The sequence below is a fragment of the Streptomyces sp. NPDC050121 genome (assembly GCF_044460385.1).
In the GTDB taxonomy this organism is placed as follows: domain Bacteria; phylum Actinomycetota; class Actinomycetes; order Streptomycetales; family Streptomycetaceae; genus Streptomyces; species Streptomyces soliscabiei.
In genome coordinates, this window is the sequence record NZ_JBITJV010000059.1 from 1 (window position 1) to 45,635 (window position 45,635).

40 protein-coding genes, 3 tRNA genes and 1 pseudogene are annotated in these 45,635 nt (G+C 71.9%); 22 read left to right on the top strand and 22 right to left on the bottom strand.

Features of this window, described 5'->3' with window-relative positions; genetic code table 11:
- The 4 genes and pseudogenes from ACIBTS_RS45250 to ACIBTS_RS45265 all read right to left on the bottom strand — a co-directional run.
- Window positions 1-1,256, bottom strand: a 1,256-nt coding sequence (locus ACIBTS_RS45250) for an ABC transporter substrate-binding protein (RefSeq protein WP_399327209.1), incomplete at its 3' end; no start/stop codon positions are given.
- A 201-nt stretch (window positions 1,257-1,457) separates the two neighbouring features.
- Window positions 1,458-2,274: pseudogene (locus ACIBTS_RS45255) on the bottom strand (chitinase); the annotation flags it as partial.
- Window positions 2,270-3,640 (bottom strand): ATP-binding protein, encoded by a 1,371-nt coding sequence (locus ACIBTS_RS45260; RefSeq protein WP_399327211.1) that lies wholly within the window; start codon window positions 3,638-3,640, stop codon window positions 2,270-2,272. The gene ACIBTS_RS45260 and the pseudogene ACIBTS_RS45255, both read right to left, overlap by 5 nt.
- On the bottom strand, window positions 3,637-4,344 hold the full coding sequence (locus tag ACIBTS_RS45265) for a response regulator transcription factor (protein ID WP_079662049.1): 708 nt from the start codon (window positions 4,342-4,344) through the stop codon (window positions 3,637-3,639). Before ACIBTS_RS45265 ends, ACIBTS_RS45260 begins: the two co-directional genes overlap by 4 nt.
- A 143-nt stretch (window positions 4,345-4,487) precedes the next feature.
- On the opposite strand from ACIBTS_RS45265, the gene ACIBTS_RS45270 reads away from it, so the two are divergent.
- A complete protein-coding gene (locus ACIBTS_RS45270; protein WP_399327213.1) occupies window positions 4,488-5,012 on the top strand; it encodes a hypothetical protein in 525 nt (174 codons plus the stop codon).
- Between the two features lie 27 nt (window positions 5,013-5,039).
- On the opposite strand, the gene ACIBTS_RS45275 is transcribed toward ACIBTS_RS45270, so the two are convergent.
- A complete protein-coding gene (locus tag ACIBTS_RS45275; protein WP_399327215.1) occupies window positions 5,040-5,909 on the bottom strand; it encodes a spermidine synthase in 870 nt (289 codons plus the stop codon).
- A gap of 447 nt (window positions 5,910-6,356) precedes the next feature.
- Window positions 6,357-6,746 (bottom strand): hypothetical protein, encoded by a 390-nt coding sequence (locus ACIBTS_RS45280; RefSeq protein WP_319674820.1) that lies wholly within the window; start codon window positions 6,744-6,746, stop codon window positions 6,357-6,359.
- Window positions 6,747-7,117: 371 nt separating this feature from the next.
- Here ACIBTS_RS45280 and ACIBTS_RS45285 point away from each other — a divergent pair, with 371 nt between their 5' ends.
- A complete protein-coding gene (locus ACIBTS_RS45285) occupies window positions 7,118-8,578 on the top strand; it encodes a hypothetical protein (protein ID WP_399327217.1) in 1,461 nt (486 codons plus the stop codon).
- Window positions 8,579-8,605: 27 nt separating this feature from the next.
- Here ACIBTS_RS45285 and ACIBTS_RS45290 read toward each other — a convergent pair whose 3' ends face one another.
- On the bottom strand, window positions 8,606-9,199 hold the full coding sequence (locus tag ACIBTS_RS45290) for a histidine phosphatase family protein (protein ID WP_079662045.1): 594 nt from the start codon (window positions 9,197-9,199) through the stop codon (window positions 8,606-8,608).
- Window positions 9,200-9,425: 226 nt separating this feature from the next.
- Between ACIBTS_RS45290 and ACIBTS_RS45295 the strand changes: the two genes are divergently transcribed.
- The 7 genes from ACIBTS_RS45295 to ACIBTS_RS45325 all read left to right on the top strand — a co-directional run bounded on the left by ACIBTS_RS45295 (window position 9,426) and on the right by ACIBTS_RS45325 (window position 15,665).
- Window positions 9,426-10,379, top strand: a complete 954-nt coding sequence (locus ACIBTS_RS45295; RefSeq protein ID WP_319674822.1) for a phosphatase PAP2 family protein — start codon at window positions 9,426-9,428, stop codon at window positions 10,377-10,379.
- Window positions 10,330-11,451: a hypothetical protein gene (locus ACIBTS_RS45300; RefSeq protein WP_399327264.1), complete on the top strand. Its 1,122-nt coding sequence runs from the start codon at window positions 10,330-10,332 to the stop codon at window positions 11,449-11,451. Before ACIBTS_RS45295 ends, ACIBTS_RS45300 begins: the two co-directional genes overlap by 50 nt.
- Window positions 11,442-13,073 (top strand): hypothetical protein, encoded by a 1,632-nt coding sequence (locus tag ACIBTS_RS45305; RefSeq protein WP_399327219.1) that lies wholly within the window; start codon window positions 11,442-11,444, stop codon window positions 13,071-13,073. The genes ACIBTS_RS45300 and ACIBTS_RS45305 overlap by 10 nt, the downstream gene beginning before the upstream one ends.
- Window positions 13,070-14,410, top strand: coding sequence for an AAA domain-containing protein (locus ACIBTS_RS45310; RefSeq protein WP_399327221.1), 1,341 nt, complete (start codon window positions 13,070-13,072; stop codon window positions 14,408-14,410). Before ACIBTS_RS45305 ends, ACIBTS_RS45310 begins: the two co-directional genes overlap by 4 nt.
- A 117-nt stretch (window positions 14,411-14,527) precedes the next feature.
- Window positions 14,528-14,896, top strand: a complete 369-nt coding sequence (locus tag ACIBTS_RS45315) for a hypothetical protein (protein ID WP_319674825.1) — start codon at window positions 14,528-14,530, stop codon at window positions 14,894-14,896.
- Window positions 14,897-15,013: 117 nt separating this feature from the next.
- The gene (locus tag ACIBTS_RS45320) at window positions 15,014-15,601 is read left to right on the top strand and encodes a bifunctional DNA primase/polymerase (protein WP_319342118.1); all 588 of its coding nucleotides are present in this window, start codon (window positions 15,014-15,016) and stop codon (window positions 15,599-15,601) included.
- A tRNA-Lys gene (locus ACIBTS_RS45325) sits at window positions 15,592-15,665 on the top strand. The genes ACIBTS_RS45320 and ACIBTS_RS45325 overlap by 10 nt, the downstream gene beginning before the upstream one ends.
- A gap of 135 nt (window positions 15,666-15,800) precedes the next feature.
- On the opposite strand, the gene ACIBTS_RS45330 is transcribed toward ACIBTS_RS45325, so the two are convergent.
- Entirely contained in the window at window positions 15,801-17,099 is a 1,299-nt protein-coding gene (locus ACIBTS_RS45330; RefSeq protein WP_399327223.1) for a M6 family metalloprotease domain-containing protein, read from the bottom strand.
- Window positions 17,100-17,415: 316 nt separating this feature from the next.
- Between ACIBTS_RS45330 and ACIBTS_RS45335 the strand changes: the two genes are divergently transcribed.
- The gene (locus ACIBTS_RS45335) at window positions 17,416-19,320 is read left to right on the top strand and encodes a putative bifunctional diguanylate cyclase/phosphodiesterase (RefSeq protein WP_399327224.1); all 1,905 of its coding nucleotides are present in this window, start codon (window positions 17,416-17,418) and stop codon (window positions 19,318-19,320) included.
- Here the strand turns inward: ACIBTS_RS45335 and ACIBTS_RS45340 are convergent.
- The 3 genes from ACIBTS_RS45340 to ACIBTS_RS45350 all read right to left on the bottom strand — a co-directional run bounded on the left by ACIBTS_RS45340 (window position 19,299) and on the right by ACIBTS_RS45350 (window position 21,757).
- On the bottom strand, window positions 19,299-20,423 hold the full coding sequence (locus ACIBTS_RS45340; RefSeq protein WP_399327226.1) for an LLM class flavin-dependent oxidoreductase: 1,125 nt from the start codon (window positions 20,421-20,423) through the stop codon (window positions 19,299-19,301). The genes ACIBTS_RS45335 and ACIBTS_RS45340 overlap by 22 nt on opposite strands.
- Window positions 20,424-20,711: 288 nt before the next feature.
- Window positions 20,712-21,482 carry an aspartate/glutamate racemase family protein gene (locus tag ACIBTS_RS45345; RefSeq protein ID WP_399327228.1) on the bottom strand — a complete coding sequence of 257 codons (771 nt, stop codon included), beginning with the start codon at window positions 21,480-21,482 and terminating at the stop codon, window positions 20,712-20,714.
- Entirely contained in the window at window positions 21,479-21,757 is a 279-nt protein-coding gene (locus tag ACIBTS_RS45350; RefSeq protein ID WP_399327230.1) for a hypothetical protein, read from the bottom strand. Before ACIBTS_RS45350 ends, ACIBTS_RS45345 begins: the two co-directional genes overlap by 4 nt.
- Window positions 21,758-21,872: 115 nt before the next feature.
- On the opposite strand from ACIBTS_RS45350, the gene ACIBTS_RS45355 reads away from it, so the two are divergent.
- The 7 genes from ACIBTS_RS45355 (at window position 21,873) to ACIBTS_RS45385 (ending at window position 27,251) form a co-directional block, all read left to right on the top strand.
- A complete protein-coding gene (locus tag ACIBTS_RS45355) occupies window positions 21,873-22,865 on the top strand; it encodes a D-2-hydroxyacid dehydrogenase (RefSeq protein ID WP_399327232.1) in 993 nt (330 codons plus the stop codon).
- Window positions 22,866-22,986: 121 nt separating this feature from the next.
- On the top strand, window positions 22,987-23,910 hold the full coding sequence (ehuB, locus tag ACIBTS_RS45360) for an ectoine/hydroxyectoine ABC transporter substrate-binding protein EhuB (RefSeq protein ID WP_399327234.1): 924 nt from the start codon (window positions 22,987-22,989) through the stop codon (window positions 23,908-23,910).
- Window positions 23,907-24,629, top strand: a complete 723-nt coding sequence (gene ehuC / locus ACIBTS_RS45365; protein ID WP_399327236.1) for an ectoine/hydroxyectoine ABC transporter permease subunit EhuC — start codon at window positions 23,907-23,909, stop codon at window positions 24,627-24,629. The genes ehuB and ehuC overlap by 4 nt, the downstream gene beginning before the upstream one ends.
- Entirely contained in the window at window positions 24,629-25,279 is a 651-nt protein-coding gene (gene ehuD / locus ACIBTS_RS45370; protein WP_334579617.1) for an ectoine/hydroxyectoine ABC transporter permease subunit EhuD, read from the top strand. Before ehuC ends, ehuD begins: the two co-directional genes overlap by 1 nt.
- A 10-nt stretch (window positions 25,280-25,289) precedes the next feature.
- Window positions 25,290-26,066 (top strand): ectoine/hydroxyectoine ABC transporter ATP-binding protein EhuA, encoded by a 777-nt coding sequence (gene ehuA / locus ACIBTS_RS45375; RefSeq protein WP_399327266.1) that lies wholly within the window; start codon window positions 25,290-25,292, stop codon window positions 26,064-26,066.
- A 272-nt stretch (window positions 26,067-26,338) separates the two neighbouring features.
- A complete protein-coding gene (locus ACIBTS_RS45380; RefSeq protein WP_319676172.1) occupies window positions 26,339-27,097 on the top strand; it encodes an IclR family transcriptional regulator C-terminal domain-containing protein in 759 nt (252 codons plus the stop codon).
- 80 nt (window positions 27,098-27,177) lie between these two features.
- A tRNA-Lys gene (locus ACIBTS_RS45385) sits at window positions 27,178-27,251 on the top strand.
- On the opposite strand, the gene ACIBTS_RS45390 is transcribed toward ACIBTS_RS45385, so the two are convergent.
- The 5 genes from ACIBTS_RS45390 to ACIBTS_RS45410 all read right to left on the bottom strand — a co-directional run bounded on the left by ACIBTS_RS45390 (window position 27,217) and on the right by ACIBTS_RS45410 (window position 33,017).
- Window positions 27,217-29,001 carry an AMP-binding protein gene (locus ACIBTS_RS45390; protein ID WP_399327239.1) on the bottom strand — a complete coding sequence of 595 codons (1,785 nt, stop codon included), beginning with the start codon at window positions 28,999-29,001 and terminating at the stop codon, window positions 27,217-27,219. The genes ACIBTS_RS45385 and ACIBTS_RS45390 overlap by 35 nt on opposite strands.
- 40 nt (window positions 29,002-29,041) lie before the next feature.
- Window positions 29,042-29,503, bottom strand: a complete 462-nt coding sequence (locus tag ACIBTS_RS45395; RefSeq protein ID WP_399327241.1) for a DUF3592 domain-containing protein — start codon at window positions 29,501-29,503, stop codon at window positions 29,042-29,044.
- Window positions 29,504-29,592: 89 nt separating this feature from the next.
- Window positions 29,593-30,198, bottom strand: a complete 606-nt coding sequence (locus ACIBTS_RS45400; RefSeq protein ID WP_399327242.1) for a lytic polysaccharide monooxygenase — start codon at window positions 30,196-30,198, stop codon at window positions 29,593-29,595.
- Window positions 30,199-30,328: 130 nt separating this feature from the next.
- Window positions 30,329-31,438 (bottom strand): SPFH domain-containing protein, encoded by a 1,110-nt coding sequence (locus ACIBTS_RS45405; protein WP_399327244.1) that lies wholly within the window; start codon window positions 31,436-31,438, stop codon window positions 30,329-30,331.
- A gap of 67 nt (window positions 31,439-31,505) precedes the next feature.
- Window positions 31,506-33,017, bottom strand: coding sequence for a peptidoglycan-binding protein (locus ACIBTS_RS45410; protein ID WP_399327246.1), 1,512 nt, complete (start codon window positions 33,015-33,017; stop codon window positions 31,506-31,508).
- 194 nt (window positions 33,018-33,211) lie between these two features.
- On the opposite strand from ACIBTS_RS45410, the gene ACIBTS_RS45415 reads away from it, so the two are divergent.
- The 3 genes from ACIBTS_RS45415 to ACIBTS_RS45425 all read left to right on the top strand — a co-directional run bounded on the left by ACIBTS_RS45415 (window position 33,212) and on the right by ACIBTS_RS45425 (window position 37,440).
- Window positions 33,212-33,285: transfer RNA gene (locus tag ACIBTS_RS45415), tRNA-Lys, on the top strand.
- Between the two features lie 250 nt (window positions 33,286-33,535).
- A complete protein-coding gene (locus ACIBTS_RS45420) occupies window positions 33,536-35,494 on the top strand; it encodes a glycosyltransferase family 2 protein (RefSeq protein ID WP_399327248.1) in 1,959 nt (652 codons plus the stop codon).
- Window positions 35,491-37,440: a galactose oxidase-like domain-containing protein gene (locus ACIBTS_RS45425; protein WP_399327251.1), complete on the top strand. Its 1,950-nt coding sequence runs from the start codon at window positions 35,491-35,493 to the stop codon at window positions 37,438-37,440. The genes ACIBTS_RS45420 and ACIBTS_RS45425 overlap by 4 nt, the downstream gene beginning before the upstream one ends.
- A gap of 177 nt (window positions 37,441-37,617) precedes the next feature.
- On the opposite strand, the gene ACIBTS_RS45430 is transcribed toward ACIBTS_RS45425, so the two are convergent.
- The 6 genes from ACIBTS_RS45430 to ACIBTS_RS45455 all read right to left on the bottom strand — a co-directional run bounded on the left by ACIBTS_RS45430 (window position 37,618) and on the right by ACIBTS_RS45455 (window position 43,764).
- On the bottom strand, window positions 37,618-38,655 hold the full coding sequence (locus ACIBTS_RS45430; RefSeq protein ID WP_399327252.1) for a glycoside hydrolase family 6 protein: 1,038 nt from the start codon (window positions 38,653-38,655) through the stop codon (window positions 37,618-37,620).
- A gap of 310 nt (window positions 38,656-38,965) precedes the next feature.
- On the bottom strand, window positions 38,966-39,625 hold the full coding sequence (locus ACIBTS_RS45435; protein ID WP_399327254.1) for a class F sortase: 660 nt from the start codon (window positions 39,623-39,625) through the stop codon (window positions 38,966-38,968).
- 3 nt (window positions 39,626-39,628) lie between these two features.
- Window positions 39,629-40,372, bottom strand: coding sequence for a hypothetical protein (locus tag ACIBTS_RS45440; RefSeq protein ID WP_399327256.1), 744 nt, complete (start codon window positions 40,370-40,372; stop codon window positions 39,629-39,631).
- 104 nt (window positions 40,373-40,476) lie between these two features.
- On the bottom strand, window positions 40,477-41,256 hold the full coding sequence (locus tag ACIBTS_RS45445) for an HAD-IIA family hydrolase (RefSeq protein ID WP_079662019.1): 780 nt from the start codon (window positions 41,254-41,256) through the stop codon (window positions 40,477-40,479).
- Between the two features lie 145 nt (window positions 41,257-41,401).
- On the bottom strand, window positions 41,402-42,322 hold the full coding sequence (locus ACIBTS_RS45450; protein WP_399327268.1) for a hypothetical protein: 921 nt from the start codon (window positions 42,320-42,322) through the stop codon (window positions 41,402-41,404).
- Between the two features lie 233 nt (window positions 42,323-42,555).
- Window positions 42,556-43,764: an ROK family protein gene (locus ACIBTS_RS45455; RefSeq protein ID WP_399327258.1), complete on the bottom strand. Its 1,209-nt coding sequence runs from the start codon at window positions 43,762-43,764 to the stop codon at window positions 42,556-42,558.
- A gap of 56 nt (window positions 43,765-43,820) precedes the next feature.
- Between ACIBTS_RS45455 and ACIBTS_RS45460 the strand changes: the two genes are divergently transcribed.
- On the top strand, window positions 43,821-44,900 hold the full coding sequence (locus ACIBTS_RS45460) for a Gfo/Idh/MocA family oxidoreductase (protein WP_399327260.1): 1,080 nt from the start codon (window positions 43,821-43,823) through the stop codon (window positions 44,898-44,900).
- Entirely contained in the window at window positions 44,900-45,406 is a 507-nt protein-coding gene (locus ACIBTS_RS45465; protein ID WP_399327262.1) for a heme-degrading domain-containing protein, read from the top strand. Before ACIBTS_RS45460 ends, ACIBTS_RS45465 begins: the two co-directional genes overlap by 1 nt.
- Window positions 45,407-45,635: the final 229 nt, after the last annotated feature.

Here is a 45,635-nt window from a genome sequence, read left to right on the forward strand (position 1 = left end):
TCGCGGACGAACTTCTGCAGCGCGGGCTGCATCACCGTGGAGGTGAAGTCCGGCCGGCTGTCGCGGTCCATGAACTGCGTCAGGTGCTTGGCGCCACTGATCATCGCGTACGCCTTCTTCTGCAGCGCGGAGTACGAGGAGGTGTCGGCCTTGGAGGAGGCGGCCACCACGCTCGGGTCGGCCTTGAGGTAGATCGCCTCGGCCGCCGGGGTGCCCAGGAACTCCAGCAGCTTGACGGCGGCCGCCTTGTTCTTCGGGGCCTTGGAGAGCATGAAGCCGTCGGTGGGCGCCTCGACCGTCTCCTGGCCGTACGTCGGGTCGATCTCCGGGAAGGCGAAGAAGTCGAGGTCGTCGGCGTCGGCCTTGTCGGTGAACTGCTGCGCCACGAAGGTGCCCAGCAGGTACATGCCGGCCTTCTTGGAGACGAGGGTCTGGGCGGCGTCCTGCCAGGTGCGGCCGACGGCGCCGTCCTGGTGGTAGGGGAGGATCTCGGCCCAGTGGTCGAAGGTCTTGCGGACCTTGGCGTCGGTCCAGGAGGCCTTGCCCGCCATCAGCTCCACGTGGAAGTCGTAGCCGTTGGTGCGGAAGTTGATCTGGTCGAAGGTGCCGAGCGCGGGCCAGGCGTCCTTGTCGCCGAACGCGATCGGGACGAGCCCGTCCTTCTTCATCTGCTTGCAGAGCGCGACCAGCTGGTCCCAGGTGGTGGGCACGGTGTACCCGTGCTGCTGGAACACGCTCTTCCGGTAGAAGAGCGCCCAGGGGTACGTGTACAGCGGCACGAAGTAGTACTTGCCGTCCTCGCCCTTGCTGAGCGCCTTCATCGCGTCGGGGAAGTTGCCGCCGATGGTCTGCCACACGTCGTCGATGGGGGTGGCGAGCTTCTTGGCCGCGAAGAACTGCATGCGGTAGCCAGCGAACCAGTTGAACACGTCGTCCGGGGTGCCCTGGAGGTAGGAGTTGATCTGCTCCTGGAACGTGTTGTGGTCCTTGGTGTTCACATCGACCGTGATCCCGGACTGCTTCTTGAACGCCGCGTAGATCTCGGCGAAGGCGTTCTTCGGGACGGCGTCGGAGGCGTTGGAGCCGAGGGTGACCGTCTTCGAGTCGGTCGCCGTGCCGCTGCCGCCGCAGGCCGACAGCAGGGGTATGCCGGCGCCCAGGGCGGCCGCGGCGCCCATGCCGCGCAGTACCGAGCGGCGACTCGCCGAGGGCAGCGAGGGGAGGGCGAGGCGGCCGGAGGGGGTGAGGTGGTGCATGAACGGCTCCTGACGCGAGGTTCGGCCATGAGGTTGGCTGAAAACTGATCTCAATCGACCAGAAATCAACTTGACCGAACACTGGGTGGCGCAATAACAGCCGTATGTCCCGTCATGCGTCAAGAGCCGCTGACCTCATTTGTCGAAACGTAATCGACACGCCTTGATCACCCATTGATCACATACGCTGGCGCTCCTTGATCACCGCCTCGGTTGCTCCCTTGATCGTTTTCTTGATCGTTTGAGGGCGGCAAAGGCTTCCGAGAACGCGGAGTCGGCCTGGAGGACGGAGCTACAGGTGGCGTCGGCGTAGTTCCTGGCCCCACCCGGGCACTGCTTGTCGCGGGTCGCCGACCACATCGACAGCCGGCCGAGACCCTTCGACTTCGCGAAAGCGACGAGCTGGGTGGCGTCCTCGACCTTGAAGACCTCGGACCTGACGTCGTTCACACCGATCGCCGGGGTGACCGCGACCGCCTTCCAGGCGGCGCTGCCACTGCGCCCCAACACACTCTTGACCTGGGCATGAGTAGCGGTGGCGGCCTGTTCGGCGTACTACCCGTGTCACCGCTGCAGGCCGGACCGTAGTCCATGGCCATGACGTTGACAGTGGCCGCCTTCACACCGTTGGCCTTGGCAGCGGAGAGCAAACTCACACCGCCCTGGGTCATGCCCATCGGGCATGACGGGGAGCGTGGTCCACGACCTTCCCGTACGCCGTCGCCAACGCGTCCGCCGAGGAGCAGGTGGTGGCGAGCTCTGCGCCAAAGGCTCCGCCGAAGGAGAGCCAGACGTCGCCGCGCTTCGCCCTGAGCGCCCCGATCTGTGCGGCCACCCCGTCGCTCCCGACGTCGGTCACCCCGCCCCACTTCGGCGTGCAGCCGCCGCCGTCGGTGACGAACGCGAGGGTGCACTCCTTCAGACCAGTCGCGCTCGCGCTCGCGAGGAGGTCGAAGGCGGGGTAGAGGGAGGTGTCGACGTAGGGGGCGAACTCCGCTCCCCCTCTCCGCGCGTCACCTCACCACCGCCCGTCTCCGCTTCCGCACAGCCCCCCGATGCCCCTTGCGCACCGGCTCCCGCCCGCCCAGCTGGATCCAGACGCGTATCTCCGTGCCGCCCAGCACCGATGAGCCGATACGGACGTCGCCGCCTGTCGACTCGGCGAGTCTGCGGACTATGTCCAGGCCCAGGCCGGTCGAGCCGGTGGCGCCCGAGCCACGGCCGCGGGCCATCGCCGACTCGGGGTCGGGTATGCCGGGCCCCGCGTCCGAGACCAGGACGATCACCGCGTCCTCGCCGTTGTGGACGTCGACCGCGAAGGCGGTGCCCTCCGGGGTGTGCCGGAACACGTTGCCGAGGAGGGCGTCCAGGGCGGCGGCCAGCTCGGTGCGGGCCACGGGTATGCGGACCGGGCGGTCGACGCCGGCCGTGCGCACCTTGCGGCCCTCGTCCTCCGCGAGCGCCGACCAGAACGCCATCCGCTCCCGGACCACCTCCGCCGCGTCACAGCCGGCGCCCGGACCGAGGGCCGTCGTCTGCGGTTTCGCCTCCCGTGCCGTACGGATGATGGTGTCCACCTCGCGCTCCAACTGGGCGACCGCCGTCCTGGTCTGCTCGGCCGCCGGGGAGTCGCCGAGGGAGGCCGCGTTGAGCCGGAGCACGGTGAGCGGGGTACGCAGGCGGTGCGACAGGTCGGCCGCCAACTCCCGCTCGTTCGCCAGCAGTTGGACCACCTGGTCGGCCATGGCGTTGAACGCCACCGCTGCCAGGCGCAGTTCGTCCGGACCCTCCTCCGGGACCCTCGCCCCCAGCTTTCCCTCCCCCAACTCGTGTGCGCCCTCGACCAGGCGCCTCGCCGGCTGCACCATCCGTACGCCCAGCCGGTCGGCGACCGCGACCGAGCCGACGACCAGCGCGACCCCGACGGCCGCGAGCACCGCCCAGGCCGTGCCGACGCCGTTGCTCACCTCTGACTCGGGGACGTACACCTCGATCACCGCCGTCCCCAGGCTCAGCGCGACGGGCTGGAGCAGCGCGGAACCCCCGGGGACCTCGGCGGTGGAGACGCGGCCCAGTTTCCGTACGGCCGCGATGTCGGGGTCGGCGGCGCGCTGCCGGCCGAGGTCGACGGCGACCCGGCCGTCGCTCGCCGGCAGGTGCACGGCCATGCCGTCGTCGGAACCGGCCGAGGCGACGACCCGCTCCAGCTGGTCGCGGTCGGTCGTGATGGACAGCGCCGGGACCACGACCGCGGCCTCCCGCTCCGCGTTGGAGAACGCGCGGTCGCGGGCCATCTCCTTGATGACGAGTCCGAGCGGGACCGCGAAGGCGACGACGACCATCGTGGTGACCGCCAGACAGACCTTGACCAGCGCCCACCTCATAGTGCCGGCTCCGCTTCCCCCGGGGGTTCGAGCTTCACGCCGACGCCCCGCAGGGTGTGCAGATAGCGCGGCCGGGCCGCCGTCTCGCCCAGTTTGCGGCGCAGCCACGACAGATGGACGTCGATGGTCTGGTCGTCGCCGTAGGACTGCTGCCACACCTCGGCCAGCAGCTCCCGGCGCGGGACGACGACCCCCGGCCGGCCCGCGAGGAAGGCCAGCAGGTCGAACTCGCGGCGGGTGAGCTCGAGCCGTACGCCGTCCAACTCGGCCTGGCGGCGCAGCGGGTCGACGGTCAGGCCGCCGACCCGCAGGACGGCGGAGGGCGGGGGCTCCCCGGCGCCGGGCCGGGCCCGCCGCAGCACCGCCGCCATCCGGGCCGACAGGTGCTCCACCGAGAACGGCTTCGTCAGATAGTCGTCCGCGCCCGCGTTGAGCAGCCGCACGATCTCCGTCTCGTCGTCGCGCGCGGTGGCGATGATGACCGGCACGTCCGTGATGCCGCGCAGCATCTTCAGGGCCTCGGAGCCGTCCAGATCGGGCAGTCCGAGGTCGAGGACGACCACGTCGAAGCGGAAATGCGCGACCTCGCGCAGCGCCTCCAGCGCCGTGCCGACGCTGCGCACCGTGTGCGAGGCGTCGGTCAGCTGCCGGATGAGCGCCGAGCGTACGAACTGGTCGTCCTCGACCACGAGCACACTTGCCATGCGCCGCAACCTACGCCATACCGCCGAGCCCCATCCGGGCCTGTGGACAACCAAACGATTGTGGACAACCGGTGAGGCGGCCGGGCGTGGTGGAGGGGACATCTGTGCGACACGGGTGAGGCGCGTGGGGCAAGATGGCCGCGATGCGCAGAGGACTCGTACACCTGCTGGCCTGGGCGCTCGCCACGGGCGCGGCGGTCACGCTGTCGTGGTGGGGCGTCCACACGGTGATGGCGGGGACGGCCTACGACCCGCCGCGCGCCCTGCCGCTGACGGCGGGCGAGGCGACCACCCAGGACGCGAAACCCCTGACGACACCGACGCCGAGCCGGCCGCCGTCCCGCTCACCGAGTCCGTCCAGCGCGTCCCCGACGCCCAGCCGCACCTCCCCCGCGCCCGCACCGACGACCCCCACGAACACGAAGCCGTCCTCCCCCATCCCCGCCGGCACGGTCAAGAGCTACGACACCGACGGCGGCCGGGTCGTCTTCGACCTCGGCACGACCTCCGCGACGCTCGTCTCGGCGACCCCGGGCGCGGGCTGGTCGATGCAGGTATGGAAGACGGAGTCATGGATCCGGGTGGAGTTCAGCTCCGGCGCGGACCGCGTCTCGGTGTTCTGCACCTGGCACGACGGCCCACCGCACGTCGAGGTGGGCACGTACTAGACGACTGCCGCCGATCCGCTTGTTCCGCTAGCGGAACACCGACGGCGGCGGGGCCGGGGACGCGACCGCCGACGCGTCCGCGACCGGCATCGCCCCGCCGGTGAAGTCGATGAGGGTGCGGCCGTGCTCGACCCGCCCGGGGTGCGGGTCGGAGGCGGCCCGGCGGGTCAGCTCGGCGATCGGCAGGGGCAGGTCGGAGGCGACGAGTACGGCGTTGCCGAACCGTTTGCCCCGCAGCACGGTCGGGTCGGCGACCAGCGCGAGTTCCGGGAAGCGGGCGGCGGCGGTGGCGATCTGGCCGCGCAGGTGGGCGAGCGGCGGGCCGTCGGCGAGGTTGGCGGCGTAGCGCCCGCCGGGCTTCAGCGCCCTGCGGACCTCGTCGAGGAACTCCGTCGAGGTGAGGTGGGCGGGGGTGCGGGCGGCGCTGAACACGTCGGCTATGACGAGGTCGGCCCACCCGTCGGGCACCTTGGCGAGCCCTTCGCGCGCATCGGCCGACCTGACCCTGATCCGCGCCCCCGGGTCCAACGGCAGCTCCCGGCGCACCAGTTGGACGAGGGCCGCGTCCCGTTCGACGATCTGCTGGGTGGAGCGGGGGCGGGTGGCGGCGACGTACCGGGCGAGGGTGAAGGCACCGCCGCCGAGATGCACGGCGTGCAGGGGCTTGCCGGGCGGTGCGGTGAGGTCGATGACGTGGCCGAGGCGGCGCTGGTACTCGAAGGAGAGGTGGGCGGGGTCGTCGAGGTCGACGTGCGACTGGGGGGCGCCGTCTATGAGCAGCGTCCAGGCCCGCGCCCGGTCCCGGTCGGGTATGAGCTGGGCGAGTCCGCCGTCGACGGTCTCGACGACAGCGGCTTCGGCGTCCCGCTCACGCCGGGTGTTCCTGGACTTTCCCATGACGACATTTTCGCAGCCCCCGAACACCCCCCGCGCGCCCAGCCAAGCCGCCCCCTGCGGGTTCGCCGGTGAGCAGCGGCGTTCCAACGCCGACGGCCCGCGGGTACAGCAGCAACGGCATGCGGCTTCGGCGCCGACGGCCCGCGGGTACGGCGCCGACAGCATGCGGCTTCGGCGCCGACGGCCCGCGGGTACGGCGCCGACGGCCCGCGGGTACGGCGCCGACTGCCGACTGCCTGCGGGGCAGCTGCGGCCCGGCGCGGCGGTGCCGACCGGCCGCGGCTCAGCGGCAGCTGTCTGCCGCGGCGATCACCGAGGCTGCCCCGCCCGACGCCCGCGCAGGCCGCGAGCACACCCCGCGCGCCCAGCCGCCCACCCACTCGCCGGCGGCGACGGCCCACCACGTCAGCGGTGACGGCTGTGGGTTCGGCGGGCAGTGGGTGCCGCTCAGCGGCAGCTGTCTGCTGCTTCGATCATTCGGGCTGCCTCGCCCAACGCCTGTCGCAGCACCGCCGGGTCCGTCGCGAGGTCTGCCTCGCCGGGGGGTACCAGCCAGTCCGAGCCCTTGACGGGGGGCTCGGGGGCGAGTCTCAGTCTGCGGCCGTCGGTCTGTGTGCAGGTGCTGCCCGGTACGTCCCAGGACGCCGCCGTCCCGGCCGGGACCACGAAGCCGAGGGCGCCGCCGCCGTCGTCGTGCAGGACGGGCCCCACCCCGTCCCCGGCCGACGCCCTCCGCAGGATGTCGACGGCCTCCAGCCCCTGCCGGGTCGGCACCGTCACTAGGTCGCACGCCGCCCCCGACGGCACACAAGGATCGTTGCTCTGGCTGGTCTCCATCCCGGCCTCCACCGCGCAGCCCGCCTGTAGGGCCTGTCCGGCGGATCATGCCGCAGACGCGGGGGATGCCACGCCCTCCCCCGCTCACCTGCGTCGATCAGGCGACGCTGCTTTCCTGCGACTTGATCCGCCGGACAGGCCCTGGTCCGCAAGGCTCAACGCGGCACGGCGTCAAGGGCTACGGCGGAAGTACGCCGCAAAGGATGGCAGTTCATGGCAGATCACGGATGAGATATCCCGTTTGTAGCGAAACAGCGCATGCCGGCCCGAGCACAGCAGGTACGTTCTTGCCCGCCGGGAACAAGGGTGCCACACGGACGACTCACCCCGACTCCGGCATGGTTCGACGGTTCGCACGAGAGGACCCGGCCATGGCGTCGTCAACGGTGCCCCCACCTCGGCCCGACCGGCCGGCCCGGCCCAACCTCGCCTTCCGGCAGGTGCGTGGACGGCGCTCGCCGGCCGAGTTCGCCGCGCTCGTACGGCGGGCCGCGCGCGAGATCGGCGAGCGGGTCAGCTGTGACGCGCGCTACATCGGGCGGGTCGAGGCGGGGGAGATCCGCTGCCCCAACTACGCGTACGAACGGGTGTTCCTGCACATGTTCCCCGGCCGCACGCTGACCGATCTGGGATTCGCGCCCCGCTCGTCCGTTCGCGGACGGGGGGCGCGCATCACCGAGGACGCGCCCTCCACGCACACCACAAGACCGGAGCGCACCACGAGTGACGGGCGGAACACGGGTGAGACGGGCAGGGCGCACGAGCCGTATGACACGCAGGACCCGTACGACACGCACCACAACGACGAGGAGAGCGACGTGCTGCGTCGCGCATTCATGACCGGCGGAGGCGCCACGATGGCCGCCGCCACCCTGGGCCCCCTGGGGCTCGCCCCCGACGCGTCGGCCGCGGCACGGCCCGGGCGCCGCGCGGGGACGAGCGAGGCGGGCGCCCTCGAAGAAGCGGTCCGCCGGATCCGGCTGCTGGACGACCGACACGGGGCCGACGGCCTCTACCGGCGCGCGGCCGCTCCACTGCGCGCCGCCTACGCGCTGCTGGACGCCGGGACGACCCGGCAGACCACCGCCGACCGGCTCCACTCCGGGGCAGGGGAGCTCGCCATCTCCGTGGGCTGGCTGGCCCACGACTCGGGCCGGTTCGACGACGCGCGTTCGCACTACGCGGAGGCCCTCGCCACCGCCCGGATGACCGGCGACCAGGCGCTGGAGGCGCACGCCTTCTGCAACACGGCGTTCCTCGCCCGGGACGCGGGCCGCCCCCGCGAGGCCGTCCGTGCCGCCCAGGCCGCCCAGCGCGTCGCCCGCCCGCTGGGCTCCCCCCGCCTGATGTCGCTGCTCGCGCTGCGCGAGGCGGGCGGCTGGGCGGGGCTCGCCGACCGCACCGGCTGCGAGCAGGCCCTGGTCCGCGCGCAGGCCCTCTACGACCGCGGCCCCTGTGACGACGACCCCGAGTGGATGAGCTTCTACGGCGCGGCCGAGCTGGAGGGGCTCAAGGCACAGTGCTGGTCGACGCTGGGCGACTGGCCGCGCGCGGCCCGGCATGCGGGACGGGCGGCGGAACTCCAGGACCCGCACTTCACCCGCAACATCGCGCTGTACACGGCCGAGCTGGCGGACGATCTCGCGCGCTGGGGCCACCCCGACGAGGCGGCGGTGGCCGGGATGCGCGTCCTGGACCTGCTGGACCAGGTCCAGTCGTCCCGGATCCAGACGATGCTGGCCGGAACGGCGCGGGTCCTGCTGCCGCACCGGCGGGCGGCGGGCGTCTCGACGTTCCTGGAACGGCACGCCTCGACCCCGCGGACGGTGTGAACCCCCGGCTCCCAGCCAAGGCCGTCCCTACGCGAGGTGCCCGAGGTCGTTCCAGCTCTCGATCGCCGGTTCGCCGTACGCCCAGCCCAGGACCGAAAGCGACGTCGGGTTCAGCCGGATACGGGCCGCGAAGTCCAGCGGCAGACCCAGCCAGCGTGCCCCTATGGAGCGGAGGATGTGCCCGTGGGCGAAGACCAGCACATCCCGCTCGGCCGAGCGCGCCCAGCCGACGACCTCGTCCGCGCGGGCGGTCACCTCGGCGAGGGTCTCGCCCTCGGGGACGCCGTCACGCCAGATCAGCCAGCCGGGCCGGACGGCCTGGATCTCGGCGGGCGTCAGACCCTCGTAGGCGCCGTAGTGCCACTCCATGAGGGTGTCCCAGGTCGTGGCCCGCTCGCCGAAGCCGGCGAGTTCGCACGTCTCACGCGCGCGTGCCAGCGGGCTGGTGCGTATCTCGACGTCCCTCAGACCGTCGAACGGCGCCCGGTGCAGCCGCTCGCCGAGCAGCTTGGCACCCCGCCGGCCCTCCTCCAGAAGGGGCACGTCGGTCCGGCCGGTGTGCTTGCCGGACAGCGACCACTGCGTCTGTCCGTGCCGGGCCAGCAGGATGCGCGGTGCCATAAGGGGCCTTTCCGGGGAAACCCCTGGAGGGATCAGGGGAGAAAACGGAGGCGGAACCCCTCCATCATCGCTCACCCTGAACAGGGGCAACCCGCCGGGCGATCTCAGCGTCTTTGAGAGCCGGGGCGCTCGTATAGGGCGCGTACATGCGCCGTAAAGTGGCATGTCCCGCGCCACCGGCGCCGCAGCGACGAGTACACAGCGACAAGAAGGGGCAGGCAATCGGATGCCGCAGACCGAGACACCAGGCACCGAGGCGGCCCCGCGGACACGGCTGCGCTGGTGGACCGAGCTGCCCCTGATCGTGCTGGTGTACGCCTGCTACTCGGCGGGGCGTCTGCTCGCGCGCGGCGACGTCACGACGGCGGTCGACCACGGCCTGGCGATCCTGCGCATCGAGAAGTTCCTGCACATCAACGCCGAGCACCCGCTGAACCGGCTGTTCAGAACCCAGGCGTGGATCGGCGTACCGGCCGACTTCTGGTACGCGTCGCTGCACTACGTGGTGACGCCCGCGATCCTGGTCTGGCTGTTCCGGTCCCGGGCCGTGCGCTACCGGGCCGCCCGCACCTGGCTGATGACCTCCACCTTCATGGGCCTCATCGGCTTCACCCTGCTGCCCACCTGCCCGCCCCGGCTGCTGTCGGCGGGCCACGGCTTCGTGGACACGATGGCCCAGTACAGCTCGTACGGCTGGTGGGGCGGCGAGGCGAGCGCCCCGCGCGGCATGGGCGGCATGACGAACCAGTACGCGGCCATGCCGAGCCTGCACGTCGGCTGGGCCCTGTGGTGCGGCGTGATGCTGTGGCGCCACGGCGGCACCCGCCTCGCGAAGACGGCGGGCGTCGTCTACCCGCTGGTGACGACGCTCGTGGTGATGGGCACCGCCAACCACTACTTCCTCGACGCGGTCGCGGGCGCCGCCGTGATGGGCGTCGGACTGCTGCTGACCCCGCTGGTGATGCGCGGCGCGGACCGCGCGCGGGTGTGGTTCACGGCCCGGGTCCCGCTGCTCCCGGCGGACTCTCCCGGCGCATCGGCCTCGATTGTCAGTGGCGGATGCCAGACTTCCCCGGGTGAGCGAATTCCACGGCAGCGCGAGTCACGGCTTCGGCCCGGAGCCGACCCGGGTGCCTCTCCCTCGGACGCGGGGGACGGCGCTCCGGCAGCGGCTCGCTGAGCTGCGCGGCCCGGACGTACCGGCCAAGGCGCTGGACGCCCGGGCCCTCGCGGCGCTCGCCGCCAACCCGGGCTGCAAGCGGCGCGCGATCCTCGACGGCGCCGGGGTGGACAAGGCGGCGGTGGCGGGCGCGCTGGGTTCGCCGTCGGCATTCGGACAGTCCCAGTTCGCCCTCACGCGCGGCAACGCGTTCGAGGCCAAGGTGAAGGCGGACGGCGGCGCGGAACTGCTGCGGCTGGTGCACGAGCGGCTGGACCCGGCCGCCACCCCGCCCGCCGGCGCCGCCGTGCCCGACCTGTCCGCGATCGGCCCCGAGGGCCGCACCGCGCGCACGGCGCTGGCGCTGCGCGAGGCCACCGCGGCGAGCGGCACCTGGACGCTGCTGGACCACCCGATGATCGCGCTGGACGTCGCGGGCTCCCCCGCCTTCCTGGAGCCGGACGCGGTGGTGGTGCACCCGGACGGCAGCTGGACGGTCGTGGAGATCAAGTCCTTTCCGATGCTGGACGGTTCGGCGGACCCGGCGAAGGTCGGCGCCGCCGCCCGGCAGGCCGCCGTCTACGTGCTGGCCCTGGAGGAGGTCGCCGCCCGTCTCGACCCGGCCCCGCGCGTGCGTCACCGCGTGCTCCTGGTCTGCCCCAAGGACTTCTCCAACCTGCCCACCGCCTCCGCCGTGGACGTGCGCAAGCAGCGCGCCGTCACCGCCCGCCAACTGGCCCGCCTCACCCGCATCCAGGACATCGCCGACGCCCTCCCCGCGGGCGCCTGCTTCTCCCCCGACCTGCCCGCCGAGCAGCTCACGGCCGCCGTCGAATCCATCCCGGCGACGTACGCGCCCGAGTGCCTGGCCGCCTGCGAGCTGGCCTTCCACTGCCGCGACCGCTCCCGCGCGGCCGGCGCGGTCACCTCGCTGGGCCGGTCCGTGCGCGCCGAACTCGGCGACCTGACGACCGTCGAGGACGTCCTCGCGGCGGCCCGCGGCGAGGCCGGAGACCCCACGGACCCGGCGGTGGCCGCCCTGCGCAGAGCCGCACAGCTGCGCGCCGAAGCCCTGGGGGCGATGTGTCACTGATCGCCACCCTCGCCCGCCTGGAGGCCGTCCACACCGGCCGCGCCCAGCCCACCGCCACCGTCCGCCACCGGCGCCTCTCCGAGCGGCCGCTGGTCCTGGTGCCGCTCACCACCGCCGGTGAGGCCGGCGCCCCGCTGGGCGCACTGGTCGGCACCGACCGGACCGCGCCGCGCCTGCTCGTCGTACCGCAGCCGCGCGACCGCGACCTCAGGTTCGCGTTCCTCGCCGAACTGGCCGACATCGTCCTGCCGTACATCGACGGCTACGCGGACGCCGTGGAGGCCGCCGAACGGAGCGAGACCGACCCGGAGACCGGCAAGCGCGTCAAGGTCGAGGTCGAGCTGTGCGCCGATGCGCCCCAGCTGATCGTCCCGAGCCGCGCCGGCGTCGACTTCGTCCGCCTCCTGGGCCGCTCCATGCGCTTCAGGCGTACGGCGGAACAGGACCCCGAGACGCCGTATCCGGCGCCTGCGCGCGTGCCGCTGCTCGGGCGGTGGCTGACGCACTTCGGGGAGCGGTCCCGGGTGCCGGGGTCGTCGCTGCTGCTGGCGCTGACGGAGGTGCTGGGCCGGCACTGGGCGACGGGACAGTCCAGCCTCGAGGACCAGCATCTGGGGGCGTTGCTCGCCTGGATCGCCCCTCCCCCAGTCTCGGATTCGCTCGACCGGGGGGACCCCCAGCGGGCAGAGACGGGCGCGGCGGCGGCGCTGCGGGCGGAGCTCGCGCGGGACGAGGCGGGGCAGCTGCTGTGCCCACCGGCCGGTCCGGCGACCGACCCGGCGTTCGACAACAAGCTGCTCGCCCCGGCCTTCGAGCGCTACGACCGCGCGCGCACCGCCCTGGCCGCCGCCGAGGACGGCCTGCAGGCCGACGACCGGCTGGGCGCGCTCAGCGCCGCCGAGCAGGAGATCCGCGCGCTGGTGGGCAGTCGGACGCTCCCCACCTGGGAGAAGGTCTGGGACGGCCTGGACCTGTTGCGGGCTCTGCCGGAGGGCGCGCACGTCGAGGAGCGGTGGACGCGCGACCGCTGGTCGTTCACCGGGCACCGCGACCGGGTCGTCGCCGGAGAGCCCCCGCAGCCCCGCCGCGACGACGCGGTCACCGCCGCGAACAAGCTCGCCACCCGCGAGCGCGAACAGGCCCGCCTGGAGGCCCAGGAGGCGCTGGACGACCCGCTGGTGATGGCCGGGCGGCGGCTGGCCGGGGAGGCGTTCGCGGGCGAGGTCGTCGACGTCGTCATGGCGTACAGCGAGGGCAGGCGGCCGAGCCCGCGCCCGCTGGTCACCGTGCGGACGGACGACCGGCCGCAGCTCGCGGGGCGGGCGAAGGTGTTCCGGTCGCTGGGCGGGAAGCCGCAGGCGGCGGAGTTCGTGGAGCAGGTGGAGGAGGGCCTGCTGGTGCTGCGGATCGTCGACAAGATGGGCCGCGGCAAGGAGCCCGAGGCGGGGTCCGTGCCGGAGAAGGGCGATTTGCTCTGCTTCACGCTCTTCGAACACGAACAGCGCGGCGGCGCGAAGCTGCCCGACCCGGAGGACACTCCGTGGACGCACGGCGGTCCGCCGGGTGAGGCGGCCGCCGGACCGGAAGCCGCCGACCCGATGACCCAGGAGGACCTGCTTTGACCACCGAGGCCGTCTTCGACCCCGGTGCCACCGCCGGCCGGGCCACCGACGCGATCCTGCGCGACACGCTGCACGGCACCGCGCGCGGGGTCGTCGTGGACTCCCCGCCCGGGGCCGGGAAGTCCACGCTGGTCGTGCGCGCGGCGCTCGAACTCGCCGACGCGGGGCGCTCGTTGATGGTGGTGGCGCAGACCAACGCGCAGGTCGACGATCTGGTCGTGCGGCTCGCCGAGAAGAACCCCGAGCTGCCGGTGGGTCGCCTGCACAGCAGCGACGCCGACCCGTACGACAAGGCGCTGGAGGAGCTGCCGAACGTACGGAAGTCGGCGAAGGCGGCGGAGCTGGCCGGGCTGCCGGTGGTGATCTCCACCGCCGCCAAGTGGGCGCATGTGAAGGTCGACGAGCCATGGCGGCACGCGATCGTGGACGAGGCCTACCAGATGCGGTCGGACGGGCTGCTGGCCGTGGCCGGGCTGTTCGAGCGGGCGCTGTTCGTGGGCGACCCGGGGCAGCTGGACCCGTTCTCGATCGTCGGCGGCGAGCAGTGGGCGGGCCTGTCGTACGACCCGTCGGCCTCGGCCGTCTCGACGCTCCTCGCACACAACCCCGAGCTGCCGCAGCACCGCCTCCCGGTGTCCTGGCGGCTCCCGGCGTCGGCGGCGCCGCTGGTCTCGGACGCCTTCTACCCCTACACGCCGTTCCGCAGCGGCACCGGCCACGGCGACCGCCGGCTGTCCTTCGCCGTGCCCTCGGACGGCTCGGGCGCCGACCGGGTGATCGACGAGGCGGCGGAGTCCGGCTGGGGCCTGCTGGAGCTGCCCGCCCGGCACACGCCCCGCACCGACCCGGAGGCGGTGCGGGCGGTCGCGACGGTCGTGCGACGCCTCCTGGACCGAGGCGGCGCGGCCACCTCCGAACGCTCGGACGCCCCCACTGCCCTGACCGCCGACCGGGTCGCCGTCGGCACGGCCCACCGCGACCAGGCGGCGGCGGTACGGGCGGCACTGGCGGAACTGGGCGTCGCGGACGTCACGGTGGACACGGCGAACCGCCTCCAGGGCATGGAGTTCGACGTCACGGTGATCCTGCACCCGCTCTCCGGCCGCCCCGACGCCACCGCATTCCACCTGGAGACGGGCCGCCTGTGCGTCCTGGCCTCCCGCCACCGGCACGCGTGCGTGGTCGTCTGCCGGGCAGGCGTGAGCGACCTCCTCGACGACTACCCGTCCACGGAACCGGTCCAGCTGGGCACCCTGGTGAAATTCCCGGACGGCTGGGAAGCGAACCACGCGGTGCTGGCGCATCTCGCGGAGCACCGGGTGGGCTGGAAGGGGTGATGCGGACGGGAACATCGAGGCGGGCGGGGGCCTTGAGAGGGCGAGGCCAGGGCCCCTTGCGCGACCGGGGGACAATGGAAGGTGGTCCGCATCCGAACCGTACGAGGAGGCCAAGACATGGCGGAGCCCACGCCGCGTCGGAACGAACAGCGGCTACGCCCCGCGCCCCTGCTCTTCGAGCCCGCCGAGGCAGCCGGTGATCCGGAGCACTTCTTCGACCTGGAGTCGATAGACGATCCGGCCGCACTGCTGGCGCGGGCGACGGAGCTGACGCTCGCGTTCCGGGCGGCGGCCGACCGGGCGGTGGAGTTCCAGGCGATGGCGGCGGCGCAGCTCGCCGATCCGCGCCGCTTCGACCGGCTGACGACGGCGGACATCGCCGAGCGCGCCGAGTGGACCGAGGACTACGCGAAGAAGATGGTCGAGTTCGGCCGGGATCTGCTGAAGGGCGACGCCGAGGGGCGGGGGCACGTCGACCCCGTGTGAGGGCAAGTACCGTCTGGCATATGCCGGGCGGGCACGATACCCCCTCCGGTCGCTGTCCGTACACGTTTCCCGCAACCCTGCGAGATCGGTCGCTCACCACCGGTAGACCTGTGCGGTATGAGCAGCCCCTGCGACGAACCCATCGGTGTCACCCCGGACGGCGCCGCCTGGCTGGCGTCCGCCGGAACGTATCCGCGCAGCACGCTCGCCCTCTGGGAGGAGCGGCCGCACGCCCCGGTGGTCCTGCCGTGCGGCTCGGTGTTCGACATCGTCAGCGCGCCGGCGATGTTCGGGCGGCTGATGCTGGACCGGCTGTGGAGCGAGGGGCCGGGCTCCGGTCCGGTGGCCGCTTTCCGCGGGCGGACGCTGTTGTTCTCGGCGCCGGGGACGGCCCAGCGGCTGCCCTCGCTGCTGGAGTGGGAGGAGTGGAGCGCCGACGGCCGGCCGGACGGCCGGGTCGGCACCGTGCCGCCGCTGCTGTGCCACGGCACCGGTGACGCGGTGACCGTGCCCGCGCTGACCCCGGCCCGCGAGGGAGCCTCGACGCGCTGGATGGTCGCCCCGGACACGCGTCAGCCGTGGCTTCCGGGGCCCGAGATCCTGCTGTGGGCGGCCGTCCGGGCGGCCCGTTCGGCCGTGCGGATATCGATTTCACCTCCCGCCGAGCAGGATGCTAAGGTCTACGACGTCAGCAGGCGCCGCTAGCTCAGTTGGTTAGAGCAGCTGACTCTTAATCAGCGGGTCCGGGGTTCGAGTCCCTGGCGGCGCACGACATCGATGGCGAGGCTTGTTCGCAGAAAGCGCGAACCAGTCTCGTCATCGCCATTTCTGCGCGGCTGCGCCGCGCGCTGTGGGGGCTCCGCCACCCACGCCCCCTTCACCGTCAGCTGTTGTGGCCGCCCGCTTACAGGGCTGCCCTCGGTGTGATCCGCACCGTCCACTCCCCCGACTCCGTGCGCCCTTCCACGTCCACCCGTACGCCGTCGCCCGGCACGGTGAAGCTTTCGCCGAGGGCGACCGGGGCGTCCGCGAGGGGTGGGTACACGGAGTTCTCCCAGCAGGCCTCGGTACTCGGGTGGGCGTCGATCACCTCGACGGGGCCACGGCCGGAGCGGGCGTCGCCGCTGACGCGGTAGACGAGGATGCCGGAGCGGCAGGCCGCGCCGTCGACGCCCACCGGGCCGCGCGCCTCGAAGGCGAGCACGCTGTGGGGGCCGGTGCGCACGACCGCGAGTTTGACGCCGTGGCCGAGTCCGAAGGCCGGCGCCCCGGAGGCGCGGGCGACCGGCACGCCCGGTCCGGCCCCGAGGGGTTCCAGGGTCAGCCGGGTCGGTCCGGGGCCCCGTACGCACACCACCTGGCGTGGATCCAGCCAGCCCAGCTTCCACTTGTGCCAGGCCAACAGGTCGGGGGCGAGGCCGAACTGGCTGCCCATCAGGTCCCAGTCGCCGACGTAGGTGTCCCAGTCGCCCTTGCCGTCGGCGGGGCGGTGGTAGAGGTCGGGCAGGTCGAAGACGTGGCCGGTCTCATGGGCGAGGACGAGACGGTCCGGGGGATGCTTCTCGAAGACCGTGACGATGCGGCCGATGTCCGTGCCGTCGGCCGTCAGCGGGGTGTCCAGGTTGACGACCTTCGTCGCGTCCGAGTCGACGCCGGGCGCGTCCGGGTCGGCCACGAAGTAGACGACGTCGTAGCGGGAGAAGTCGACCTGGGGGTCGGCGGCGGCCAGCGCGTCGTGCAGGTAGGCGGCCCGGCTCTCGGCCCGCCAGTCGCGCTGTATGGCGTAGGCGGTGGACGGCTTCGGCATGCGGATCCAGCGCTTCAGCGGGTGCGGGCGCAGGGTGAACCTGCCGTAGGACGCCTCCTGGTAGAAGCGGCTGGTGTCCGGGAAGTGGTCGGCGGCCAGTTCGGCGGGGGAGGTCGTGGGGCGCCGGTCGGGGAAGGACAGGAAGACCATCACCGCGTCGAGGGAGCGGACGGGACGGGGGTAGGCGGTGTTCCAGGTGTCCACGCCCTCGGAGTGGTGGGCGGCGGTGCGGGGCAGCGCGCAGGGGGCCACGGAGAGGGGTTCGGCGACGGAGGGGCCGCTGACCAGGGAGGTCGCGGCGAGCGCCGAGAGGGTGGTGAACACGGCCGTGGTACTGCGCAGTCGAGGGCGCGGGAGCGGCGGGAACGGTCGCGGACGTCGCGGCAGTCGCGGCACTTCAGACCTCCGGGGGCGGTTCACGGGACACCGCCATCCAGCCTGTGTGAATTTGTAGTACTACGCCCTGTTTGTCTGCCCCAGACGAGTGAGGCGGCGGAAAGCGGGCATCACCCCGACACCCCCGGAATTCTCACGGAACGTCACAAGCGGTCGCCCGACCGCAGAACCGGGCCAGGTGCGGGCAGAAACGATCTGTCAGAAGGGTGGGTTGTTCCGGGACACTGGGCAGTGGCTGCGCGGGTCCGGGGGCAGCCTCTATGATCGGCAGACTTTCCTGCACGGACAGAGATCGAGTGCACTGCGGGAGCGAGCGGTGAGCGGAACGTCCGAAGGGCCGACGCCCGCGGCAGACCTCGACCGGTCAGCCGTCACAGAGAGTGAAATCAACAGTACGGACAGCGGGCCCCGGGTCCACCGGCCTCCGGCCTACCGTTCCGTCTTCGCGGCAGCACCCCTCGCCATGGCCGTGGTCGACCGCGAGGGTCTCATCGTCGACGCCAACGACGCGCTCGGCGCGCTGCTCGGCGACGCCGCGGGCCTGGTCGGGCGGGTCGCCTCCGACCTGCTGGACCTGGCCTCCGACGCCCGTACCTGGCACGCCTACCGCGAGGTGCTGCGCGGCCGGCAGGCGAAACTGCGCTGCACCCGGCGGCTGAAACAGCCCGACGGGCGCTCGCTGTGGGCGCAGGTCACCGTCTCCCCGCTGGACGCGGACACGCCCGGCGTGCTGCTGTCGGTCGCCGACGTCAGCGCGCACCGTGACCTCCAGGCACGGCTGAGGCACCTGCAGATGCACGACCCGGTGACCCGGCTGCCCAACCGCACCCTGTTCTTCGAGCGGGTCTCGGCCGCGCTGGAGTCGGAGGCGTACGAGCAGAGCGGGACCGGCCGGATCGGCCTGTGCTACCTGGACCTGGACGGCTTCAAGGCCGTCAACGACACCCTCGGTCACCGGGTCGGCGACCGGCTGCTGGCCGCCGTGGCCGACCGGCTGACGGCGTGTGCCGAGGAGGCCGGGCGGACCAGGCCGAGCGTGCCGCTGGTGGCCCGGCTGGGCGGCGACGAGTTCGCGCTGCTCGTGGAGGACTCCACCGGCACCGAACAGCTCGCCGATCTCGCCGAGTCCGTGCTGAAGACGCTCCAGGCCCCCTTCGACCTGGCCGGACACCGGCTGAACGTCTCCGCGTCGATCGGGGTCGTGGAGCGGCACGCGGCCGGCACCACCGCGACCGGGCTGATGCAGGCCGCCGATACGACCCTGTACTGGGCGAAGGTGGACGGCAAGGACCGCTGGACGCTGTTCGACCCCGAGCGCAACGCACATCTGATGACCCGCCAGGCGCTGGCGTCCACGCTCCGGCCGGCCATCGAGCGCGGCGAGTTCCGCCTCGACTACCAGCCGCTGGTCGGCATGTCGGACGGCCGGCTGCACGGGGTGGAGGCCCTGGTCCGCTGGGATCACCCCCGGTTCGGTCTGCTGCCGCCGAATCGGTTCGTCGCGCTGGCCGAGGAGGACGGCTCGATCGTGCCGCTGGGCCGATGGATTCTGGCCACCGCGTGCCGCCAGGCGCGGCAGTGGCAGCTGGACAACCCGGACGAGCCGCCGCTGGTGGTCAGCGTCAATGTGGCGGTGCGTCAGGTGTGGGACTCCGACCTGGTGGCGGACGTCGCGGAAGTCCTCGCCGAGACCGGGCTCGCCCCGCATCTGCTGCAGCTGGAGCTCACCGAGTCGGCCGTGATGGGCTCGGCGGGGCGGCCGTTGCAGGCGTTGCAGGCGCTCAGCGACATGGGCGTGGGCATCGCCATCGACGACTTCGGCACCGGCTACTCCAACCTCGCCTACCTGAGCCGGCTGCCGGTGTCGGTGCTGAAGCTCGACGGCTCCTTCGTACGCGGCTTCCAGTACGAGGGCTCGGGCGCCGCGCCGAACCCGGCCGACGAGGTCGTCGTCGAGGCGATGATCGACCTCGCCCACCGGCTCGGGCTGACCGTCACCGCCGAGTGCGTGGAGACCTCGGCGCAGGCGACCCGGCTGCGCAGCATCGGCTGCGACACCGGGCAGGGCTGGCTGTACTCCCGTCCGGTGTCGCCGGATCGTATCTCCGAGCTGCTGGGGACCGAGTCCGGCACCGGGTCCGGCACCGGGTCGGGCACCGAATCCGGAACCGTGCCGGGCACCGAGTCCGGCACCGAGTCCTACGCGGTCGGCAACCCGTAGGCGTCGGCGATCAGTTCGTAGGAGCGCAGGCGCAGCTCGCCGCGGTGGGCGTGGCTGGTGAGCATCAACTCGTCGGCGCCGGTGCGCTTGTGGAGGTCGTCGAGGCCGGTGCGGACCTCGTCGGCCGTGCCCTGGATGATGTTCGCGGTCCAGGAGTCGACGAACTCCCGTTCCAGAGGGCTGAATTCATGCGCCTCCGCCTCCTCCGGGGAGGGGAACAGACCGGGGCGGCCGCCGCGCAGCCGGACCATGTTGAGGCCCATGGCCAGGGTCTGCCGGCGGGCCTCGCGCTCGTCGTCGGCGGCGAGCACGGAGACGCCGATCAGCGCGTACGGCTCGGCGAGCACCGCGGACGGCCGGAACGACTCCCGGTACAGATCGAGGGCCGGGACGGTGTTCTGCGCGGAGAAGTGGTGCGCGAAGGCGAAGGGCAGACCGAGCATTCCGGCCAGGCGGGCGCTGAAGCCGGAGGAGCCGAGCAGCCAGATCGGCGGCCGGTGCGCCGACTGCACCCCGCCGGGCGCGGTGCCCTGGACGGGGCCGGGGATCGCGTGGATCCGGCGGTAGGGGTGGCCGTCGGGGAAGTCGTCGTCCAGGAAGCGGGTGAGCTCGGCGAGCTGCTCGGGGAAGTCGTCGGCGCCCTCGTGCAGCCGCTCGGTGCGGCGCAGGGCGGCGGCCGTCGCACCGTCGGTGCCCGGCGCGCGGCCGAGGCCGAGGTCGACGCGGCCCGGCGCGAGCGCCTCCAGGGTGCCGAACTGCTCGGCGATGACGAGGGGCGCGTGGTTGGGCAGCATGACGCCGCCCGAGCCGAGCCGGATGCGGTCGGTGTGGGCGGCGAGGTGGGCGAGGATCACCGCTGGCGAGGAGGAGGCGACGCCCGGCATCGAGTGGTGCTCGGCGACCCAGTAGCGCAGAAAGCCACGCGATTCGGTGAACCGCGCCAGCTCGACGCTGGTGCGCAGCGCGTCGGTGGCGGTACGACCGGAGCCGACGGTGACCAGGTCCAGTACCGACAGGGGGGTCGGGGCACTGCCCAGTACCGCGCCTCGGATCTCGTCTACCGCCACGGGTTCCTCCTGTTGTCGATCGTGGGCCGTCCTCATCGCGCTAACAGGAGGGTGTCCCCGTTTATTCCGGGAGGCCCGAGGAGACGACGAAATCCTCCCCGCCGTAGACGGACTCGTAGTGAACGGTGATCACCAGGCGGCCACGCCGTCTGTGACGACGCGGGCCCCAGCCCGGCGTCGACCACCTGGAACCCGGGCCGGAGCGACTGCCGGTTGTGCACACGGGCGGCCTTGCCCTGGCTGTAGCCGACCCACAGCGAACCGAGCGCGACGACCGTCGCCGCGACGGCCATGACCGTTTCCGCCTGCACGCCCGCCCCCGGTTCACACCTGCACGATCGGCTCCCGGGTGAAGAGGATGCCCAGGCCCGGCGCGTTCACGCGTCGGTCGGCGAGGCGTAGGGCCTCCCAGACCGTGACCTGGTTGGCGGTGAGTACCGGTTTGCCGAGTTCCTTCTCCAGGCGGGGGAGGTGGGCGGCCGTGTGCAGGGCGGCGTCGGGGAGCAGGACCGCGTCGGCGTCGGGGGTGTCGGCCTGTCGGGCGAGGGCGAGGACCTGGGACTCGTCCCAGGTGCCGACCTCGGCCGCCGTGCTGGTCCCGGCGCTGCTCAGGGCCGTCACCTCCACGCCCCCCGCCCGCAGGAACCCGGCGAACAGCCCGGCCACGTCGTCCGGGTACGTCGCCCCGACGGCGACCCGCCGGGCGCCGATCTCCCGGGCCGCGTGCACGAAGGCGAACGAGGTGGAGGAGGCCGGCATCCCGGCCATCGTGGCCAGCGTGCGCACCTGTTCCTGGGCGCCCTCCCAGCCGTGCACGAAGCCGCCGCTGGTGCAGGCCCACACGATCGCCTCGGCGCCCGCGAGCCGCAGTTGCCCGACGCCGTCGGCCAGCCGCTCGGGCGCTCCCTCCCCCAAACTCTCGACTGCGCTCGAGCCCGGGGGGACCCCCCTCCGCAGCACGTCGACCCGGTGCGCGGCCTCTCCGATGTCGGTGTGGACCAGGTCCAGCCGGATGTCGCTGCCCAGGAGCTGCTCGATACGGGGGTAGTCGTCCTCGGCCGAGTGGCCCGGGTAGAGGAAACCGAGTGCGGTCATGTCCAGCCTTCCTGCTGCTGCTCTTCTTCCGGCAGTACCGGGGGTTCCCGCAGTACGGGCGGTTCCCGCAGTACGGGCGGTTCCCGCAGTACGGGGGACCACGCGCGCCGATGCGTCCAGCAGCGCTCGAACGGTCCCACCGCTCGGGTACCCAGTCGGCGCAGCGCCGCCCACATGATCACCTGGTTGGCCGAGATGACCGGTATGCACAGTTCGGCCTCCGGTCGGGGGATGCCGTCGCAGGCCGCGTCGGCCGGCCTGGGATCCGGGGACAACGAGCCGTGGGCCCGGCCTTGTTGACGACGGTGGGTTCGGGTGCGAACGTGGTCAATCCGTGCACGTCAGACACGTGGTCACCAGCGACGAAGACCCGGAGGGAGGCGGCACCGGATGACCGTCGTCCCCGCCTCCGCCTCCACCGCCGCCTCCAGTGCCGCGTCTCTGCCCACCCTGCTCGTCCTGGACGCCGAGCCGCTGCCCCGGCTCGGGCGGCTCACCGGGCGGGCCCGGGTGCTGCACACCGACGAGGCCTCGCTCGCCGCGCGCCTCCCGACGGCGGACGTCCTGCTGGTGTGGGACTTCACCTCGCACGCCGTGCGCGCCGCCTGGCCCGGCCAGGGGCCCCGGCCGCGCTGGGTGCACACGGCGAGCGCGGGCGTGGACCACCTGATGTGCCCCGAACTGGCCGCGTCGGACACGGTGGTGACGAACGCCCGCGGGGTGTTCGACCAGCCGATCGCCGAGTACGTCGCCGCGCTGGTCCTGGCGATGGCGAAGGACCTGCCGCGCACATGGGAGCTCCAGCAGCGCGGCGAGTGGCGGCACCGGGAGAGCCGACGTGTCGCCGGAACGCGGGCCGTCGTCGTCGGGTCGGGGCCGATCGGGCGGGAGATCGCCCGCGTGCTGAAGGCGCTCGGCATGACCACGGCCGTCGTCGGCCGGGTCCCGCGCACCGGCATCCACGGCCCGGACGACCTGAACCGGCTCCTCGCCCGCGCCGACTGGGTCATCGCCGCCGCCCCGCTCACCGAGCAGACGCGCGGCATGTTCGACACCCCGCTGTTCGGCGTGATGCAGCCCTCGGCCTGCTTCGTGAACGTCGGCCGCGGGCAACTGGTCGTCGAGGACGCACTGGTGCGGGCGCTTCAGCGGCGGTGGATCGCGGGCGCGGCGCTGGACGTCCTCAATACCGAGCCGCTCGCTCCCGACAGTCCGCTCTGGCAGGTGCCGGGACTGCTGATCTCGCCGCACATGAGCGGTGACACGGTCGGCTGGCGGGACGAGCTCGGCGCGCAGTTCGTGGAGTTGTTCGAACGGTGGGCGGCCGGCCGGCCGCTGAAGAACGTGGTCGACAAGCAGCGCGGATACGTTCCCGGACACTGACGTCCCCGCTCTCGGAAGAGCGGAAGCAAATCCCGGGCCACGCCGCAGGTGATGGCCGCGGCCGGAAACGGGGCTCAAAGCGGGCTGCATAAGTCGCATGGTCCGGGGTAGCCGCGCCGCCATGGCTCCACCACTGGAACATCGCGAACGCGAACGCATACCTGGGACCACACGCCGGTCGCTGCTCGCGGGGGTAGCGGCGGTCGGCGTGCTGGGCGCCGCCGGCTGCTCCCGTGTGGCGACCGCGTCGACCGCGAACGGCGGCGACCTGCTCGACCGGCTGAAGGCGGCCGGTGTCGTCCGGCTGGGCATCGCGGGTGAGGTCCCGTTCGGGTACATCGACAAGGACGGTGAGCTGACCGGCGAGGCGCCGGAGCTGGCCAGGGTCATCTTCAAGCGGCTGGGCGTGGAAAAGGTCCAGGCCGTGCCCACCGAGTTCGGGTCGCTCATCCCGGGGCTGAACTCACAGCAGTTCGATGTCGTGGCCGCCGGGATGTACGTCACCCCCGAGCGCTGCGCGCAAGTCCTGTTCGCCGACCCCGACTACCAGATGCTCGACTCGTTCGTGGTGCGCAAAGGCAACCCCAAGGGGCTGAACACCTATCAGGACGTCGTGAAGAAGAAGGCCAAGTTCGCCACCGGCACCGGGTACGCGCAGATCCAGCACGCGGTGGCGGCCGGCTACAAGGAGAGCGACATCCTGATCGTGCCCGACCAGGTCGCCGGGCTGAACGCCGTGGAGGCCGGGCGGGTCGACGTGTTCGCCGGCACGGCCGTGACCACCCGCGACGTGGTGAAGAAGTCCCGCAAGACCGAGGCGACCAAGCCCTTCGCGGCCGTGATCGACGGCAAGCCGACCGTCGACGGCGGCGCCTTCGCCTTCCGGCTCACCGAGACCCGGCTGCGGGACGCCTTCAACGTCGAGCTGCACAAGCTGAAGAAGAGCGGCGAGCTGGCCCGCGTCCTGAAGCCGTTCGGCTTCACCGAGGCCGAGATGACCGGCCTGACCGCGAAGCAGCTGTGCGGCGGGGGGACGGCGCCATGACCACCGGGCTCTGGGAACTCGTCCTCAAGGGGATCTGGACCACCGTCCAGTTGCTGGTCCTCAGCGCGCTGCTGGCCGCGGCCGTGTCCTTCGTGGCCGGTGTCGCGCGCACCCACCGGCTGTGGATCGTGCGCTTCCTCGCCGGGTTCTACACCGAGGTGTTCCGCGGGACCTCGGCGCTGGTGATGATCTTCTGGGTGTTCTTCGTGCTGCCCCCGGCCTTCGGCTGGCAGCTGGTGCCGATGTGGGCGGGCACCCTGGCGCTCGGCCTGACCTACGGGGCGTACGGCTCGGAGATCGTGCGCGGCGCGCTGAAGGCCGTCGACCCGGCGCAGCAGGAGGGCGGGATCGCGCTCAGCTTCACGCCCTGGCAGCGGATGCGGCTGATCCTGCTGCCGCAGGCGGTGCCGGAGATGATCCCGCCGTTCTCCAACCTGCTGATCGAGCTGCTCAAGGGCACCGCCCTGGTGTCGGTCATGGGCATGGGCGATCTGGCGTTCAGCGGGAACCTGGTGCGGCTCGCACTGCAGGAGAGCGCGGAGATCTACACGTATCTGCTGCTCATCTACTTCGTGATCGCCTTCCTGCTGACGCGGGTGATGCGAGGGCTCGAGAAGCGGCTGAAGGCGGGCGTCGGGAAGGCGCCCACGCGCAAGGTCGTCACGGAACCCGGGCCGGTCAGCGCCGGGGTGGGCGTCGGAGTCGGAGGAGGTTCCTGATGACATGGGACTGGGGCGCGGTCGCCGATTTCATGCCGCACTTCTGGGACGGGCTGCTGGTCACCCTGCAGGCCCTCGCCCTCGGCTCGCTGATCTCCTTCGCCCTCGGGCTGGTCTGGGCGCTGCTGATGCGCACGCCCACACGCTGGGTGCGCTGGCCGGTCGGCGTGGTCACGGAGTTCGTGCGCAACACCCCGCTGCTGGTGCAGCTGTTCTTCCTCTTCTATGTGCTGCCCGAATGGGGTCTGACCTTCTCCGCGCTGACGACCGGCGTCTTCGCGATCGGCCTGCACTACTCGACGTACACGATGCAGGTCTACCGGGCCGGCATCGAGGGGGTGCCCGCCGGGCAGTGGGAGGCGGCGACGGCGCTGAACCTGCCGGCCGGCCGGACCTGGCGGGTGGTGATCCTGCCGCAGGCGATCCGAAGGGTCGTCCCGGCGCTCGGCAACTACGTCATCGCGATGCTCAAGGACACGCCGCTGCTGATGGCGATCACCGTCCTCGACATGCTCGGGCAGGCGCGGCTCTTCTCCCAGGAGCACTTCCAGTTCACCGAGCCCCTGACCGTGATCGGCGTGGCCTTCATCCTCATCTCCTACCTGGCCTCCCTTCTTCTGCGAGCCCTGGAGCGACGTCTTGTCCACTGACACCCATCTGATGAAGGATTCCGACGCAGGCGCCAATCCGCCGGTGGACGGCAGCGAGCTGATCCGCCTGGAGCAGGTCACCAAGCGGTTCGGGTCGAACACCGTGCTCGACCGGCTCGACTTCTCCGTGGAGTCCGGCAAGCACGTGACGCTGATCGGCCCGTCCGGCTCCGGCAAGACGACCATCCTGCGGCTGCTGATGACGCTGACCAAGCCCGACGAGGGGACCATCACGGTCGCCGGGGAGAAGCTGTTCCCGGCCCCCGAGAAGCAGATCCGGGAGGTCCGCAAGAAGATCGGGATGGTGTTCCAGCAGTTCAACCTGTTCCCGAACATGACCGTGCTGCGGAACGTCACCGAGGCCCCGGTGACCGTCCTCGGCCTGTCCAAGGACGAGGCCGAGGAGCGCGCCCGGGAGCTGCTGGACCTGGTCGGCCTCGCCGACAAGGCCGACGCCCGGCCCACCCAGCTGTCCGGCGGGCAGCAGCAGCGCGTGGCGATCGCGCGGGCGCTGGCGATGCGGCCGCAGGTGCTGCTCCTGGACGAGGTCACCTCGGCGCTCGACCCCGAGCTGGTCGCGGGCGTCCTCGACGTGCTCAGGGACATCGCCCGCACCACCGACATCACGATGCTCTGTGTGACCCACGAGATGAACTTCGCCCGGGACATCTCCGACCAGGTCCTGATGTTCGACGCGGGCCGGGTCATCGAGTCGGGCCCGCCGGAGAAGATCTTCGGTTCGCCGGAGCAGGAACGGACGCGGGAGTTCCTGAGCGCGGTGCTGTGACGTCGGTGCGGTGACGCCGGTGCGGTGACGCCGGTGCGGTGCGGCCGGGTGAGCGAGAGCGCTGGTCTAGGCGGCGGGTCATGACATAGGCATATGCCAGCGGGCCAGTGTCGCAGTTCGGCGAGTCGTAAGTGCAACACATTCTCGCCAACAACCCCTCCCACCCGGCCTCTTGGCCGTTATCGTGGAAGGTGATTCGCTGTCAGGATCACGCTGCCAGGATCACTGTCAAGATCACGGATCACGGCCAGAAAGCGACCAGGGGGGAAACCGTGGCGCTGAAGCACGAGCCGACCGCGCCGTACCACTCGGCCCAGGAAGCGTTGCGCGTCCTGGAGACGGTGGCGCGGCACTCCACCGGTGTCACCGACGCCCAACTCTCCCGCCAGACCGGCCTCACCGCGGAGCGACTGACCACGCTCCTGCGCATGCTGCGCCGCGAAGGCTACGTCGAGCAGATCGCCGACGGCGCGTACGTCACGGGCGACGCGCTCGCCCGGCTGGGCTCCGCCCACCACCGCGAGCAGGCCCTGCGCGACAAGCTCCAGCACACCCTCGACCGGCTCCGCGACTCCGTCGGCGCCGCCGTCTACATCAGCCGGTACGTCGACGGCGAGGTCACGATCACCCAGTACGCCGACGGCCCCGCCACGCCGTCCGTCAACGAGTGGGTCGACTTCCGCTACTCCGCGCACGCCACCGCGCTCGGCAAGAGCATCCTCGGCCAGCTCGATCACAACGGCCGGCGCGATCACCTCTCCCGGCACAAGATGGCCCGGCTCACCTCCCGCACCATCACCAGCGACAAGCTGCTGCTCTCCCGCCTGGAGGCCCAGCCGCCCACGGTCCCGGTGCTCGACCTCCAGGAGTACGCGATCGGCACGGTCTGCGCGGCCGTCCCGATCACCGCGGGGTCCACGGCCGGCTGTCTGGCCCTGTCCCTGCCCCTCGCGCACGCCCACCGCCTCCGCCAGGCCGCCGACGCCCTGAACAGGAACGCGGCGCCGGTACTGCTGTCGCTCGCGATCTGAAGGGGTGGTCGGAAGCACCCTCGCGGACCAGGTAGTATTTTCTCCGTCGCCAGCCGCCGAAGGCGGAGGGCGGGAGTCATGCGCCGCTAGCTCAGTTGGTTAGAGCAGCTGACTCTTAATCAGCGGGTCCGGGGTTCGAGTCCCTGGCGGCGCACAGATGAAGGGCCTCTCGTGGACACGAGGGGCCCTTCGCCTTGCCCCGCCTGTCCAGCCTGTCCAGCCAGTCCCGCCAGTCCCGCCTGCCCCGCCTGTTCGGCCTGTCCGGCCTGTTCGGCCTGTCCGGCCTGTCCGGCTCCCACGGCCTCCCCCGCCTCCTCCGCCGTCAGCCTTCGGTACGTCGCCTCCCCCGGCGCTCGCCACCACACCGGGTCGGCACAGCGCACGCCCTCCCTGCGCAGCAACGCCCGGTGGATCTTGTTCGTGGCGGTGACGGGCATCCGGTCCACCACCCGTACGAACCGGGGCGCCATCTTCGTGCCCAGGTCGGGCTGGGCGAGCAGGAACTCGGCGAAGGCGAGCGGGTCGAAGGTCCCGGCCAGCGTCGCCATCACCTGATCGCCGGTCACCGGGTCCGGGACCGCGTAGACGGCGACGGCGTCCGCGCCCTCGTACCGGGCGAGGATGTTCTCGATCATCGCGGCGGCCAGGTTCTCGCTGTCGACGCGGAGCCGGTCGTCGGTGCGGCCCGCGAAGTAGAGGAAGCCGTCGGAGTCGCCGTAGAAGAGGTCGCCGGTCCAGTACGCGCCGTCCTCCCGGCGCCGCTCCGCCTCCGCCGCCGGGTTGCGCCAGTAGCCCTCGAAGGGGTTCGGGCCCCGGTTGACCAGCTCCCCTATCGCCTGCTCACCGTTCAGCAGCCGGCCGCCCGGGTCGAACTCGGCCGGCGGACACTCGGCGCGCGTCTTGGGGTCGAGTACGACGAGCCCGGGCGCCGCCCTCCCGACCGCGCCCGCCGGGGTCCCCGGCGACCACTGCACGGCCGCCCCGCCCTCCGACGAGCCGTACCCCTCCACCAGCCGCACCCCGAACCGCCGCTCGAAGGCCGCCGCGTCCACCGCCCCCGCCTCGGTGCCGAAGCCGAGCCGCAGCGCGTGGTCCCGGTCGTCGGGGCCGGGCTCGGTGGCCAGGACGTACTGGATCGCCCGGCCCACGTAGGTGAAGTACGTCGCCCGGTAGCGCCGTACGTCCGTCAGGAAACCGGAGGCCGAGAACCGTCGCCGCAGGGCCACGCCCGCGCCGGCGGCCAGCGCGGGCGCCCAGTCGGCGATCACCGCGTTGCCGTGGAACATCGGCATGCAGACATAGTGCACGTCGTCCGGCCGGACCGAGAACTGCCCGGCCAGCGAGCGCCCGGCGGCGGACAGCCGGCCCTGGGTGCACAGGGCCGCCTTGGGCGCGCCGGTCGAGCCGGACGTGAAGTAGAGGAGGAGCCGGTCGGCGGGAGTGGCGCGGGAGGGGTCCGGGCGGGCGTCCGTGTACGGCGCGAGCAGGTCGTCGTACTCCGGGGTGCCGGTGATCAGCAGCCGGACCCCGGGCAGGTCGAGGCCCCTGAGGAGGGGGAGGTGGGTGTGTTCGGTGATGAGGAGGCGGCACTCGGTGTGCAGGATGTCCCGGGCCAGTTCGGGGCCCCGCCGGGTGGGGTTGATCCCGGCCACCGCCGCGCCGGCGAGCGCCGCGGCGGACAGCCAGAGCGGGAACTCCGGGGTGTTGTCCAGCAGCACCCCGAGGTGCGGCGGGCCGTCCGACGGCAGCAGGTCGGCCAGCAGCGCCGCCCGCGCGGCGGCGCCGGCGGCGACCTCGTGGTGGGTGAGGACCGGCTTCCCGGGGTCTTCACACCACAGTCCCGGACGGTGGTCGCCCCACCGTGCTGCTACCAGTTCGGCGACGGTATCCCCGGTGGACTCCATGGCCGCGCACAGTAGTTGACGCATCGTCAGATGTGGAGGGCTAGGGCATGAAGCCGTCGCTCTCGGCGAACATCCAGTGGGCGGTGACCATGAAGAACACGCAGAAGGCGATGCACGCGCCGAGGAAGAGCAGCAGGCATCCCGACTCGGCGAAGAGCCTGCCGGGGGCCGGGGCCTTGGCCGTGGCCTCCTCGGGGTGCCCGGCCGCGTAGTGGACGGTCACGATGTCGCCCTCGAGGGTCGTCCCGGGGCCGTTCGCCTCCTCGAAGCGAATCGTGCGGCCGTCGCGGGTGGTGAACTCGTAGACGTGGTGCAGGGTCGTGCTGACCATGGTGTCGCCGCCGCCGCTGGTCGTCGTGTACGACCGCAGACAGCGCGCCTCCGCGGTGAGACCGCCGCTCCAGGCCCGGGCGACCCGCCGGGAGCGGCGGAGCAGACCCAACACGCCGAAGAGCAGGCCGGCGATCATGACCGACGGCACAAGGTAGAAGAAGGCTTCCATGAGCTCCCCCGAGGTTCCGGCGCCGGCCTGGTCGTGCCGGCGTGCAGGGAACGTACCCGGGCGGGACCCCGGAGGAGCTCAAGCGATGCTCAGAACGTGACGTCGGAGCAGGCGTAGAACGCGTTGGTCGTGTCGGCGATCGTCCACACCGCGACGATCATGTGCCGTCCGCTGAGCCCGGACGGCAGCGTGCCGCTGTGCGAGAGGGTGGCCGGGGGCCGCTGACCGCCGTAGGGCACGGTCAGGAACGGGGTGAGGGTGAGGTCGGAGCGGGCCAGGTTGTGGTTCCGGTTCCAGCCCTGCCTGGTGACGTAGTACTTGAAGTCGGTCGTGGCGTGCATCGCGGTGAACTGCCAGCGGAAGGTGTAGCTCTGGCCGCCGGTCACCTTGGTGGTCGGCCATGCCCCGCCCGAGGGGGTCTTCGGGCTGTCGAGTTGGGCGAAGCGGGTGTTGTTCGCGGAGCAGATCCGCCCGTCCGCCGCGCCGGACGCCGGGAAGCCCTTCGGGCCCTCGACGCTCTGCGGCTCCCACTGGATGTCGCCGCAGCCCGTGACGGTGCCGTTCTGGCAGAGCTTCTGCCTGCTGATGGGGAGGTCGGTGTAGCCGTGGCTGCTGGCGCCGCCGGCCGAGAGCACGAAGGCTCCGGCGGTGGCGAGGCCCAGCACGGCGGCGTGGAGCCTGGTCTTTTTGCGCATGCTGTCGCTCCTGGAGAACGTGGGGAGTTCACTGAGCTGAGCCGTGCAGGTCTAGACCAAGTTCGAGATTATTGCCGTTTCTTGGCTGTGTCCATATCAAAGACACGGCCTGCCTCCCTCATGGCGCCCCTCACGGCGTCTGTTCCGAACGCCCCGCGCAGAAGGCCACGGTCAGGTCCTTCACCAGCGCCTTGCGCTCGTAGTCGTCGAGCTCCACCAGCCCTCGCATGGTCAGCCGGGTCACCGTGTCCTCCACCGAGTCGACGACCGACGTCAGCACCGTCGCCCGGTGCTGGGCGTCGAGCGCGGCGATCCGGCGGCGGTTCATCGCGGCGGCCACCTCGGGGGCGTACTCGATGCGCAGCGGCTGAACGGAGTACACCTCCAGACCGATGGCGCCCGCGTCCTGCGCGACCTGCCGCGTCAGCGCCTCCCCCGCCGTCTCCACCGAACCCCGTCCCGCGCCCGGCGTCTCCACCGGGATCCGGGCGAGGGCCGCCTCGACGCATTCACGCAGATACGTCTCGTGGTCGTCGACGCCGAGCGTGGCCCGCGCGGTGTCCCGCACCCGCCACACCACCAGGGCCACCACCCGCAGCGCGACCCCACTGCCGTCGGCGGCGGGCATCGGCTCACTGCGCCAGTGCCGCAGCCGTACGTCCACCCGGCGGCGCAGCAGCAGCGGGTTCACCCACAGCAGACCGGTGCGCCGCACGGTCCCCCGGTAGCGGCCGAACAGATCGAGCACCCAGGCCCGCCCCGTCCGCCCCCGGGCGAGACCGCCGAAGCCGAACAGACCCAGCGCGCCCGCACCCGCGTACGCCGCCCACTGCGCCGGACCGAGCCCGGCGCCCGCGAACTCCGGCAGCCGCAACGCCCGCACCGCCAGCGGCGGCAGCACCCCGGCCCACCACGAGGCGGCCACACAGCCCGCCGCCCCGCAGGCCCCGGCGAACACTCCCACCGCGCCCGGCAGCACCCGGGCCCGCCGCTCCGCCAACTCGGGGTCGACCTGCGCCACCGGCCGCGGTACGGCCGGCGTCGGCCGGCGCAGCCGCGGCTGCTCGCCGGTGCCCGCCCGGCTGCCCACCACGGCGGGCCCGAGCGGCACCGGCCGCGGCTCGGGCTCGTCACGGAACAGCAGGTGGACGGGGATCTCGGTGGTCGCCTCGTTCTGGATGAGCCGGCCGGGCCTGGACGGCCCGTCGGACTCGGGCGTCTGTGAAGTGGTCGTGTGCATTGCGTGCCTCCAGCCTCCGCACCAGATACGCCATGACAGTGAGTGGGTTGTGGGGAGGGAACCGCGGTCACAGGAAGAGCCGCCGCCAGGTCTCCGGGCCCGGGTAGCCGTCGGCCGCGCCGCCGCGCCAGCCCTGGGCGCGCTGGAAGGCCTCGACTCCGCGCCGGTCCGCCTCGCCCCAGCGCGGCCCCGGCCCGGACGTGTAGTACCTGCCGAACCCCTTCTTCACCAGCCGCTTCCCCAACTGGGTGACGTACGCGTTCTGCGCACCCGGGCGGAAGGCGGCCCGGCCGGGGTACGGGGGAATGCGCGGCGTCACGGAAGCGGCGGGCGGGCCGACCACCCCGTTTCCGGCGGCCGCCCCGTTTCCGGCGGTGGTGGCTGGGCCGACGGCGGTGGCGGGGCTGCCCCCGCTGCCGGTGGTCGTCCCGGGAGGCAGCGAGGCCTCGATGTTCCTGCCCTGGTGGGTGACGAGCAGGGCCCAGGTCCGCGGGCCGGGGATGCCGTCGGCGTCGGGGCCGCTCCAGCCCTGGGCGCGCTGGAAGGCCATGGTGGCCCAGCCGTCGGAGGCCGACCAGCGCGGACCGGGGCCCGAGGCGTAGAAACGCGCGCCGCCGCGCTCGACGAGAAGCCGGCCGAGCAGGGTGACGTACTGATTGTTCGCGCCGGGCCCGAAAGCCGCCCGCCCCGGATACGGCGTCGAGGCGACGTCCCCGGTCCCGGGCCTGTTCCCGTCGCCACCGGCATTGCCGGCCTGTGTCCCGGTACCGGCACCGGCACTGACACCGGTACTGGTGCTGGTGCCGGTACCCGCCGCGGTGCCGGTGCCCGGTGTGGTCGCCGTGAGGCCCTTGTAGCGATAGGGCACGTATCGGTCGGAATTGCTCCAATAGGCGTAGGGAGTGGCCTGGCGGCGAGTGGTCGGGCGGGTCTGCTCGTAGACGACGTAGTAGCTGTGGGTGTAGTCCGTCCAGCCGGCGAAAAGGACGACGTGCGAGCCTTTCTCGGGGTCGGTCGGATTGTGGAACAGCAGAATGTCGCCGGGCCGGAGTTCCTCCTTGGAAATCCGCGTCCCGAACTGGTTGAGGCTGCCCGTCCACTCGTTCCCCGGCAGGTTCCAGGCCATGGAGACGAAGCCCGAGCAGTCCTGCCGGTAACCGTCGTACCAGTAGGTGTCCATGCTGTACGGGACCTCGGCGGAAACCCATTCCTTGGCCCGTCTGATGATGTCGGCCCGGGTCGTCGGGGGCGTTCTGACCGGTCCCGTCAGGCCCCCGGGGTGCGCCGACTGGCCGGCCGGTCCATGCAGCGGCGCCTTGCCACCCTGGGGCGTGTCGGGCTCGTCACCTGCGGGAACGCCGGGCCCGTCGGGGGCCTGCGCGGCGGCGACGGCGGGCAGCGCATGGCCCGCGCCGAGCGCCGCAGCCGTCACGGCGGCGACGGCAACGGCACGGTGGACGGCCGGGCGACCGCCGAACGGCGCGGGCGGGGAATGCCGGCTCGCCCGCCGCCGCGCTACACATCCGGGGCATTCGCAGTCGCTCGCGGGAGCGAATTCCTCGAATACCGGAGCCGCCATGCGATTCCCCTCACACTCCAGCTGGAAATGTCCGCGACTGTGCACACAGGGCAGTTTCTCAACCGTCTTCCCGACGCGCATGCTGACGGTCCGAATGATGTACCCGCGCCCATGGCGGGGGCGGCGGGGAGCGGGGTCGGGAACGGGTGGTCCTGGGCACCCTCGGAGGTCCTGTAGAGTTCTCTCGTCAGCAGGCGCCGCTAGCTCAGTTGGTTAGAGCAGCTGACTCTTAATCAGCGGGTCCGGGGTTCGAGTCCCTGGCGGCGCACAGACACCGAAGGCCTCTCGCGAAAGCGAGGGGCCTTCGTTCGTATCCGCGTGCGAATACCCACAGCGGGTTCACGAAACGCACCACACTCCCACATGCGCCACATTGCGACCGTATGACCGGTAAACAGAGCGTTTCACATCTTGCGATCATGCTGAACCCCATAGAACCCTGGTTCTCAAGATGCTGCGGATTCGCGGCAGTTGGGGGGATTTACACGCGGTGCGAGCCGCGTGTGGGGGGATGATTCATGACGGTGCCTGCGCACCACCATGCGGGACGTTCCGGCGGCACGGTGACCTACCGCCGCCTCAGAAGGTCTCTGCCGAAGTACGACTACGAGCACTACAGCCGACTGGCGGGGCCCCTCACCCAGCCGGAGCCGGGCAGACCGTACACCGTCCGCTACCGCTCGCTGCTGGCCCAGGAGCCGCACCGGATCCGGGCCGCGCTGATGCTCTGCGCTGCGCCGCTGCTGTCGGTGGTGCTGCTGGTGTGGCTGCTGCGGCCGGCGCACTGGACCGAGCGCGACCACCCGGCCCACGGTTTCCTGCCCGCCCTCGACACCGTGATGCTGGTGTCGATCGGCCTGATCGAGTTCTTCCGCTGTCTGAACGTGCTGTCCAACGCGCACGCCACCCTGGTCGCCCGCGACCCCGTCCCGGTGGTGCCCCAGACCGGCACCCGCGTCGCCTTCCTCACCTCCTTCGTGCCCGGCAAGGAGCCCCTGGAGATGGTGACGAAGACCCTTCAGGCCGCCGTCCGGCTGCGCCACCGGGGTCTGCTGCACGTCTGGCTGCTCGACGAGGGCGACGACCCCGAGGTGAAGGAGGTCTGCGCGCGCCTGGGCGTGCACCACTTCAGCCGCAAGGGCGTCGAGCGCTGGAACCGGCCGTCGGGCCCGCACCGCGCGAAGACCAAGCACGGCAACTACAACGCCTGGCTGGAGGCCCACGGCGACGCCTACGACTACTTCGCCTCCGTCGACACCGACCACGTACCGCTGCCCAACTATCTGGAGCGGATGCTGGGCTACTTCCGCGACCCGGACGTCGGCTTCGTCATCGGACCGCAGGTCTACGGCAACTACGACACGTTCGTCACCAAGGCCGCGGAGTCCCAGCAGTTCCTCTTCCACGCCCTGATCCAGCGGGCCGGCAACCGCTACGGCGCCCCGATGTTCGTGGGCACCTCCAACGCCGTGCGGATCAGCGCGCTGAAGCAGATCGGCGGGCTGTACGACTCGATCACCGAGGACATGGCCACCGGCTTCGAGCTGCACCGCACCCGCAATCCGGCCACGGGACGCAGGTGGCGGTCGGTCTACACCCCGGACGTGCTCGCGGTCGGCGAGGGCCCGGCCGCCTGGACCGACTTCTTCACCCAGCAGCTGCGCTGGTCCCGCGGCACCTACGAGACGATCCTCAAGCAGTACTGGAAGGGCTTCTTCAGCATGCCGCCGGGCAAGCTCTTCAACTACACGATGATGATCGTCTTCTACCCGATGTCGGCCCTCAACTGGATCCTGGCCGCACTGAGCTGCGCGCTGTTCCTGGGCCTCGGCGCCTCGGGCGTGAACATCGACCCGGCGGTGTGGCTGATGCTGTACGGCAACGCCTCGGCGCTGCAGATCGGCCTGTACCTGTGGAACCGTCGGCACAACGTCTCCCCGCACGAGCCGGAGGGGTCGGGCGGGGTGGCCGGCATGGCCATGTCGGCGCTGTCGGCGCCGGTGTACGCCCGCTCGCTGATGGACGCCGTACTGCGCCGCAGGAGCAGGTTCGTGGTGACGCCGAAGGGGGACTCCGCCAGCCCGGACACGCTGTTCGGGACCTTCCGGATCCATCTGTTCTTCGTGCTCGTCTTCGCCGTGTCCATCGTCGCCGGGTTCGTGTTCGGGCACGCCCAGCCCGCGATGATCGTCTGGGCCTCGTTCGCGCTGCTGGTCACCGCCTCGCCGATCGTGGCGTGGCGGGTGGTCGTACGGGAGGGGAAGGTACGCGAGGCCAGGGCGCGGGAAGCGAGGGCGCGGGAGGAGAAATCGCGGGAGGTCAGAACGCGGCCGGCGCAGGAGGAGCGGGACGGCGAGCGGGTGCCGGCGCAGGGCACGGTTCCTGCGGTCGAGACCGTCTGGGAGGTCCCGGTGGGGGGTCCGGGCGGACCGGGCGGGCTGGGCGGACCGGGCGGGCTGGGGGGATGTGAGGAATGAGGGACGGGGTCGGCCGTTTCGTCGTCCATCGGCGTGCCCGAAGGTTCGCGATCACCACGGCGGTCGTCGTCGTGCTGGCCGGGACGAACGGGCCGTGGCTCTACCGCTTCGGGACGCAGCAGTACCACCAGTACGCGATCAACAAGCCCGAGTACAAGGCGGCCAACGGCCACTGGCAGATCGTCGAGTTCCCGAAGGCGTACCGCCAGGACACCATCCACGCGGTACTCCTGCACACCGGGAAGGTGCTGCTGGTCGCGGGCTCCGGCAACAACCAGGACAACTTCGACGCGAAGAAGTTCGACACCCGGATCTGGGACCCGGCGAAGGGCACCGTGAAAAAGGTGCCCACCCCCAACGACCTGTTCTGCACCGGCCACACCCAGCTCGCGAACGGCTCCGTCCTCATCGCGGGCGGGACGAAACGGTACGAGAAACTGAAGGGGGACGTCACCAAGGCCGGCGGGCTGATGATCGTCCACAACGAGAACCCGGACAAACCGATCACCCTGCCGGCGGGGACGGCGTTCACCGGGCGCGAGAACCGCAAGACGTTCGTGTCGAAGGACCCGGTCCTCGTGCCGCGCGCGACGAAGGTCTTCGACCAAAAGACCGGTAAGTTCCTGCGCAACGACCCGGGCCTCGGCCGGATCTACGTCGAGGCACAGAAGTCGGGCACGACATACGAGACCGGAACCCAGGACAATTACCGCATCCGGGGACTGAACGGCGTCGACGCGCGCAACACCTACGGCATCGCGCAGAAACTCGCTCTCGACAAGAAGGACTTCCAGGGGATCCGGGACGCCTACGAGTTCGACCCGGTCGCCGAGAAGTACATCAAGGTCGATCCGATGAACGAGGCCCGCTGGTATCCGACGCTCACGACCCTGAGCGACGGGAAGATCCTCAGCGTCTCCGGGCTCGACGACATCGGGCAGCTGGTGCCGGGCAAGAACGAGGTGTTCGACCCGGCCACCCGGAAATGGACGTACACGAAGAAGGTCCGGCAGTTTCCCACGTATCCCGCGTTGTTCCTGATGCAGGACGGAAAGATTTTCTACTCCGGTTCCAACGCGGGGTACGGGCCCGCGGACGTGGGGCGCGATCCCGGCATCTGGGACGTGACCGGCAACGGCTTCACCAGGCTGCCGGGCCTGAGCGACCCGGACCTGATGGAGACCTCGGCGACCGTGCTGCTGCCGCCCGCGCAGGACGAGCGGTACATGGTCGTCGGCGGCGGGGGCGTCGGGGAGTCGCCGCGCTCCAGCGCGCGCACCCGGCTCGTGGACCTGCTGGCCGAGAGCCCGCGCTTCGTGGACGGCCCCTCGCTGGAGAAGGGGACACGGTATCCGCAGGTTTCCGTGCTCCCCGACGACAGTGTGCTGGTGTCCGGCGGCTCGGAGGACTACCGGGGACGGGGCGACTCCAACATTCTGCAGGCCCGTCTCTATCACCCGGGGAGCAATTCGTTCGAGCGGGTCGCCGATCCGCTGGTGGGCCGCAACTACCATTCCGGGTCGCTGCTGTTGCCCGACGGCCGGGTGATGTTCTTCGGCTCCGACTCACTGTACGGCGACGCGGCGAACACGAAACCCGGAAAGTTCGAGCAGCGGATCGAGATCTATTCGCCGCCCTATCTGTATCGGGGGAAGCGGCCGGAGTTCTCCGGCGGGCCGAAGAGTATTGCCCGCGGCGCGTCCGGGGTGTTCACGTCGGCGGATGCTTCGTCCCTTCGGAAAGTGCGGCTGATTCGACCGAGTGCGTCCACGCATGTGACGGACGTGGATCAGCGGTCGGTCGCGGCCGAATTCACCGTCACGGGAAACAAGGTACGGGTCACCGTGCCGACGAACCGGAATCTGGTGCCGAGCGGCTGGTACATGCTGTTCGCCGACGACAGCCGTGGGGTTCCCAGTGAGGCGCGGTGGGTGAAGGTGCCGTAGCCAACGTACAGCGCACCGGGGGCCTTGCGGCAAGGCCCCCGCCGTGCCGCAGAATCACCGGCCGAAGCCGGTTTCTGCGGGACAAGGGGAGTCACCAAGCGCGTGTGCTGTTGTCGACGTACGGGTCGCGCGGGGACGTCGAGCAGCTGGGTCCCAGCGCCGAGTCCGCGAGTACGGTCAGCCGCGGGCCAGCCGCAGGGCGTATGTCGGCCACCACTCGCCTGCCTTGGGGCCGCCCTTGCACTCGCCGTCCGACTCACCCGGGCGCTTCACCCACAGGTAGGCGTCGACCAGGGGGTCCGCCGTCCGGGTCGTCGGGGTGGGGCCCAGGGCGCGGCCCGGCGGGTTGCACCAGCGCTCCGCCGGGTCGCCCTCCTCGTACGGGCCGTTGCCGTTGCGGCTGGTGTCGACGACGAAGTGCTTGCCGCCCGTCTTCGCCGAGAGCTGCTTGCCGTACGCGATGGAGTCCTCGGTGGAGTAGAAGTTGGAGACGTTGACGGCGAAACCGTCGGCGTGGGCCAGGCCGGCCCGCCGGAGGGGCTCGTGGATCTGGTCGGGGTGACCCCAGCCGGCGTTGCCCGCGTCCAGGTAGACCTTGGTGTTCTTCAGGGCCTTGAGGGCGGTGACAGCGTCGTCCAGGAGGTCGTAGCGCTCCTCGTGGAAGGCGGCAGGGGTGCAGCCGTCGACCAGGTGGAGGAGGGCGTCGGGTTCGAGGACGACGATCGCGGGGCGGTCGGCGATGCCCCGGGCCACCGCGGCGACCCAGGTGCGGTAGGCGGCCCCGTCGGATGCGCCGCCCTGGGAGTACTGGCCGCAGTCGCGGTGCGGGATGTTGTAGAGGACGAGGAGCGGGGTGCGGCCCACCCGGTCGGCGGCCTCGGTGAAGCCGCGGGCCTCCTGTTCCGGGTTCTCCGGGCCGAGCCACTGGCCGGCCGGCTGCTCGGCGATCTCCCGGACCGCGGCGGCCTCGTCCTTCTCCCCGGCCTGCTCGTAGACGGCCGCCTGACGGGCCGCCGAGCCGTCCGGGTTGACCCAGAACGGGTCCGCCTCCTTGGGCTGTTGGGTGACGGCGGGCCCGCTCGCCGACTCGCTCGGGGCCGGGTTCTTCACGGGTCCGCTCGTGGGCCTTTCGGCCTTGCCGTCGCCGCCCGACGAGCATGCGGCGAGCAGCAGCACCGCGCCCAACAAGGACGCGGCCCCCCTCCTGACGTACATCCAACTCCCCCTTGGGTGCACGGACTTGCTCACGGGACTTGTGCACGGCCTTCCGCCGGGCTTCCGCATCGGCCCTGCCCCGGTCTCAATCCTGACATAAGACCCGCACTGCCCACGAGAGCGCCGGAAAGCGGTCTTTACGGCCGCCAACGGGGTAGGTGAACCTCACAGCCTCCCGCGCCTGTCGCCGGGTTACTCCCGCAACCCGAGCGCGCGCGGTCGAGGACCGGCTCGGTCGGCGGTTTCCGGGGGAGCGGACCGTCGACCGGGCCGGGGCACGTGACGTGACATCACGTCACGTCACGTCACGTCAGGCGGCGGTGCCCGTCAGGTACGCCGACACGATCACGTTGGCCGTGTAGCTGCGGGTCGCCCGGTCGAAGGTGCCGCCGCAGGTGATCAGGCGCAGTTCGGCGCGGTCCGGCCGACGGGGGCCGTAGGCCTGTCGGGCGTCGAAGTGGTCGCGCTGGACGACTTCGACGTCGTCGACGGTGAACTCGGCGACCTTGCCGTCGTCCCGGACCACCCGGACCGTCTCGCCGGCCTTGAGAGTGCTGAGCCGGTAGAAGACGGCGGGCCGGGTCTCGGTGTCGACGTGTCCGACCAGCAGGGCGGTGCCCTTGGCGCCGGGTTTCGCACCGCCGGCGTACCAGCCGACGACGCCCGCCTGGTCGAAGGGCGGCGGGTCGACGGCCCCCCGGACATCGAGACCGCGCGCGACGACCGGGGCCTGGACGCCCAGGTCGGGGATGTCGACGCGCTGCGGCACCGCCTGCCCCAACGGTTTTGCCGCGGGCGGGAGTTCGGCGCCCGGGGGGCGTCCCACCGCGGCGACGTCGCCCGTCGCGGGGGCGGATATGCCGTGCCGTACGTCGGTCGCCTCGCGCCCCCACAGCCACAGCCCGAGCAGCAGCACCGCCCAGGCCAGGCCGGTGAGGAAGCGACCGGAAGAGCGTTCGCCGTCGGACATCGCCTATTCCGCCCCGCGTCTGCTGCGCATCCCGCGGAAAGCGACGACGGTCGCGGCGACGCCCGCGAGCACCAGCCCGACGACCGTCTGCGCGGTGCCGGGGCCGCGGACGTCCGCCCGCACCTCGCCTTCGGCGGCGAGCGGACGGAGCGGGGCGGCACCGCCGCCGCCCGCCTGGACAGGTGCGACGGGGGCGGTGGCGGGCGCGGCCGACGGATGCGACGGCGACGATGCGACGACCTCGATCCGGCCCTTCAGCTGTGAGTCGACGCAGGTGATCCGCACGTCGTAGCCGCCGGGCTCCAGCGAGGAGCGGATCCGGGTGTCGCCGACGAACGTGCCGCCGGTTCCACCAGTACCGCCGGTGCCGCCGGTGCCGCCGGTGCTACCGGTGCCGCCGGTGCTACCGGTGCCGCCGGTGCTACCGGTGCCGCCGGTGCTACCGGTGCCGCCGGTGCTACCGGTGCTACCGCTGACATCGAGTACGCCGGTGTCGCCGGTGTCGCCGGTGCTGACGAGTCGGGCGTCCGCGACGAAGGCGTCCGAGGCCGCGGTGGCGGTTCTGCCGCCGCAGCCGGTCACCTTCAGCGTGACGTCGGCGCCGGGCGAGGGCGCGGACGGCGTCACGGAGACGCTCCCGCTCCCGCCGCCGTCCTGGCCGCCTTCGCCCGCTGCGTACGCCGTGGGGACGAGCACCGCGGCGACGACCGCGACACCCGCACACAGTGTGACTTTCAGTGAGCCCATCGTGAACCTCCAGCTGTCTGGAGAGTCCCCCGACCGAACCCGATGCGCATCCGCAGACGGGTCCTCACTGCTCCGTATGGGTGGGTTCCGCCGTGGTGCGGGTTTCAGACGCGGTCGACGAGGTCCGCGATCGAGTCCACGACCTTCGACGGCCGGTACGGGAAGTTCTCGACCTGCTCGGGCCGGGTCAGGCCGGTGAGCACGAGGAAGGTCTGCATCCCGGCCTCCATGCCGGCCAGTACGTCGGTGTCCATGCGGTCGCCGATCATCGCGCTGGTCTCGGAGTGGGCGCCGATGGCGTTCAGCCCGGTGCGCATCATCAGCGGGTTGGGCTTGCCCGCGAAGTACGGGGTCTTGCCGGTCGCCTTGGTGATCAACGCGGCGACGGCTCCGGTGGCCGGCAGCGCGCCCTCGGCGGAGGGGCCGGTCTCGTCCGGGTTGGTGCAGATGAAACGGGCGCCGTCGTTGATGAGCCGGACGGCCTTCGTCATCGCCTCGAAGGAGTAGGTGCGGGTCTCGCCCAGGACGACGTAGTCGGGCTCGTGGTCGGTGAGGATGTAGCCGATGTCGTGCAGCGCGGTGGTCAGCCCCGCCTCGCCGATGACGTACGCCGTGCCGTCGGGCCGCTGGTCGCCGAGGAACTGGGCGGTGGCCAGCGCGGAGGTCCAGATGTTGTCGATAGGCACGTCCAGGCCCATGCGCTGGAGGCGGGCGTGCAGGTCGCGCGGGGTGTAGATCGAGTTGTTGGTGAGGACCAGGAACGGCTTGCCGGACTCGCGCAGCTTCTTCAGGAAGGCGTCGGCGCCGGGGATCGGCACGCCCTCGTGGATGAGCACACCGTCCATGTCGGTGAGCCACGACTCGATGGGCTTGCGGTCTGCCATGTGCGGGATCTCCCTGCCGTACGCATGTACGCGGTTGCTGCTCGGGTACGCGGTTGCCGCGTACGACGCCCCAGCCTAGCCACAGGCCCGATCTTGAGGGAATGGCCGGATTCGAGGCGTCCACTGGCTGGGATGCGCCCCAGCGTCAACGACGTCGACGCGCTGCTCGGCGGGCCGGTCGCCGGGCCAGCAGCAGGGCCGTTCCGGCGGCGAGGAAGCAGCCGGTGACCGCGGCGAGGCCGACAGGTGAGGTGAGACCGGTGCGGGCGAGTTCCGCGGCCTCGTCGGCGAGGGAGACGTCGCCGGAGTCCGTGGCGGAGGCGGTGGGGGTGGGGAGGGGAGACGCGAGGGAGGTGGGGAGGGACGTGGGGAGGGAAGTGCCCGTGGGGGCGGGAGTGGGGGCGCCCGAGTTGGGGGCGGTGCCGGCCTCGATGTCGGTGTCAGCGTCGGTGTCGCTGTCACTGGTGGCGGTGGCGGTGGCCGTGGCGTCGGACTCGATGGCGAAGCGGTAGTCGTTCGACTGTCCGATCCAGTCGCCGTCGTCACCGTGGCGCTGGACGACGGCCGCGTTGGCGGTGACGGTGTTCCGGACGGCGTCCGAGCCGAGCGCGAGGCGCAGTTTGACGGTGAGGGTGCGGCCGGGGCCGACGGTGAAGCCGGGGAAGTCGTCGGTTTCGTCGGCGTGCTCATCGGCGTGCTCGTCGGTAAACGCCCCGACCAGTTCGTCGTCTTCCGTGTGCACGAAGCGGACCGGGTGCGGCTCTCCGCCGGCGTAGAACTCCAGGTGCGGCTGGGACGGCTTCAGGGCGCGTCGGGCGTCGACCAGGACGACGACCGGGTGGACGCCCTCGCAGGCACGAGGGGTGGTGTTGGTGAGGTCGAGATACCAGGTGCCGAATCCGCCCCCGGCCCGGAAGGAGGCGGGGCCGCCGTGGAGGCGGGTGGTGAGGGGGAAGGCACCGGTGCCGGAGCCCGCGCAACTCGGGCCGGCTTCCGCGTGCGCGGACGCGGGGAGGAAGGCGGCGGCCGCGGCGAGGCAGAGGGAGACAGGCGGGCACAGTCGCATGAACACGTGAGCCTGCACGAAGGAACGGCGCGAGAAGCCACGGCACACCGCACGACCGTACGAATCCCCTCGTTCGGCGGAGGGACTGAGGGGCGGAGGGACTGAGGGGCGGAGGGGCGGAGGGACTGAGGGGCGGAGGGACTGAGGGGCGGAGGGACTGAGGGGCTGAGGCGAGGAGGGGCTGAGGCGAGGAGGGGCGGAGCCGAGAACTGGGGAGCCGAGGAGAGAGGGGGTCAGCCGTCCCCGCGGCCGAACACCGGTGCCAGCAGCAGTTGGGCCGCGCCCTCCGCGACGCCGCGGGCGCCGCCGGGAGCGAGGCGTACCGGTACGGCGCCCTCCGGGGACCCCTCGCGGCGGGCGCGAGCGTCGAGGACGGCCGCGACGCCGTGCACGAACGGCTCCGGGTCGGCCGCGATCGTACGACCGCCCAGCAGCACGGCGTCGATGTCGAGCAGTCCGGCCAGGTTCGCGGCGGCCTCGCCGAGTACGCGTGCCGCCTCGGCCGCGTCCCCCCGCCCGATGGCCGCCAGGCACAGCGCCTCGACGCAGCCCCGGTTGCCGCAGGTGCAGGGCGGCCCGTCCAGCTGGATGACCTGGTGTCCGAACTCCCCCGCGCCGGTGCGGGCGCCACGGTGGACGGTCCCGCCGATCACCAGGCCGGCGCCGAGGCCCGTCCCGAGGTGGAGGCAGGCGAAGGAGCCGGGCTCACCGCCGACGGCGAGGCCGAGCGCGGCCGCGTTGGTGTCCTTGTCGACGACCACCGGCGCCCCGAGCCGCGCCGCCAGCACGTCCCGCAACGGAAACCCGTCCCACTCGGGAAACCCGGTGACCCGCTGCAGCACACCACGGGCATGATCAAGGGGGCCGGGAAGAGCCACCCCGACCCCAAGGAGCGTGCCCAGCGCAAGGCGCCCCGCGGCACTTCCGGGCCCGCCCCCCATGGCAGCCGCCCCGGACCCGCCCCCCACGAAACCCCCGACCGCCTCCCCCGCCTCCCCCGCCTCCCGGGTGACCGCTGTCACCTCCCTCACCACCGCGTCCAGCACTGTCTCCGCTCCCGCGCCCAGCGACAAAGAGGTGATCCGCTCCCCCACCACCCGGCCGTCGAGGTCGGCCAGGACCACCCTCAGCTCGTCCCGGTCCAGGTGGACGCCGACCGCGTGGCCGGCGTCGGGGACCAGGCGCAGGACCGTGCGCGGCTTGCCGCCGGTCGAGGCGCGGTGGCCCGCCTCCGCCGCCAGCCCCTCCTCCCGCAGCCGCGCGGTGATCTTGCTGACCGCCTGCGGGGTGAGCCCGGTGCGCTCGGCGAGTTCGAGCCGGCTGATGCCGACCGGACCGGCCGTGCGCAGCAGGTCGAGCACGAGCGCGGTGTTGTGGCTGCGCAGGGCGAGCAGGTTCACCCCTGCGCCTGTGGGGCGACCGCCGCCGTCCGTCCTGTTCACGCCCCCATTCTCCCCTCTGCTTGCACTTTGGCAACAGCGTTGCGAAAGTGGATGCCATGACAGGTACTCCTCTCCGCGTGGGCCTGATCGGCTACGGCCTCGCAGGCTCCGTCTTCCACGCCCCGCTGATCGCCGCGACCGAGAACCTCGTCCTCGACACGGTGGTCACCTCGAACCCCGAGCGGCAGGAGCAGGCCCGCGCCGAGTTCCCGGACGTACGCGTCGCCGCCACGCCCGACGACCTGCTGGCCCGCGCCGGCGAGCTGGACCTGGTCGTCATCGCGTCCCCGAACAAGACGCACGTGCCGCTCGCGACGGCCGCGCTGAAGGCCGGTCTGCCGGTCGTCGTCGACAAGCCGGTCGCCGGCACCGCGGCCGAGGCGCGTGAGCTGGCCGCCCTCGCCGAGGAGCGCGGCCTGCTCCTGTCCGTCTTCCAGAACCGCCGCTGGGACAACGACTTCCTGACCCTGCGAGGGCTCGTCGCGGACGGCGAACTGGGCGATGTCTGGCGCTTCGAGTCCCGGTTCGAACGGTGGCGGCCGCTGCCGAAGGGCGGCTGGCGGGAGTCAGGCGACCCGGCAGAGATCGGAGGTCTCCTCTACGATCTCGGCAGTCACGTCGTCGACCAGGCGCTGGTCCTCTTCGGCCCGGTGGTCTCCGTCTACGCCGAGGCGGACGTGCGCCGCCCGGGCGCGGAGACCGACGACGACACGTTCATCGCGCTGACGCACGCGAACGGCGTCCGCTCCCACCTCTACGTCTCCGCGACGACCGCCCAGCTCGGCCCGCGCTTGCGAGTGCTGGGCTCGAAGGCGGGCTATGTGAAGTACGGCCTGGACCCGCAGGAGGCGGCGCTGAGGGAAGGCAGGCGTCCGGGCGGGACGGCGGACGCGGTCTGGGGCACGGAGCCCGAGGAGCTGTGGGGCCGTCTCGGCGCCGGAGAGTCGCCGCTGACCGGCGGCGGACGACCCGTACGGACCCTCCCCGGCGACTATCCGGCCTACTACGCTGCGGTGGCCAAGGCACTGATCGACGGCGGTCCCAACCCGGTGACCGCTGTCGAGGCGGCTGCCGCCCTCGATGTCCTGGAGGCGGCCCGCCGTTCGGCACGAGACAAGGTGGCGGTGACGCTGTAATGGGCACCCACGAGATCACCCCGAAGTTCACCCCGGAGATCACCCCGACCCTGGAGGAGCTCCAGGGTCAGGAGCGGCGGCTGGTCTTCCGCCAGTTCACGAACGACGACGCGTGGGCGCTCGGCTCACTGCTGGTGGAGCTGGCCCGCGAGCGCCAGGCGCCGGTCGCCGTCGACATCCACCGCGCCGGCCAGCAGCTCTTCCACGCGGCCCTGCCCGGCTCGACCCCGGACAACGACGCCTGGATCGCCCGCAAGCGCCGGGTGGTGGAACGCTTCGGCGCCTCCTCCTACCTGGTGGGCGCCCGCCACCGCGCCAAGGGCACGACGTTCGAGGAGTCCTCCCGCCTGGACCCCGACGCGTACGCGGCCCACGGCGGCTCCTTCCCCATCAACGTGGAGGGCGTGGGCATCGTGGGCGCGGTGACGGTGTCCGGCCTCCCGCAGCTGGAGGACCACCGCTTCGTGGTGGAGGTACTGGAACAGTTCCTGGAGAAGTACATGTAGGTGAGACGCCTTCAGGGGCGCGGGCGGGGTTGCCCGGGCCCCTAGGGCGTGTTCGAAAGTCCCGTCTGGCCCGCGACGCCTGGCACGGCGCCTCGCCGCGTTGTCGGGATCGTCCGCGTACGCCCAGTACGCGGACGACCCTCCGCCTTGCGATGCACCGCACCAGACGCCGCGGGCCCCCCCCACCCCGGGGGCGACGCGAATTTAGTAAAAACCCCAAGGACCAGTA

Excerpts from the sequence above, each read along its gene's own strand:
- ACIBTS_RS45445 (WP_079662019.1), bottom strand. The coding sequence starts at position 41,256 with ATGGCAGACCGCAAGCCCATCGAGTCGTGGCTCACCGACATGGACGGT.
- ACIBTS_RS45390 (WP_399327239.1), bottom strand. The coding sequence starts at position 29,001 with ATGGAGTCCACCGGGGATACCGTCGCCGAACTGGTAGCAGCACGGTGG.
- ACIBTS_RS45270 (WP_399327213.1), top strand. The coding sequence starts at position 4,488 with ATGCGCAGAGGACTCGTACACCTGCTGGCCTGGGCGCTCGCCACGGGC.
- ACIBTS_RS45410 (WP_399327246.1), bottom strand. The coding sequence starts at position 33,017 with ATGGCGGCTCCGGTATTCGAGGAATTCGCTCCCGCGAGCGACTGCGAA.
- ehuB (WP_399327234.1), top strand. The coding sequence starts at position 22,987 with ATGGCTCCACCACTGGAACATCGCGAACGCGAACGCATACCTGGGACC.
- ACIBTS_RS45315 (WP_319674825.1), top strand. The coding sequence starts at position 14,528 with ATGGCGGAGCCCACGCCGCGTCGGAACGAACAGCGGCTACGCCCCGCG.
- ACIBTS_RS45265 (WP_079662049.1), bottom strand. The coding sequence starts at position 4,344 with ATGGCAAGTGTGCTCGTGGTCGAGGACGACCAGTTCGTACGCTCGGCG.
- ehuD (WP_334579617.1), top strand. The coding sequence starts at position 24,629 with ATGACATGGGACTGGGGCGCGGTCGCCGATTTCATGCCGCACTTCTGG.
- ehuC (WP_399327236.1), top strand. The coding sequence starts at position 23,907 with ATGACCACCGGGCTCTGGGAACTCGTCCTCAAGGGGATCTGGACCACC.
- ACIBTS_RS45290 (WP_079662045.1), bottom strand. The coding sequence starts at position 9,199 with ATGGCACCGCGCATCCTGCTGGCCCGGCACGGACAGACGCAGTGGTCG.
- ACIBTS_RS45295 (WP_319674822.1), top strand. The coding sequence starts at position 9,426 with ATGCCGCAGACCGAGACACCAGGCACCGAGGCGGCCCCGCGGACACGG.
- ACIBTS_RS45395 (WP_399327241.1), bottom strand. The coding sequence starts at position 29,503 with ATGGAAGCCTTCTTCTACCTTGTGCCGTCGGTCATGATCGCCGGCCTG.
- ACIBTS_RS45340 (WP_399327226.1), bottom strand. The coding sequence starts at position 20,423 with ATGAGGACGGCCCACGATCGACAACAGGAGGAACCCGTGGCGGTAGAC.
- ACIBTS_RS45465 (WP_399327262.1), top strand. The coding sequence starts at position 44,900 with ATGGGCACCCACGAGATCACCCCGAAGTTCACCCCGGAGATCACCCCG.
- ACIBTS_RS45345 (WP_399327228.1), bottom strand. The coding sequence starts at position 21,482 with ATGACCGCACTCGGTTTCCTCTACCCGGGCCACTCGGCCGAGGACGAC.
- ACIBTS_RS45430 (WP_399327252.1), bottom strand. The coding sequence starts at position 38,655 with ATGTACGTCAGGAGGGGGGCCGCGTCCTTGTTGGGCGCGGTGCTGCTG.
- ACIBTS_RS45405 (WP_399327244.1), bottom strand. The coding sequence starts at position 31,438 with ATGCACACGACCACTTCACAGACGCCCGAGTCCGACGGGCCGTCCAGG.
- ACIBTS_RS45460 (WP_399327260.1), top strand. The coding sequence starts at position 43,821 with ATGACAGGTACTCCTCTCCGCGTGGGCCTGATCGGCTACGGCCTCGCA.
- ACIBTS_RS45425 (WP_399327251.1), top strand. The coding sequence starts at position 35,491 with ATGAGGGACGGGGTCGGCCGTTTCGTCGTCCATCGGCGTGCCCGAAGG.
- ACIBTS_RS45275 (WP_399327215.1), bottom strand. The coding sequence starts at position 5,909 with ATGGGAAAGTCCAGGAACACCCGGCGTGAGCGGGACGCCGAAGCCGCT.
- ACIBTS_RS45260 (WP_399327211.1), bottom strand. The coding sequence starts at position 3,640 with ATGAGGTGGGCGCTGGTCAAGGTCTGTCTGGCGGTCACCACGATGGTC.
- ACIBTS_RS45420 (WP_399327248.1), top strand. The coding sequence starts at position 33,536 with ATGACGGTGCCTGCGCACCACCATGCGGGACGTTCCGGCGGCACGGTG.
- ACIBTS_RS45450 (WP_399327268.1), bottom strand. The coding sequence starts at position 42,322 with ATGCGACTGTGCCCGCCTGTCTCCCTCTGCCTCGCCGCGGCCGCCGCC.
- ACIBTS_RS45440 (WP_399327256.1), bottom strand. The coding sequence starts at position 40,372 with ATGGGCTCACTGAAAGTCACACTGTGTGCGGGTGTCGCGGTCGTCGCC.
- ACIBTS_RS45435 (WP_399327254.1), bottom strand. The coding sequence starts at position 39,625 with ATGTCCGACGGCGAACGCTCTTCCGGTCGCTTCCTCACCGGCCTGGCC.
- ACIBTS_RS45400 (WP_399327242.1), bottom strand. The coding sequence starts at position 30,198 with ATGCGCAAAAAGACCAGGCTCCACGCCGCCGTGCTGGGCCTCGCCACC.
- ACIBTS_RS45355 (WP_399327232.1), top strand. The coding sequence starts at position 21,873 with ATGACCGTCGTCCCCGCCTCCGCCTCCACCGCCGCCTCCAGTGCCGCG.
- ACIBTS_RS45280 (WP_319674820.1), bottom strand. The coding sequence starts at position 6,746 with ATGGAGACCAGCCAGAGCAACGATCCTTGTGTGCCGTCGGGGGCGGCG.
- ACIBTS_RS45285 (WP_399327217.1), top strand. The coding sequence starts at position 7,118 with ATGGCGTCGTCAACGGTGCCCCCACCTCGGCCCGACCGGCCGGCCCGG.
- ACIBTS_RS45320 (WP_319342118.1), top strand. The coding sequence starts at position 15,014 with ATGAGCAGCCCCTGCGACGAACCCATCGGTGTCACCCCGGACGGCGCC.
- ehuA (WP_399327266.1), top strand. The coding sequence starts at position 25,290 with ATGAAGGATTCCGACGCAGGCGCCAATCCGCCGGTGGACGGCAGCGAG.